This window comes from Micromonospora sp. NPDC049004 (assembly GCF_040649315.1).
Taxonomy (GTDB): Bacteria; Actinomycetota; Actinomycetes; order Mycobacteriales; family Micromonosporaceae; genus Micromonospora.
The window spans coordinates 204,127-261,797 of sequence record NZ_JBEZFG010000006.1 but is presented as its reverse complement, the minus strand read 5'-3'; the positions used below and the strand labels follow the sequence as shown (position 1 = coordinate 261,797).

Annotated in this window: 48 protein-coding genes (1 of these 48 running past the window's edge); 25 read left to right on the top strand and 23 right to left on the bottom strand. The window is 71.0% G+C overall.

Annotated elements, in window-relative coordinates:
- A protein-coding gene (locus AB0B97_RS19890; protein WP_357495325.1) for a hypothetical protein crosses the window boundary here: on the bottom strand, positions 1–400 show its 5' portion. The gene continues 50 nt to the left of window position 1, outside the view; 400 of the gene's 450 nt are visible here — the first part of the coding sequence; its start codon is at positions 398–400; the stop codon falls past the left edge of the window.
- 249 nt (positions 401–649) lie between these two features.
- On the opposite strand from AB0B97_RS19890, the gene AB0B97_RS19885 reads away from it, so the two are divergent.
- Complete coding sequence (locus AB0B97_RS19885) at positions 650–1,663, top strand: LacI family DNA-binding transcriptional regulator (RefSeq protein ID WP_234582897.1); 1,014 nt, start codon at positions 650–652, stop codon at positions 1,661–1,663.
- Positions 1,664–1,711: 48 nt separating this feature from the next.
- On the opposite strand, the gene AB0B97_RS19880 is transcribed toward AB0B97_RS19885, so the two are convergent.
- Genes AB0B97_RS19880 through AB0B97_RS19865 form a run of 4 tightly spaced genes read right to left on the bottom strand, consistent with a single transcriptional unit; the run spans position 1,712 to position 6,536 of the window.
- Positions 1,712–3,424 carry a trehalase family glycosidase gene (locus AB0B97_RS19880; protein ID WP_357495322.1) on the bottom strand — a complete coding sequence of 571 codons (1,713 nt, stop codon included), beginning with the start codon at positions 3,422–3,424 and terminating at the stop codon, positions 1,712–1,714.
- Positions 3,425–3,480: 56 nt separating this feature from the next.
- On the bottom strand, positions 3,481–4,305 hold the full coding sequence (locus tag AB0B97_RS19875) for a carbohydrate ABC transporter permease (RefSeq protein ID WP_234582895.1): 825 nt from the start codon (positions 4,303–4,305) through the stop codon (positions 3,481–3,483).
- On the bottom strand, positions 4,302–5,273 hold the full coding sequence (locus tag AB0B97_RS19870; protein ID WP_234582894.1) for a sugar ABC transporter permease: 972 nt from the start codon (positions 5,271–5,273) through the stop codon (positions 4,302–4,304). The genes AB0B97_RS19875 and AB0B97_RS19870 overlap by 4 nt, the downstream gene beginning before the upstream one ends.
- Before the next feature lie 18 nt (positions 5,274–5,291).
- Positions 5,292–6,536 carry an extracellular solute-binding protein gene (locus AB0B97_RS19865; RefSeq protein WP_357495320.1) on the bottom strand — a complete coding sequence of 415 codons (1,245 nt, stop codon included), beginning with the start codon at positions 6,534–6,536 and terminating at the stop codon, positions 5,292–5,294.
- A 300-nt stretch (positions 6,537–6,836) separates the two neighbouring features.
- On the opposite strand from AB0B97_RS19865, the gene AB0B97_RS19860 reads away from it, so the two are divergent.
- Both AB0B97_RS19860 and AB0B97_RS19855 read left to right on the top strand, forming a co-directional pair.
- The gene (locus AB0B97_RS19860; RefSeq protein WP_357495318.1) at positions 6,837–8,672 is read left to right on the top strand and encodes an RICIN domain-containing protein; all 1,836 of its coding nucleotides are present in this window, start codon (positions 6,837–6,839) and stop codon (positions 8,670–8,672) included.
- Positions 8,673–8,861: 189 nt separating this feature from the next.
- Entirely contained in the window at positions 8,862–10,454 is a 1,593-nt protein-coding gene (locus AB0B97_RS19855; protein WP_357495316.1) for an arabinofuranosidase catalytic domain-containing protein, read from the top strand.
- 120 nt (positions 10,455–10,574) lie between these two features.
- Here the strand turns inward: AB0B97_RS19855 and AB0B97_RS19850 are convergent, their stop codons facing one another.
- Entirely contained in the window at positions 10,575–11,192 is a 618-nt protein-coding gene (locus tag AB0B97_RS19850) for a TetR family transcriptional regulator (protein ID WP_357495314.1), read from the bottom strand.
- A gap of 176 nt (positions 11,193–11,368) precedes the next feature.
- Between AB0B97_RS19850 and AB0B97_RS19845 the strand changes: the two genes are divergently transcribed.
- Positions 11,369–13,009: an MDR family MFS transporter gene (locus tag AB0B97_RS19845; protein ID WP_357495312.1), complete on the top strand. Its 1,641-nt coding sequence runs from the start codon at positions 11,369–11,371 to the stop codon at positions 13,007–13,009.
- An 84-nt stretch (positions 13,010–13,093) separates the two neighbouring features.
- Positions 13,094–14,047, top strand: a complete 954-nt coding sequence (locus AB0B97_RS19840) for a phosphatase PAP2 family protein (protein ID WP_357495310.1) — start codon at positions 13,094–13,096, stop codon at positions 14,045–14,047.
- A gap of 762 nt (positions 14,048–14,809) precedes the next feature.
- Here the strand turns inward: AB0B97_RS19840 and AB0B97_RS19835 are convergent.
- The 7 genes from AB0B97_RS19835 to AB0B97_RS19805 all read right to left on the bottom strand — a co-directional run bounded on the left by AB0B97_RS19835 (position 14,810) and on the right by AB0B97_RS19805 (position 22,228).
- Positions 14,810–15,379: a hypothetical protein gene (locus tag AB0B97_RS19835; RefSeq protein ID WP_234582886.1), complete on the bottom strand. Its 570-nt coding sequence runs from the start codon at positions 15,377–15,379 to the stop codon at positions 14,810–14,812.
- Positions 15,380–15,747: 368 nt separating this feature from the next.
- Positions 15,748–17,241 carry an arabinofuranosidase catalytic domain-containing protein gene (locus tag AB0B97_RS19830; RefSeq protein WP_357495308.1) on the bottom strand — a complete coding sequence of 498 codons (1,494 nt, stop codon included), beginning with the start codon at positions 17,239–17,241 and terminating at the stop codon, positions 15,748–15,750.
- A gap of 666 nt (positions 17,242–17,907) precedes the next feature.
- On the bottom strand, positions 17,908–18,267 hold the full coding sequence (locus AB0B97_RS19825) for a hypothetical protein (RefSeq protein WP_357495306.1): 360 nt from the start codon (positions 18,265–18,267) through the stop codon (positions 17,908–17,910).
- A 10-nt stretch (positions 18,268–18,277) separates the two neighbouring features.
- Positions 18,278–20,044 (bottom strand): hypothetical protein, encoded by a 1,767-nt coding sequence (locus tag AB0B97_RS19820; protein WP_357495304.1) that lies wholly within the window; start codon positions 20,042–20,044, stop codon positions 18,278–18,280.
- A gap of 19 nt (positions 20,045–20,063) precedes the next feature.
- Complete coding sequence (locus AB0B97_RS19815; protein ID WP_357495302.1) at positions 20,064–20,987, bottom strand: hypothetical protein; 924 nt, start codon at positions 20,985–20,987, stop codon at positions 20,064–20,066.
- Positions 20,988–21,460: 473 nt separating this feature from the next.
- Positions 21,461–21,793, bottom strand: coding sequence for a putative quinol monooxygenase (locus AB0B97_RS19810; RefSeq protein WP_234582879.1), 333 nt, complete (start codon positions 21,791–21,793; stop codon positions 21,461–21,463).
- A gap of 168 nt (positions 21,794–21,961) precedes the next feature.
- A complete protein-coding gene (locus tag AB0B97_RS19805) occupies positions 21,962–22,228 on the bottom strand; it encodes a helix-turn-helix transcriptional regulator (protein WP_234582878.1) in 267 nt (88 codons plus the stop codon).
- Positions 22,229–22,331: 103 nt separating this feature from the next.
- Here AB0B97_RS19805 and map point away from each other — a divergent pair, with 103 nt between their 5' ends.
- A complete protein-coding gene (map, locus tag AB0B97_RS19800; RefSeq protein WP_357495299.1) occupies positions 22,332–23,150 on the top strand; it encodes a type I methionyl aminopeptidase in 819 nt (272 codons plus the stop codon).
- Positions 23,151–23,162: 12 nt separating this feature from the next.
- Here the strand turns inward: map and AB0B97_RS19795 are convergent, their stop codons facing one another.
- The 4 genes from AB0B97_RS19795 to AB0B97_RS19780 form a co-directional block, all read right to left on the bottom strand.
- Positions 23,163–24,158, bottom strand: a complete 996-nt coding sequence (locus tag AB0B97_RS19795; protein WP_357495297.1) for a histidine kinase — start codon at positions 24,156–24,158, stop codon at positions 23,163–23,165.
- The gene (locus AB0B97_RS19790) at positions 24,155–25,327 is read right to left on the bottom strand and encodes a DUF418 domain-containing protein (RefSeq protein ID WP_357495295.1); all 1,173 of its coding nucleotides are present in this window, start codon (positions 25,325–25,327) and stop codon (positions 24,155–24,157) included. Before AB0B97_RS19790 ends, AB0B97_RS19795 begins: the two co-directional genes overlap by 4 nt.
- A 72-nt stretch (positions 25,328–25,399) precedes the next feature.
- Positions 25,400–26,044, bottom strand: coding sequence for a response regulator transcription factor (locus AB0B97_RS19785; protein WP_357495293.1), 645 nt, complete (start codon positions 26,042–26,044; stop codon positions 25,400–25,402).
- A gap of 42 nt (positions 26,045–26,086) precedes the next feature.
- Positions 26,087–26,914, bottom strand: coding sequence for a PIG-L family deacetylase (locus AB0B97_RS19780; protein WP_357495291.1), 828 nt, complete (start codon positions 26,912–26,914; stop codon positions 26,087–26,089).
- Between the two features lie 202 nt (positions 26,915–27,116).
- Here AB0B97_RS19780 and AB0B97_RS19775 point away from each other — a divergent pair, with 202 nt between their 5' ends.
- Positions 27,117–28,010 carry an alpha/beta hydrolase gene (locus AB0B97_RS19775; RefSeq protein ID WP_357495289.1) on the top strand — a complete coding sequence of 298 codons (894 nt, stop codon included), beginning with the start codon at positions 27,117–27,119 and terminating at the stop codon, positions 28,008–28,010.
- Between the two features lie 9 nt (positions 28,011–28,019).
- On the opposite strand, the gene prfH is transcribed toward AB0B97_RS19775, so the two are convergent.
- Both prfH and AB0B97_RS19765 read right to left on the bottom strand, forming a co-directional pair.
- The gene (gene prfH, locus AB0B97_RS19770; protein WP_234582868.1) at positions 28,020–28,628 is read right to left on the bottom strand and encodes a peptide chain release factor H; all 609 of its coding nucleotides are present in this window, start codon (positions 28,626–28,628) and stop codon (positions 28,020–28,022) included.
- A complete protein-coding gene (locus AB0B97_RS19765; RefSeq protein WP_357495286.1) occupies positions 28,625–29,812 on the bottom strand; it encodes an RNA ligase RtcB family protein in 1,188 nt (395 codons plus the stop codon). Before AB0B97_RS19765 ends, prfH begins: the two co-directional genes overlap by 4 nt.
- Before the next feature lie 237 nt (positions 29,813–30,049).
- On the opposite strand from AB0B97_RS19765, the gene AB0B97_RS19760 reads away from it, so the two are divergent.
- Positions 30,050–30,580: an adenylate kinase gene (locus AB0B97_RS19760; RefSeq protein WP_357495284.1), complete on the top strand. Its 531-nt coding sequence runs from the start codon at positions 30,050–30,052 to the stop codon at positions 30,578–30,580.
- A gap of 155 nt (positions 30,581–30,735) precedes the next feature.
- On the opposite strand, the gene AB0B97_RS19755 is transcribed toward AB0B97_RS19760, so the two are convergent.
- The gene (locus tag AB0B97_RS19755) at positions 30,736–32,001 is read right to left on the bottom strand and encodes an ice-binding family protein (RefSeq protein WP_357495282.1); all 1,266 of its coding nucleotides are present in this window, start codon (positions 31,999–32,001) and stop codon (positions 30,736–30,738) included.
- 204 nt (positions 32,002–32,205) lie between these two features.
- Entirely contained in the window at positions 32,206–32,841 is a 636-nt protein-coding gene (locus AB0B97_RS19750) for a methyltransferase domain-containing protein (RefSeq protein WP_357495280.1), read from the bottom strand.
- Between the two features lie 133 nt (positions 32,842–32,974).
- Between AB0B97_RS19750 and AB0B97_RS19745 the strand changes: the two genes are divergently transcribed.
- Entirely contained in the window at positions 32,975–33,724 is a 750-nt protein-coding gene (locus AB0B97_RS19745) for an NAD(P)H-binding protein (RefSeq protein ID WP_357495278.1), read from the top strand.
- Positions 33,725–33,756: 32 nt separating this feature from the next.
- Here AB0B97_RS19745 and AB0B97_RS19740 read toward each other — a convergent pair whose 3' ends face one another.
- Positions 33,757–35,952: a hypothetical protein gene (locus AB0B97_RS19740; protein ID WP_357495276.1), complete on the bottom strand. Its 2,196-nt coding sequence runs from the start codon at positions 35,950–35,952 to the stop codon at positions 33,757–33,759.
- 177 nt (positions 35,953–36,129) lie between these two features.
- Positions 36,130–37,056, bottom strand: a complete 927-nt coding sequence (locus AB0B97_RS19735; RefSeq protein ID WP_357495274.1) for an AraC family transcriptional regulator — start codon at positions 37,054–37,056, stop codon at positions 36,130–36,132.
- Positions 37,057–37,138: 82 nt separating this feature from the next.
- On the opposite strand from AB0B97_RS19735, the gene AB0B97_RS19730 reads away from it, so the two are divergent.
- The 16 genes from AB0B97_RS19730 (at position 37,139) to chvE (ending at position 57,589) form a co-directional block, all read left to right on the top strand.
- Positions 37,139–38,107: an SDR family NAD(P)-dependent oxidoreductase gene (locus AB0B97_RS19730; protein WP_357495272.1), complete on the top strand. Its 969-nt coding sequence runs from the start codon at positions 37,139–37,141 to the stop codon at positions 38,105–38,107.
- A gap of 87 nt (positions 38,108–38,194) precedes the next feature.
- Complete coding sequence (locus AB0B97_RS19725; protein WP_357495270.1) at positions 38,195–39,406, top strand: FUSC family protein; 1,212 nt, start codon at positions 38,195–38,197, stop codon at positions 39,404–39,406.
- Between the two features lie 66 nt (positions 39,407–39,472).
- Positions 39,473–40,000, top strand: coding sequence for a hypothetical protein (locus tag AB0B97_RS19720; protein ID WP_234582859.1), 528 nt, complete (start codon positions 39,473–39,475; stop codon positions 39,998–40,000).
- 59 nt (positions 40,001–40,059) lie between these two features.
- On the top strand, positions 40,060–40,902 hold the full coding sequence (locus AB0B97_RS19715; RefSeq protein WP_234582857.1) for a DUF4097 family beta strand repeat-containing protein: 843 nt from the start codon (positions 40,060–40,062) through the stop codon (positions 40,900–40,902).
- Between the two features lie 34 nt (positions 40,903–40,936).
- Positions 40,937–41,914: an ATP-binding cassette domain-containing protein gene (locus AB0B97_RS19710; protein WP_357495267.1), complete on the top strand. Its 978-nt coding sequence runs from the start codon at positions 40,937–40,939 to the stop codon at positions 41,912–41,914.
- Complete coding sequence (locus tag AB0B97_RS19705) at positions 41,911–42,699, top strand: ABC transporter permease (protein ID WP_234582854.1); 789 nt, start codon at positions 41,911–41,913, stop codon at positions 42,697–42,699. The genes AB0B97_RS19710 and AB0B97_RS19705 overlap by 4 nt, the downstream gene beginning before the upstream one ends.
- Before the next feature lie 680 nt (positions 42,700–43,379).
- Entirely contained in the window at positions 43,380–45,062 is a 1,683-nt protein-coding gene (araB, locus tag AB0B97_RS19700; RefSeq protein ID WP_357495265.1) for a ribulokinase, read from the top strand.
- On the top strand, positions 45,059–45,751 hold the full coding sequence (locus tag AB0B97_RS19695) for an L-ribulose-5-phosphate 4-epimerase (protein ID WP_234582851.1): 693 nt from the start codon (positions 45,059–45,061) through the stop codon (positions 45,749–45,751). Before araB ends, AB0B97_RS19695 begins: the two co-directional genes overlap by 4 nt.
- 128 nt (positions 45,752–45,879) lie before the next feature.
- On the top strand, positions 45,880–46,872 hold the full coding sequence (locus AB0B97_RS19690) for an ABC transporter substrate-binding protein (protein ID WP_234582850.1): 993 nt from the start codon (positions 45,880–45,882) through the stop codon (positions 46,870–46,872).
- Between the two features lie 191 nt (positions 46,873–47,063).
- On the top strand, positions 47,064–48,605 hold the full coding sequence (locus AB0B97_RS19685; RefSeq protein ID WP_357495262.1) for a sugar ABC transporter ATP-binding protein: 1,542 nt from the start codon (positions 47,064–47,066) through the stop codon (positions 48,603–48,605).
- Positions 48,602–49,672 (top strand): ABC transporter permease, encoded by a 1,071-nt coding sequence (locus AB0B97_RS19680; protein ID WP_234582848.1) that lies wholly within the window; start codon positions 48,602–48,604, stop codon positions 49,670–49,672. The genes AB0B97_RS19685 and AB0B97_RS19680 overlap by 4 nt, the downstream gene beginning before the upstream one ends.
- The gene (yjfF, locus tag AB0B97_RS19675; protein ID WP_234582847.1) at positions 49,669–50,661 is read left to right on the top strand and encodes a galactofuranose ABC transporter, permease protein YjfF; all 993 of its coding nucleotides are present in this window, start codon (positions 49,669–49,671) and stop codon (positions 50,659–50,661) included. The genes AB0B97_RS19680 and yjfF overlap by 4 nt, the downstream gene beginning before the upstream one ends.
- Before the next feature lie 26 nt (positions 50,662–50,687).
- A complete protein-coding gene (araA, locus tag AB0B97_RS19670) occupies positions 50,688–52,190 on the top strand; it encodes an L-arabinose isomerase (protein ID WP_234582846.1) in 1,503 nt (500 codons plus the stop codon).
- A gap of 336 nt (positions 52,191–52,526) precedes the next feature.
- A complete protein-coding gene (locus AB0B97_RS19665) occupies positions 52,527–54,647 on the top strand; it encodes a family 43 glycosylhydrolase (RefSeq protein ID WP_357495258.1) in 2,121 nt (706 codons plus the stop codon).
- 415 nt (positions 54,648–55,062) lie between these two features.
- On the top strand, positions 55,063–56,052 hold the full coding sequence (locus AB0B97_RS19660; RefSeq protein WP_357495256.1) for a LacI family DNA-binding transcriptional regulator: 990 nt from the start codon (positions 55,063–55,065) through the stop codon (positions 56,050–56,052).
- A 394-nt stretch (positions 56,053–56,446) separates the two neighbouring features.
- Positions 56,447–57,589 (top strand): multiple monosaccharide ABC transporter substrate-binding protein, encoded by a 1,143-nt coding sequence (gene chvE / locus AB0B97_RS19655; RefSeq protein WP_234582843.1) that lies wholly within the window; start codon positions 56,447–56,449, stop codon positions 57,587–57,589.
- Positions 57,590–57,671 lie beyond the last annotated feature (82 nt).

Genomic DNA, 57,671 nt, shown 5'->3' with positions numbered 1-57,671 from the left:
GGCTCCAGGTCCGCAGCGCGTACGACACCGGCCAGAGGTCACCGTCGTCGAGGTTGGCCGTGTCCTGGAAGCCCAGGGTCGAGTAGCGGTAGTTGAACTTGCCGGAGTCCTGGAAGAAGACGACGATCTTGTCGGCCGCGTTCGCGTAGGCGGGCATGCCGTACCAGGTCTTCGGCGTCAGGTCGGGGGCGGCGGCGGTCACCGCCACGTGCACGCGCTCGGCGAGCGCGCGGTCGTCGGGCGCCATCTGCGCGATGCGGTCGAGGACCGCCTGCAACCCGTCGGCCCGCTTGGCGCCCTTCTTGCCCTCGGCGCGCAGTTCGGCCGCACGCTCCTTCATCGCGGCGCGCTCCTCGGCGCTGAAGCCGTCGGACTCGGTCGTGGAGGTCTTCGCGGACATGTTGGGCTCCCTCTCGATGTTCTCCGGCCCGGCGTAAGGCCGGCTACCTGGGAAAAGGCTAGGCCGGGCTGCCGGCCGGGCGCTTCTTGATTCCTGACCGGGTCGCCTCGGGCGCAACGGGCGGGTCGACCCGGTCGGGCAGGCCGAACGGGCCGGGCGGGGCGTCCGGGCGTCGGCGCGAAGCGCCTATGCTCGGAACCGGAGCTGGGCGCGTCCCCGTCGGGGCAGGAATCGATTCGAGGGCGGCGTATGAACATCGGGGAGATCGCCCGGCGGGCGGGGGTGTCCCGCAGCACCGTGTCGTACGTGCTGAGCGGCAAGCGGACCGTCTCGGAGGCGACCCGGCAGCGGATCCAGGCGGTCATCGACGAGCTGGACTACCGGCCGAACGCCAGCGCCCGCGCCCTCAAGGAGGGGCGTACGCGCACCCTCGGGCTGGTGATCCCACCGGCGAGCCAGCGGTTGACCGACATGCAGCTGGGCTTCGTCGCCAGCGTCGTCGAGGCCGCCGCCCGCCACGACCTGGATGTGCTGCTGTCCCCGTCCGGTGGCGACCACGACAGGTCGTTCGAGCGGATCGTCAGCGGGCGTCGGGTGGACGGCGTGGTCCTCATGGAGATCCGCTTGGAGGACGACCGGGTCACGCGCCTGGCCAGAACGGGTCTGCCGTTCGTCACTATCGGTCGGACGGCGCAGGCGCACGGCATGAGCTGGGTCGACATCGACTACGCCGGGCTGATCGCGCGCTGTGTGCACCACCTGGCCGATCTGGGGCATCGGCACGTGGCGCTGGTCAACCGCTCCGCCGAGTTGGTGGCGGCGGGTTACGGGCCCAGCCACCGCGCCCTGGCCGGTTTCCAGGCGGCGGTGGCGGAACGGGGTCTGGTCGGCGTGGACGTCTGCTGCGGTGATGACACGGCCTCCGGTGAGGCGTGCGTCGAGCAGTTGCTCGGGACGCACCCGGACGTCACGGCGGTGGCCACCATCAACGAGGCGGCGTTGCCGGGCATGCAGCGGGCGCTGACCAGCGCCGGGTTGTCCGTTCCGGCCGACTTCTCCGTCACCGGGGTCGCCGCCCAGCACTGGGCGGAGGACTTCCGCCCACCGCTGACCGCTGCGGACGTGCCCATGCGGGACATGGGCGCGGAGGCGGTGGCACTGCTGCTGGAGATCATCGCGGCCCCCGGCAGCGTGCCGCGGCACCGCCTCTACAGCCCACCCATCTCGCTGCGGTCCAGCACCGGCCCGGTCCGGACCGACTGATCCTCCACCCGTGCGCGGGCCCCGCCGATCGGGGCCCGCGCCGTCCGACTACCGTCGTGCGGCCCGGCGTTCCTCCTGGGCGGCCGCGAGGATGAGGTAGCTGCTGGCCGTCCAGGTGTACGCGCGATCCCGCAGCCCGGCGCCGGTCTCGGCGTCGAAGTTCTCCGCGAAACCGGACTTCTCGCACAGCGCGAGGAAGCGCTGGCTGATGTCGTCGGCGATCCCGGTGTGCCCGGCCCGCCGCAGACCGTCCTCGACCAGCACCGTGGAGGGCGCCCAGATCGGGCCCCGCCAGTAGCCGTCGGCCAGGTAGTGGGCCGAGTCCGTCGGTTCGGTGGCCAGCCCGTGCGTGGTGAGGTGGGTCTCGACGCCCCGGGCCAGCGCGTCGGCGATCGGGGCGGGCAGGTCGGCGCCGAGAGCGACGGGCATCAGATCGAGCAGGCTGCGGCTGGTCCGCCGCTGCCCGGTGTGCGGGCTGCGGGCGGTGAAGCGCTCACCGTCCCACAGCTGCCCGATCATTGCCGCGCGGATCCGGTCGGCCTCCCGGGACCACCGGTCGGCGGGTTCGCCCAGCTCGGTGGCGAGGTCGGCCAGGCACCGCAGCTGGGAGACCAGGAACGCGGCCAGGTCGGCGGTCTGCACGACCCGGCCGTCGTCGAACGTGGTGGCGTTGTCCCAGCCGCTGTCGTTGCCGTGCTGGTAATGCGGCAGGTCGTGGCCGGGCGCGCGGCGCGCGTCGAGCCAGAACCCGGTCCAGCGGGCCAACCGGTCGTACGTCTGCGCGAGCGCCGCCCGGTCCGGTGGCTCAGGGAGGCGTCGGCGCAGGTGGCGCAGCGCCCAGCCGTGGATGGGCGGCTTGACGTAGTTGTGCAGGACCTCCGAGTGGGTGACCGAGTCGGGCAGGGCGCCCGCGCCGTCCTGGTGGTCGAAGGGCAGGTGGAACTGGTGCCAGGCGAGCTCCGGCTCACCGGCCGCGAGCGCGATCGCGTTGAAGCAGTGGTCCCAGCTCCACACCTTGTCCATCCAGTGCTTGGACATCAGGACGGCGGGTCGGGTCACGAAGCCCGCCGGGGCGACGGTGGCGGACCACAGCACGTACGCGGCCAGTTCGGCGGCGGGCGTGTCCGCGCCGCGCCACGGCGCGATGGCGTCGACGAACGCGGCGAACTCGGCGCTGCGGTCGCGGCACACCTGGTCGAAGGGGACGGTGGTGGCGTACGGCCGGCGGGCGGTGGCGTACTCCTCGATGGCGATCTCCCAGGGCTCGTCGCCGGGGAGGTCCAGGCAGCGGTCGGCGGTGCCGAGCGCCTCGACGCCGTCGGCGCGGCGCAGCGCGCCGGAGAGCACCGTGACGCGGTAGCGTCGCCCGGTCTCGTACGAGGTGAAGACGTGTGCGCCGTCGACCGGGTCGAGGTAGAGGTAGGTGCCGCTGAACGGGGTGAGGGTGCCGGCGGCCGCGGCGATCCGCAGCCCGAGGTGCCGGCCCCGGATCCGCAGGGTGTCGGGTGTGTCGTAGACGGCCTCGATGTGACCGGAACCGGCACGCCAGGTCAGCAGCGCGGGCGTGGCCACGACGGTGGAGCCCGCGGCCGTGGGGGAGAGGCGCAGCACCGGGTGCAGCCCGGTCTGGTGCGACACCAGGTGCAGGTCGTCGGCGTACGTCTTCTCGGCTACCACCGGGGAGATGTTGAACCAGGATCCGCGGTAGCTGAACGGGATGTCCTGGATTCCGAACTCCGGACCGGACGGGGCGACGGTCATGGGTGGCGGGTGCCTTTCTGTGGTGCGGGTGGTCAGTCCTCGACCGCCGCGGATGGTCAGTCCTTGACGGCGCCGGCGGTCACGCCCATCGAGACGTACCGCTGCGCCAGGATCAGCAGCACGGCGGCGGGGATCGAGGCGACGACGGCGGTGGCCATGATGGCGTTCCACTGCTGGTTGTTGTTGCCGATGTAGTGGTAGATGCCGAGGGTGATCGGCTGGTGGTCGCCGCCGCCGGCCAGGGTCGAGGCGAAGATGAAGTCCGACCAGGACCATAGGAACGCGAAGAGCGACACCGTGACGATCGAGTTGCGGCTGACCGGCAGCACTATCGACCAGAAGGTGCGCAGCCGTCCCGCGCCGTCGACCACGGCGGCCTGGAGCAGTTCGTCGGGGATGCCGGACATGAAGGCCGTGAAGATCAGTACGGCGAACGGCACCGCGAGTGTCGTGTCGGCCAGGATCAGGCCCGGCAGCGTGTTGAGGACGCCGAGGGTGAGGTAGATGGCGTAGAAGCCCATCGCCATGATGATTCCCGGGATCATCTGGGCGATCAGCAGCAGGAAGCTCAGCGCCGGGCCGCCGGGTGGCCGCAGCTTCGCCAGCGCGTAACCGGCGGGGGCGGCGAGCGCCACGGTCAGTGCCACAGTGCCGAGCCCGACGAGAAAGCTGGTGCCGAGGTACGGCAGTTGCTGGTCGAGGACGGCCCGGTAGCCGTCCAGCGTGCCGTTGGTCGGGAACAGGTGCGGGGGACTGGCGCGCATGTCCTGGTCCCGGGTGAACGACACGTTGATCATCCAGTACACGGGGAAGAGCATCAGCCCGGTCAGCACCAGACCGACTGCGGTCTTCCACCAGACGCGACGCGGTGACGTGGTCATCGTAGGTGCTGCCTCCGTTGGGACCTGATGTAGACGAGCCCGGCGACCAGGGCCATCACGATGAGCAGGTTGCCGACGGCCGCGCCCGGACCGAACTCGGGCAGCAGGTTGCCGAAGCCGAGACGGTACGACCAGGTGGCGAGCGTGGCGGAGGAACCGGTCGGGCCGCCCCTGGTCATGATCCAGATGATGTCGAAGACCTTCAGCGTGTAGATCAGCCCCAGCAGCAGCGTGATCGCGGAGACCGGGCGCAACAGCGGGAACGTGATCGACCAGAACCGTTGCCAGCCGGTCGCGCCGTCGAGCGCGGACGCCTCGTAGACCTCGACCGGGATCGCTTGGAGCCCGCTGTAGAGCACCACCAGGTTGAACGGGATGCCGATCCAGATGTTCGCGATGATCACCGAGGTGAGCGACCAGGTCGGCGAGGTGAGCCAGTTGACCGGGTCGATCCCGACGACGCCCAGTGCGGCGTTGACCAACCCCGAGTCGCTGTTGAGCAACCACGACCAGGTCGAGGCCGACACGATCAGCGGCAGCAGCCACGGTACGAGGATCAGCGCCCGCAGGGTGCCCGACAGCGGGAAGTGCTGGCGGAAGAAGAGGGCCAGGGCCATGCCGATGCTGAACTGGAAGACGAGCGACGCGCCGGTGAAGATCAGCGTGTGTGCCAACGTCGGCCAGAACGCCGGGTCGGCCAGGACGGTGCGGTAGTTGTCCAGGCCGGCGAAGGGTGCGCCGCCCTGCACGAACGAGCGGACGGTGTACTCGCGCAGGCTCAGCTCGACGTTGCGGTAGAGCGGGTAGGCGTAGAAGGCCAGCAGGTAGACGACCGTCGGCGCCAGGAAGCCCCACGCCAGCCATCGTCCGGGCCGGCGGGTGCGAGGCGCGGGGGGCCCGGGTGGGGCGGCCTCAGCCGCCCCACCGTGGCCTCGCGTGGTGGTGGAGATACGCGTCGTGGGGGTCATCGTGTCGGTTCGACGCGCTTACTTGCTCGTGGCCGAGGCCTGCGCGGCGGTCAGCGCCTCCTGCGGCGACTTGCCGCCGCTCAGGGCTGCCTGCACGGCTGTCCACAGGGGTTCGGAGATCTTCGGGTACTTCGTGCCGAGGTTGTCACCGGTGCGACCCTTGGCCGCCCGGACGGCCTCCACCCAGACCTTGAGCTTGGGGTTCTCGGTAGCCTGCCGGTCCTGCACGGCGGCGACGGGCGCCACGTAGGAGAGCGTGGTGTCGGTGGTGAGGAGATTGTCGGCGCTGGTCAGGCAGGTGACGAGCTTCTGCGACGTCGCGTACCGGCCGGTCTTCTTCTGAACCGGGATGGAGACGAACTCGCCGCCGGTCGGCGCCGGGGCCGGCCCGCCCGCGCTGGCCGGGATCGCGATGGTGCCGTACGAGAAGCCGAGCTTCTCGGCGTTGGCCAGCTGCCAGGTGCCGTTCTCCGCGAACGCGAAGTCGCCGGTGGCGAACTCCTGCCAACTCGTGGTCTGGGTGTTGTTGATGACCGAGTTCGGGGCGTAGCCCTGCCCCAGCCAGTCCGTCCAGAGGCTCAGCGCGGACACCGCCTGCGGCGAGTCCAGGCTGGTCAGCTGGGCGCCCGATCCCCAGAACCAGGGCAGGAACTGGAAGCTGCCCTCCTCGGTGCCGATCGCGGAGAAGGTGATGCCCTTCTTGCCCTTGGCCTTGACCTTCGTCAGCGCCGCGGTCAGTGACGTCCAGTCCTTGACCGAGGCCGGGTCGACGCCGGCGGCGGTGAGCAGGTCCTTGTTGTAGTAGAGCGCGAGGGTGTTGGCCCCGATGGGCACCCCGTACGTCTTGCCCGCGCTCTGGCCGGCGCCGAGCAGGTTCGCCGCCATGCTCGACACGTCCAGCTTGTTCTCTTCGGTGGTGGTGAGCGCGCCGGCCTCGGCCAGTGTCGAGATGACCGGGTTGTCGACGATCAGCACGTCCGGCGAGTTGCTCTGCTGGGCGGCGAGCAGCGCCTTGTTGGTGAGGTCGGTGGTGTCGTAGCCGGTCCGCTCGACTGTCACGCCCGCCGAGGTGCCGCACTTCTTGAGCAGGGCGACCCAGTCGGAGTCGTCGGCGAACTGCGGATACGGGTCCCAGACGAGGTACGCGCCGCCACCGCCGTCGTCGGAGTCGCCGGACGACGACGAGCAGGCGCTGGCCGTCACCGCGGCGAGCGCTAGCACGGCAACGGCGGCCAGGCGCCGCCGTCGGTTGAGTCGTGTCATGTGCTGCCTCACTTCAAGTCGATCGTCAGGTGGGGTGTCGTGGGTTGACCGTCGCGGGCCGGACCACGTCCGACCATGAGGCGAACCGATTCGACGAAACGGTTCGCACGAAGATAGGACCGCCCATGCACGGTGGTCAAGGGTTGGCGAGCGTCCAGGGAGGCGCTGCTGGGAAACACCGGCTTCACGCGATCGTCGCTTCATTGACACAGGTGAGTCCCCGACCTACGATCCGTGCGAATCGATTCGCAAGCGCAGCCCTCCGGAGAGCGTCCCCCGCGCCCCACCAAGGAGCCGCCCGTGAAAACCCCGTCCCGCAGCAGGTCGGGGCGAGCCCACGCGCTCGTCGCCCGACTCGTCGTCGGCCTGCTCGCCGCAACCACCGCCGTCACCGTCGCCGCGTCCCCGGCCCAGGCCGCCGACGAGTCGATAAGCGTCAACTTCTCCACGACGACCGGCACGCCCACCTACCGCGCGTCCGGCTGGATCTACGGCATGACCGAGAACGCCAGTGGGCCGCCGGACCACTTCTACCGCGACGTCAACTTCCGCTACATGCGCGCCGGTGGTGCGCAGTTGCCCGGCAGTGGCTGGGTCGGCGGAAACTACGACCGCCGCTGGAACGCCACAGTCGCCCAGGCCCGTCGGACCGTCGCCCTCGGCGGGCAGTTCATCCTGTTGCCGCACGACCTGTGGGGCGCCGACGGCGCCGGCATCTCCCGCTTCCCGGGCGACAACGGCAACTGGACCGACTACGACAACTTCCTGACCCGGGTCATCAACGACGTCCGGGCGTCCGGCCTGTCGGTGCAGTGGGACATCTGGAACGAACCCAACATCACCATCTTCTGGAACCGGCCGATCTCCCAGTACCTCGAACTCTGGCGGCGCACGTACCAGCGCCTCCGGACGGAGTTCCCCAACCAGCTCATCGTCGGGCCGAGCTGCGCCTGCGTGCCGTCGACCAACCACGCGTTCTGGAACCAGTACCTGGACTTCGTGCGCTCGACCAACACGGTGCCGGACATCATCAGCTGGCACTCGCTGCCCGGCGACCCGGTCGCCAACGTCGCCGCCGCCAACGCCACCCTCGACCCGCGCGGCATCCCGCATCCCCGCCCGTACCAGATCAACGAGTACGGGGCGTCCAACGAGCAGAACCCGGCCGACGGCGCCTGGTACATCGCGCGCCTGGAGCGGGCCGGCGCGGACGGTCTGCGGGCCAACTGGGCCAGCGCCGGCAACCTGCACAACGACCTCGGCAACCTGCTGATCCGCAACTCGGCCGGCCAGCACCAGCCCAAGGGCGAGTGGTGGGTCTACCGCTACTACGCCTCCCAGGGCGGCCAGATCGTCTCGGTGACCGGCAGTCAGTCCTACGACGCGTACGCCACGAAGGCGAGCGGCGTGGCGAAGGTGCTGGTCGGTGGCGGTCGTACGACCGGGAACCTGGCCGTCAACCTGCAACGCCTCGACACGACGAGTGGCGTGGTGCAGAACAACCAGGTGCGGGTGCTCACGCAGCGCATCCCGTACAACAACGGTGGCGCGGTGCAGGGGCCGGTCACGGTCTCGAACAGCGTCGTCACCGTGTCCAACAACAACGCCACGGTGACCCTGCCGTACGCCAACCAGAACGACACGTACACGGTGACCCTGCTGCCGCCCTCGGAAGTGGGCTTCCAGTCGGTGGCGGTGGCCCAGCACTCGCAGCAGTGCCTGGACAATACCGGCCTGAGCACCGCCGACGGCAACGTCCAGCAGCAGTTCTACTGCGAGGGCGGTGACCAGCAGCTCTGGAACTTCCGGCCGGTCGCCGGCGTGGCCGACACGTACACGGTGGTCAACCAGCAGAGCGGCAAGTGCCTGGACGTCAGCGGCGTCTCCACCGCCAACGGCGCCGCAGTGCACCAGTGGACCTGCCAGAACGGGCTCAACCAGCAGTTCACCCTCCGGAAGGTGACCTACTCCGGTAACGACTCGCACGACTACCAGCTCGTCGCCCGGCACAGCGGCAAGTGTGTCGACGTCAACGGGGTCTCCACGGCGGCCCGCGCGACGGTCCTGCAGTGGACCTGTAACCCGGTCGGCCAGGGCAGTCCGCTGAACCAGACCTGGCGGATCTGGGGGCGGTAGGCGTCGCGGAAGAGGTCCGGCGGCGGCCGTCGGCACGGACGGCCACCGCCGGACTCCCGCCGAGCGGGCTTACATTGACACTCATCGAAAATTGATCCTACGATTGCCGCGAATCGATTCGGCTGCCCCCGCCACCACCACCCGCGGCGTCGGCACTTCCACGCTGTCACGACTCCGAGGAGCCACCTCGTGCGAACCCCGTCCCCCGCCGGGCCCGGCATGGCCCACGATCCCATCCCGAGACGTCGCCTCCCGCGCCTGGCCGTCCTGGCCAGCGCACTGGCCGGCGTCCTCGTCCTCGTCACCGTCGGTGCGGCGGCCGGTGCCGGATCCTCCTCCGCCGAGGCCGCCGCCGCGCGGCTGGCCGCCGCCATCGCACCCGGGCAGAGCACCACCATCGTCGGCGTCCCGTCCGGTCGATGCGTCGAGGTCCCCAACTCCGGCACCACCAACGGCACCCAGACCCAACTGTGGGACTGCAACGGCGCGGCGGGGCAGACCTGGACCTGGACGTCGAGCAAGCAGCTCACGGTGTACGGCAACAAGTGCCTGGACGCCTCCGGCCGCGGCACCACCAACGGCACGCAGGCGATCATCTGGGACTGCAACGGCCAGACCAACCAGCAGTGGAACGTCAACAGCAACGGCACCATCACCGGTGTGCAGTCCGGGCTGTGCCTGGACGCCAACGGCGCGGCCACCGCGAACGGCACCAAACTGATCCTCTGGGCCTGCAACGGCGGCGCCAACCAACAGTGGACCTCGCCGACCACCCCGCCCACCACAACCCCGCCGACCACCACCCCGCCGCCGAGCGGCGCGCGCCCGTGCGACATCTACGCCTCCGGCGGCACCCCGTGCGTGGCGGCCCACAGCACGACGCGAGCCCTCTACGCGACGTACGCCGGCAACCTCTACCAGGTCCGGCGCTCGTCGGACAACACCACCCGCAACATCGGCCTGACCGGCACGGGCGGCACCGCCAACGCGGCGACGCAGGACTCGTTCTGCTCCGGCACGACCTGCGTGATCACCGTCGTCTTCGATCAGTCCGGGCGCGGGAACGACCTCTGGTACCAGGGCTCCAGCGTGGTTCCGGGCTCGCCGCAGAGCAAGCCGGCGACCGCGACCACGGAGTCCCTGACCGTCGGTGGCGCCAAGGCGTACTCGCTCTACATCAACCCCGGCAACAGCTACTGGCGCGACGGGCACCTGACCGGCGTGCCGACCGGCTCGGCGCCCGAGGGCATGTACATGGTGACCAGCGGGACCCATGTCAACAGCGGCTGCTGCTTCGACTACGGCAACAGCGAGACGACGCGCAAGGCCGACGCCGCCGGCGCGATGGACGCCATCAACTTCGGTAAGCAGTGCTGGTTCGGCGGTTGCTCCGGCAGCGGTCCCTGGGTGCAGGCCGACCTGGAGTGGGGCCTGTTCCCCGGTGGCAGCAGCTCGTGGAACCCGAACCAGCGGGCGTTCACCAGCAAGTTCGTCACGGCGACGCTCAAGAACAACGGCACGTCCCGCTTCGCCATGAAGGGCAGCGACGCCCAGTCCGGCAGCCTCTACACGCTGTGGGACGGCTCGCTCCCGTCGGGATACAGCCCCATGAAGAAGCAGGGCGCGATCATCCTGGGCAGTGGCGGTGACTGCTGCAAGCCGGACGGGGGCGCGAACCTGAGCGCCGGCACCTTCTACGAGGGCGCGATGGTGGCGGGTTATCCGTCCGACGCGACCGAGAACGCGGTGCAGGCCAACGTGGTGACCGCCGGGTACCGCTGACCCGTCGACGGCGGGCCTCGTCCGCCGGCCACCACCGCCGCCAGCGGTGGCGGCCGGCGCGACGGGGCCCGCCGTCGTTGCGCCGCGGGGCGCGCAGGGCGGCGGTCGGTGCGCGTGGCGTCAGGTCGTCGAGTCGTCCGCCGGTGCGGCGGCGGTCGGGGGAGCGACCTCGGCGAGCGCGGTTCGAACGATCTCCAGCAGATCGTGGCCGGGATGGTCGATCCAGTGCTGGATGGCGACGCGCAGGGCGGCCAGGAACGTCGCGGTCAGCAGACGGGAGCGCAGCTCCACCGCCGTGCCGCTGAGCCGGTGTGCGAGCTCCGCCGCCAGCTCGCGCTCGACCGCCGTGTACGCCGCCACCTGGTATGCCGCCAGGCCGGGGTGCCCGCGCAGCTGCCGGCGTCGGGTCAGCCAGCCGCCGTCGCGATCATCTGATGATTCCCTGGTGACGTTCTCGGCCGCCCGGCTCAGCGCGGTCCACGGCGGCTCGGTGTTCGGCCGCTCGCACACCAGCTGCAACAGCCGCCGCAGGCGCACCGTGTCGCCGTGAAAGAGCGCCTCCTCCTTGCTGGAGAAGTAGTTCGAGAACGTCCGTCGGGAGACGTTCGCGGCGTCGGCGATCGCCTCGATGGTCACGCAGTCGGGGCCCTGCTCGGCCGCGAGGCGCAGGGCTGACTCGTGCAGGGCGAGGCGGGTGGCCGCCTTCTTGCGCTCCCGTAGGCCGGTGATCTCGTCCATCGCGCTCAGCGTACGTCGAGTGACCGGCTTCTCAATGTGCAAACTTGCCGACTAGGCAAGATCGGTAGATGCTTGCGTGAGGCAACCAAGTCAGGTGCGCAAATGTCGGGTTCGTGAGCCCGCGCAGCCCTGTTCGGCGTCGCCCTCGTCACCCACGACAAGCTGGAGGCCGCGCGATGAGCGCACCCACCACCACGGCCGGCACCGAGCCGATGACCCATCGGCAGACGCTCGAGGCGCTCAGCGGTCTGCTGCTGGTGCTCTTCGTCGCGATGTTGAGCAGTACGGTCGTCTCGACCGCGCTTCCCAAGATCATCGGGTCGTTGAACGGCTCCCAGAACCAGTACACCTGGGTGGTCACCGCGACCCTGCTCACCGCGACCGCCACGACCCCGATCTGGGGCAAGCTGGCTGACCTGTTCAACAAGAAGCTCCTCATCCAGGTCGCCATCGTGGTCTTCCTGCTGGGCTCGGTCATCGCCGGCTTCTCGCAGAGCGCGGGACAGCTCATCGCGGCCCGCGCGTTCCAGGGCATCGGGGTCGGCGGCCTGCAGGCCCTCGTCCAGGTGGCGATCGCCGCCATGATCCCGCCGCGTGAGCGGGGCCGCTACAACGGCTATCTGGGCGGCGTCATGGCTGTCGCGACCGTCGGCGGCCCGCTGCTCGGCGGCCTCATCGTCGACACGTCCTGGCTGGGCTGGCGCTGGTGCTTCTTCGTGGGCGTGCCGGTCGCCGTCATCGCGCTGATCCTGCTCCAGGCGACCCTGCACCTGCCGACGCTGCGGCGGGAGAATGTCAAGATCGACTACCTGGGCGCCACCCTGATCGCCGCCGGCGTGAGCGTTCTGCTGATCTGGATCTCCTTCGTCGACGGCTCGTTCGCGTGGGTCTCCTGGCAGACCGGGGTCATGGTGGGCGGCGCAGTCCTCCTGCTGGCCCTCGCGGTCTGGGTGGAGTCGCGGGCGGCCGAGCCGGTGGTCCCGCTCGGCATCGTGCGCCAGCACACCACCGCGCTGGCCATCCTCGGCAGCCTCGCGGTCGGCATGGCCATGTTCGGCGGCGCGGTCTTCCTCGGCCAGTACTTCCAGATCGGCCGCGGCTACAGCCCGACCGAGGCCGGTCTGCTGACCATCCCGATGATGGCCGGTGTCCTCGGCTCCTCGATCGTCGCCGGCCGGCTGATCACCAAGACCGGACGGATCAAGCCGTACATCGTCGCCGGTTCGATCATCCTGGTCGCTGGGTTCGCGCTGCTCGGCACCATCGACCACGAGACGTCGCTCGTCCTGGTCGGCGTCGCCATGTTCATCGTCGGCACCGGCGTCGGCATGACCATGCAGAACCTCGTCCTCGCCGTCCAGAACACGGTGGCCCTCAAGGACATCGGCGCGGCCAGCTCCAGCGTCGCGTTCTTCCGGTCGCTCGGCGGCACCATCGGTGTCTCGGTGCTCGGCGCCGTCCTGGCCCATAGGGTCACCGACCAGATCACGCGTGACCTGACCGCCGCCGGGATCCCCGCCTCCGGCGCCGGCGGCGACAGCAACCTCAACATCACCGCGCTGCCCGACGGGATCCAGCACATCGTGCGGGCCGCGTACGGCGACGCCACCGGGCACATCTTCCTCATCTCGGCCGCCATCGGGGTGGTCGGTGTCATCGCCGCGCTCCTGCTCCGGCCGGTGACCCTGCGGACCAGCCTCGACCTGCCGGACGCCGCCACGACGACGGCGCTCGGCGCCGACGCGGTCGACGGGGCGCCCGCGTTCGACCAGGCCTTTGTCGACCCCGCGCCGAAGGGGGCGCCCGACCGGCGCTGACGTCCGACCCGCAGCGGGCCGCCACCGTCTCCAGACGGTGGCGGCCCCATTTCACCCGGCGACAGTGACTGAATCGAGGCGCCTGTGGATATCGCCGAACTGGTGGTGCCGCAGCCGGTGGCACCCGGCCGGCGGGCCACTCCGGCACGCCGCGCGGCGCGCGAGCTGCTGCTGGTCGCCACGCTGTTCCTGCTCTACAAGCTGGCGCGGATGGCGGTGGCCGGTCGGGTGTCGACCGCGCTGGCCAACGGCGAGTCGATCTGGCACCTCGAGCGGCTGTTCCACCTGCCCGACGAGGGTGCCGTCCAGCATCCGCTGCTCGCGAACGACCTGGTGGCGCACCTGGCCAACGGTTACTACGCGTACGTGCACTTCCCCGCCACGGTGATCACCCTCATCTGGCTGTACCTCCGACACCCGGCGCACTACCTGTGGACGCGTCGCGTGCTCGCCTGTCTCACCGCGGCGGCTCTGGCCCTGCACCTCCTGGTCCCGCTCGCGCCACCCCGGCTGACCGCGCTCACGGGCCTGGTGGACACCGGCCGCCGGTTCGGGCCCACCGTCTACGGTCCACCCGACACCGACACCCTCAGCAACCAGTACGCGGCCATGCCGTCCCTGCACGTCGGGTGGGCGCTGGCCGTGGCCGTGGCCCTCGTCGCGGTGACCCGCGGACGCCTGCGGTGGCTGTGGCTGGCCCACCCGCTCGTCACCCTGCTGGTCGTCGTGGCCACCGGCAACCACTACTGGCTCGACGGTGTGGTGGCGGCACTGATGCTCGGGGTCGTCCACCTCCTCCTGCCCACGCCCGTCGAGCGGCCCGTCCCGGAGGGGCCACGGGTGGCCCGACGCGTGCGTGGCTACGACAAGACCCCGGCTCGTGCGTGGCTACGACAAGGCCCCGGCAGACGCGCAACTCACTCGGTGAGGCGTTGCGGCCACCCGGGCCACCGCCATTCACCGACGTCGGCCCATGAGCGGAACAGACCTGTCGCGAGCACGCCGCCGAACGCGACGGTCCCCTCGTGCGACGCGTAGGCGACCCAGTCGTGCTGCTCGTCGGTCCACAGGCCCTCGGCGCCTGTGTAACGCGGGGCGAAGATCTCGAGGTCGAGGATGTGGTCGGGGCCCCACTCGCGAATCTCGACAACACGCCGCCGTCGCAGGTTCAGCAGTGCCCGGCGGACCTGGTCGACCCCGTCGTGCTCCCACATCGACTCACCGGTCAGCACCAGGACATCGGTTGGGACTTCATCGCTCACCAAGGGGTGCCAACAGTCGTCGCGTACACCCCAGCGCTTCTGTAGCGACGTGCGCCAGGCCGACGACTCCCCGGTCGTCAGAACCCGGCGGTACGGGAGCGGGTCGCCGCGCAGGTCCGGCTGCCCTCTCCACCGCGGGACCTGCGCGGCGAACAGCCGGCGCTCATCGGCGATTGCCTGCGCCGCCACGTCGTCCGTCGGCGACGTGGTGAAATCGGAGTGCGCGCCGTATGCGGCAGCCAGCAGCACTCCGGCGACATCGTCGAGGCTGGGAAGGCGGTCGGGGTCGAGTCGTTCGACGTCAACGAGGATGGCCTCCACCACCTGATAACGGGGAAAGATCCGCCGCGCATCCACCGTGTGGTGATAACCGTCGGGCTGGCGACCGGAGTCGGGCAGTGTGCGGTACTCGGCTTGCAGCGACAGGTAGCGCGCCTCCAGGTAGCGACGCGCCATCGAATGCAGCACCGTGGAGTCCACGCGGCGTCTCCAATCGCTCTGTGGGCGGCGAAACCAGCTGCGACACGGCCACGAGATTTCAGCCCACCGGTACGCCGTACTCGCGCTCGGTGAACAGGTCGACGTCGCGCGGGCCCAGTTTGGCGACCCGGCGGGCGTGCAGGGCGAGCTGCCGACGTGCCTCGCCGAGGCGGCGGCTGGCGATCGTCATCTCGTCGGACGCCTCGAACGGCTCCGTTCCGCTGGCCCGCAGCGCGGCGGCCAGCACCGCGTTGAACGCGGTCATGAGCCCGTTGGCCAGCGCGATACCGTCCTGGTCCGCGCGGGTCCAGATCTCCGACCAGGCGGCCTCCACAGTGACCATGTCCCGGGCCAGCCAGTCGTGCAGCCCCATCGGCCCCAGCGGCTTGTGCCCTCCGAGCAGCTCGTTACCCGCCTCCGGAAGGCCCGATCGCCAGTACCTGGTCTGCCGCAACGCCTCGGCCTTGTGGGCGAGGCGTAGGGCGCCGGACAGAACCAGGACGTACGCCCGCTGAAGCTCGGCGCGCTCCCGCTGCCGCCGCTTGATCCGGCTGTGCACCCACACCACGGACAGCGATGCGAAGGCGGTGATGGCGGAGCCGAGCAGGGCGGCCAGGGTTGAGTTCACGCCGACATGATGCCTGCCGTCGCTCGGCGTCGCCGCGCGGGCTCACCCCGGCCGGAGCACCGCCCGGGGACCGATCGGTCGACCGTTGCGCCCCGCACGGCACCACCGACAACGTCCTCAACATCTCGCAGGGCCGCACGCTGCGCGACACCCTCGCCCGCGACAACGGCGGTACGGCGCAGAGCCCGCGCGAGCCGGCCCCGGGCGTACCCGATCCGGTCGGTCGTGACGGATGGGCGCGTGCGCGACGCGCGGCCTGAACCCACGCGTGGCCCGATTCGGGAGCTTCCCCGAGTCGGGCCACGCGGCGTAGCGGACCTGGTCGCGGCCGCCACACCCGCCGAGGCGGAGGTGGCGGCCGCGGGATCTCAGCGGTAGCCGGCGGCGGTGATGTTCGCCTGCACCGCGTTCTCGGTCGCGTCGGACGGGTAGCCGGCGACCATCGCCCCCTCGTAGAAGGTGCCGACGCTCTGGTTGGTGTTGTCGATGCAGCAGTCCCCACCGCTGCCGAGGATGATCGCGCCCTGCTTCCTCATCGGGCTGTACCCGCGTGGCAGCGACCCGTCATAGAGGGTGTAGAGGCCGCCGGACTGGGCGTTGCTGCCCTTGATGGCGAAGCGTGAGGTGCCGTTGTTCTTCAGGGTGGCGGTGACGAACTTGCTGGTGAAGGCCCGCTGGTTGCTGTTCCAGGAGCTGCTGCCGCCGGGGTAGAGGCCGTACTCCAGGTCGGCCTGCACCCAGGGGCCGGAGCCGGAGCAGCCGCCGAACCAGCAACTGGTGCCGAAGTAGATCGCGTCCATCGCGCCCGCGCCGTCGGCCCGGCGGGTGGTCTCGCTGTTGCCGTAGTCGAAGCAGCAGCCGCTGTTGACGTGGGTGCCACTGGTGACCATGTACATGCCCTCGGGGGCGGCGCCGGTCGGCACCCCGGTCAGGTGACCGTCGCGCCAGTAGCTGCTCCTGCCGGGGATGTAGAGCGAGTAGACCTTGTCGCCGCCGACCGTCACCGACTCCTTGTTCGCGACCGCCGGCTGGACGGCGCCACCGACGCCGCCGGCACCCTGGTAACCGAGATTGTTACCACGTCCGGACTGGTCGTAGATGATCGTGATGACGCAGGTGGTGTTCGCGCAGAAGCTGTCCTGGCTGGCGGCGTTGGCCCGCCCACCGGGCGACAGCACGCCGATGTTGCGGGTGCTGTTGTCCGAGGATCGGCGTACCTGGTAGAGCGAGCCGTTGTAGGAGGCGTACAGGGCGCGGGTGGTGCTGTGCGCCGCGATGCAGGGTGTGCCACCGGCCGTGTAGATGTCACAGGGCAGCGTCGTGCTCGGCGGCGGCGTGGTCGGCGGTGGGGTGGTGGGCGGCGGGGTGGTCGGCGGTGGCGTCGTGGGCGGCGGCGTCGTGGGTGGTGGCGTGGTGGGCGGCGGGGTCGTCGGGCTCACCCCTCCCGTGCAGGTGGTGCCGTTCAGGGCGAAGGACGCCGGCTCGGGGTTGCTGCCGGTCCAACTGCCGTTGAAGCCGAAGCTCGTGCTGCCGTTGGTGGGAATGCTGGCGTTGTAGGGGGCATTGGTGACGGTGACCTCGCTGCCCGCCTGCGTGTAGCTGCCGTTCCACAGTTGGGTGACGGCCTGGCCGGCGGCGAAGGTCCAGGTCAGTCGCCATCCGTTGACGGCGTCGCCCAGGTTGGTGATGGTGACGTTGGCGCCGAAGCCACCCTGCCACTGGGAGCTGACCGAGTAGGTGACCTGGCATCCGGCGGCGGCCGCCGAGGCGCCGGTCTGGGTGAGGGCGGCGCCGACGAGCACGAGTGTGGCGGCGGCGGCGATGAGCGCAGGCCGCCGGTGTTGGGGTTGTCTGAGTCGCACGTGCTCTCCTCATCGGTGAGAGATTGACGATGTGCGGGGGCCGGCCCGTTCCCCCTGCTCGGGCCCGGACTCTGAGCAGGGGGACGGCGGGCGTGGCCCGGTCTGCGGCCGCGTACGACGACACCGGGGCCGTGCTGCGCCGGGAGAGCCGTCACGACGGCGCGGTCGGCGGGACAGGCGGTTCGGTACGTGGCGATACGGTTGCCGGCCACCGCCCGCGGCCCTGCCCGGGGACGCGGCGGTGATCGATGAAGTGGCCGTGGCCTGGAATCGTCCGGCCCTCGGCGCGAGTCGCCCGGTGGTGATCTCGGGCCGTCCCGTGCCGGCCACGCTCCACCCGCCCACGCCGCGAACGATGTCGACCGCACAGCCGGGACCTGCGATAACAGGCCCTTCGTGACGGTCGGATTACGCTCAGATATCGACGGTCGTCGGCTACGTTAGCGTTAACAGGATGGCATGTCCATAGACGACCGTTCGTATCTTGCCCGGCTGCTCCTGGTCGGCGGGGTCCACATTCCGCCGCGCGCACGGTCGGACCGACGGTGTTGGCGCTAACAGCAGCGTGACTCACCCAGGGGTTCGCCGAGGACCTGCGGACCCTCCCGGGAGTGCGCGTCGCACCCGCCACCGGGCCCGCTCACGGCCCGGGAAAGTCTCCACCGGTCAGAGCGGCCAGTGCTGAGAGACGATGTCGATGGCGGCCCGGACCGCCTCGGCCAGCGTGCCGCCGACCGTGGCCAGCGCGGCAAGTGTCTCCAACGACGTCAGCACCGGCTTCGGATCCCGCTGCCGTTGCTCGCGGGCGACCTCGATCGCGGCCACCTCGTGGCCGGCGCGATCCGGGTCCTTGAAGTCGCTGACATGCTCCTTCAGGGTGCGCAGCAGCGCGTCGAACCGCTCGGCGAGGTCGTTGGGCCCGTTGTGCTGGACCATCGTGAAATGGTCGCTGCCGATCGCCTGCATACCACCATGGATCGTGTTGTGGAACACGATCGACCGGGCTGGCTGATCCGGGTCCGCCATCGAGGGCCTCCTAGTTGTGCTGTTCGAATGTCACATTGGAGCTGTCGAACGCCTGCTGCCCGCCGAAGATGGTGTTGACGTTGCCGAAGATGTTCTGGACCTCGGACGCGCGCTGCACCAGATTGCCGGTGTCCAGGCCACGCTCGCTCAGGAACGACACGACCGCCTCCAACACGGCCCGCTCCAGGAGCTTGGTGTACTTCCACTCGTCGAGCAGTTGCAGGTGCTTGACCGCGTTCCGCTCGGCGACGAGCTGACGCACACTGACCCGGGCACCGTAGTCGTGCGTCCGGAACTGCTCGCTCGCGGCGAACGCGTCGTCCATCCGGGTCTTCATGCCTCGATCGTGCCGCAGCCGCTTGACGAGGCGCCAGCCGCTGAGCACCGAGTCGGTCACCATGTTGGCCAGCACGTCACGCACGATCCGGACCATCGACTGCTCGGGTTGCAGCCGATCGACAAGCGCGTACCGGCCCTTGATGGGTGGCATCACCGTGGTGACGAACTCGACGTAGAGCAACCCACCCTCGACGGCGACGTGCACGAACGCGGAGATGTCGATGCCGAGGCTCTGCTCGGGCAGCACGAGTCGTCCGTCCGCGGTGTGCAGGGGCTTGCCGGCGCCGCTGACGACGATCCGGTCGTAGTAGCGCAGGCCACCCTGTGGATGCCGGACGATCACGTCGATCACCTCTTCCGAGGCGCGGCTGCGCGGCATCCCGGTCGCCGGGTCGAGCAGCGGGTCACCCTGCCGGCGTACCCCGTCGGCGACGATGTGCGGCACCAGGGAGAGCCCCGGCACCCGGACGGCGCGGGGGAGTGGATCCTCCCGCATCCGCCGGACCGCCGCCCGGACGTGCGCGGTCAGCGCGGGCCCCAGCTCCGCCTGGTCGATCGGTGGGGCCTCCGGGCCGCCGTCGTGGCCGGCGGCCCGGCCGGGGGCGGGCCGCACCGGGATGGCGTACGACCAGCCGTGCTCGGCCGCACCGCAGCCCAGAAAGGGATCCCGCTCCTGGACGGTGATGTTGCCGTACTGGGCGCGGGCCACCAGGTCGAGTCGGCGGGCCACCCGTTCGTTGGGCAGGGTCGGCAGGACCGGTGGCCTGCCGGGGCCCAGCTCGCCGGTCAGGATCCGGTGGGTGGTGCGCTCGAACCGGACGAGGACGACGAGCGTGGCGACACCGAGCAGGAGGGGCAGCCAGGCCAGGAAGCCGAAGACGCCGGCTGCCGCCCTGAGCTGCAGCGTCTCGACCAGTGAGTCGACACTGAGGTCGGAGCCGGTGCCCAGTAGGGAGCCGATGAAGATCTGAAGGCCGGTGGACACACTCAGCAGGGGCAGCACGAGCGACAGGCCGCCGGTGCACAGCACGATGGTGATCAGCGTGCCGAACAACAGGAAGCGGACCGGCAGGGACAGCTCGCGCAACTCCCGGGACCGGGCCAGCAGCACGATGAGCCCGAGCACCACCCAGCCCACCGTGGCGGTGATCGAGGTCAGCACACCGATGACGAGCAGCCCGAACAGGAGGCTGTCGCGGATCAGGTAGCGGCGCTGTGCCCGGAAGCAGTGTCGGACGACCGCGTTGAGATCGAAGCCGAACGAGGGCGCGACGGCACGCCGCTCGTCCTCGATCACCTCTCTGATCACCGTCTCGGCGTAGTCCTGGTCGAGGTAGGCCGCGCCGCACAGGTGCCGCGTGGTGTCGGACAGCCGCGGTGGCATCTGGTACGACGGGAAATCGAAGTGGTCGGTCTGTGCCGCCTCGGTCACCGTCACGTCGTCATCTCCGGGCTCCCTAGATTTCCTTGCTGGTGCGGGTGGGCAGCCCGCAGGAGACGGCGATCGGGTTCCACCGGCGCAGAAACTCGTTCTTGGCCTTCTGGGACTGCTCGGAGAGCTGGTTGCCCCGTCGCCAGTTGGCGTCGAGCGAGCAGCCGGAGTTGATGGAGCGCCGCGTCCAGGCGGCGTAGGCCGCGTCCGCGTCCCCGGCGTACGTGAAGGCGGAGACCAAGTGGGAGCGCATCGCCGGGCCGTCGGTGAGCGCGTCGACGGTCAGTGCCCCGGCCTGGTCGCGCTGGGCGCGGCGTTGGCGTGTCACGCCGTCCAACAGGCCGAGCGAGCGGTTCAGGTCGCGGCACTCACCCACTGCCGCGATGGCGGTGGCCAGGTCGCCGCGCGAGGCGATCGACTCCGACAGCAGCGCGTCCACCGCCTCCGCCTGCGTACGCCGTCGGGCGTCCGGATCGTCGCTCACCGTCGGTGTCGGTGTCTCCGGGCCGAACGTCGTCGGGACCGGGTCGGGCGTCGGCGGCGTCCCGGTGGGCACCTCGTCCTCGGCGGTCGGGGTCACCGAGGTGGACGTCGCCTCGGAGACGGCGTCGGGCAGCGGCACTGTCAGGCCCGCGACGAGCGCCACCGCGACTGTCACCACGAGCGTGGGCACCAGAAGCTGGAGCCCTCGCCGCAGGTCACCGTCACGCCCGTCACCACGGGCCGCGCGCGCCCACAGGTGCCCAGGTGACTCGGGTACGCCCCGGACGGCCGTCAACAGGTAGATGGCGACGGCGAGGGCGGCGAGCACGTAGTGCCACAGGGCCAGTCGACCCGGCACCTCGGACGGGTCCTCGGCGCCCCTGGCGAGCGCGATGAGCAGGAGCACCAGCACCCAGCCGGCGAACAGCACCGCGCACACGAGCAGATCCCACAGCGGGGGCGACACGGCAGCCCCCGACAGCGCGCCCGAGGCACCGCCGACGACTGGCGACGCTCCCCACGACGAGGCCTCGACCGGTGTCGCGTTGGAGGACTCGGCCTCAACGGGTGTCGCGTTGGGAGGTTCGTCCGCGACGGGTGTCGCGTTGGGAGGTTCGGTCGCGACGGAGGACGCGTGAGGCGGAGGCTCCGGCTGCGGCGCGGCGGCGCCGGGCAGGGCCGAACCGCACCGTTGGCAGGTGGGGAGCGCCGCATCGGTGTCGGCCCCACAGGTGACGCAACGCATCGATCACCGCCTTCCCCGGCAGGCGCTTGTCACGGTGGACCTTAGTGACGAGATCGATGTGCGACATCCTCCGCCCGGGCCGGCGTTGGCGATCGCGGATATCCGACAGTCCCCAGTGGAGCAACCGGCCCGGGTCGGGCGAGGAGAGCCGAGCGGATCCGGCGGGAGTGGCCCCGGCCGGCGTCGGCAGGCGGTCAGTGGGCCTCGGGTACGGCCATCTCGCCGAGCAGCGACCAGTCCTGCTGCGGGACCGTGGCGTTGACGATGCGCGGCGTCTCGGCCAGGTGCGGCGGCAGCGTCTCCTGCGCGGCCCGGAAGTGGGCCGACTGGACGTGCGCCGCGCCTGCCTCGTCGTCGCGGAAGGCCTCGACCAGGACGTACTCGGTCGGGTCGTCCAGGCTGCGGGACCAGTCGAACCACAGGCAGCCCGGCTCGGCGCGGGTCGCGTCGGTGAACGCGGCGGCGATCTGCGGCCACTGGTCGGCATGCTCGGGCAGCACCCGGAACTTGGCGGTAATGAAGATCATGGCCTGAAGGCTACGACTCGAAGCGCTGCTCCGCACCGATCTGGCACAGGGTGCGGGGGAACCAGGTGGGCAGGATGGATCGGTTGGTCGTCAGGCGATCGCGGATATCCGACTGGACGCAGACCGGTCGAACCACGGGCGGCTGCCCAGTGGTCGTCGACCGAGCGCTCAGGACGCCTCGCGGACGCGCAGGTCGGCCAGCCACACCTCGGCCAGGTCGCTGAGTGCGACGCCGAGGACCTCGCTGAGGCAGACCACTGTGCCGAACGCGGGCGCCGGGAGCCGGCCCACCTCGATCTTGCGCAGCGTCTCCGGTGAGATGCCGGCCGCCAGGGCCACCTCGACGAGGCTGCGGCTGCCCCGTGCGACCCGGAGAGCCGCTCCGAGGCGTTGCCCCGCGGCGATCTGTTCCGGGGTGAGGGGTGGGCGGACCATGTGAGCAGGATAGATGCGCCCGCACGGACCGGCAATGTCGACCCGCCGGCAGCCCCGGCCAGCGTGGTATAAATATACCGCACCAGAGAGGGAAGGGTTGATCGTGATCGAGCTGAAAACCGCAGCGGAAGTCGATCGAATGGCGGTGACCGGCCAGTTCGTCGGCGAGCTGCTGGCCGAGTTGCGCGCCGTGGCCGCGACAGGGGTCAACCTGCTGGACCTGGAGCACCACGCGCGCCGCCGGATCAGGGAGCGGGGCGCCGACTCCTGCTACTGGGACTACACGCCGTCGTTCGGTCGCGGCCCGTTCCGCAACGTCCTGTGCCTCTCGGTCAACGACGCCGTGCTGCACGGTCTGCCGCACGACTACGTCCTGCGCGACGGTGACCTGCTGAGCATCGACATGGCGGTCGGGATCGACGGCTGGGCTGCCGACTCCGCGCTGTCCTTCGTCGTCGGCACCCCCGACCCGGAGGATTTGAAGCTGATCGAGGCCACCGAGGTCGCGCTGGCGGCCGGCATCGACGCCGCGCGGCCGGGCAACCAGCTCGGCGACATCTCCGCCGCCATCGGCCAGGTAGCCCACCGCTACGGCTACCAGGTCAACGACGAGTTCGGTGGGCACGGCATCGGCCGCACCATGCACGAGGCCCCGCACGTGCCCAACAACGGGCGACCCGGGCGGGGCATGAAGCTCAAGCCCGGCCTGACGCTCGCGATCGAGCCGTGGTTCTGCCGCAGCACCGGCAAGATCAAATTTGATCAGGACGGCTGGACGATCCGCTCCGCGGACGGCTCGCGCTCGGCCCACTCCGAGCACACCGTCGCGGTCACCGAGGCCGGCCCCCGGGTGCTGACCGACCGCCCGGGCCAGGGCGTACGGCCGGACAGCCGCAGCGGGCAGTCGACCGCGACGTCCTGAGGCGTACCGCTGTCAGCCCGGCTCGATCGGGATCGTGACGGTGACCCGGGTCGGGCCGCCGACCGGGCTGTCCACCGACAGGCGGGCGTCGATGGCGTCGAGGCGACCCACGATGCCGCGCAGGCCGGTGCCGCGGCCCGGGTCCGCGCCACCGGAACCGTCGTCGTCGACGTGGATCCGTAGCATGTCGCCGGCCCGGTCGAAGGTCACCGTCGCCGCGGTGGCGGCGCTGTGTTTCGCCACGTTGGCAAGGGCTTCGGCGACCGCGAAGTACGCCGCGGTCTGCACCGCCGGCGGGAGCTGCGCGGGTGGGTCGCCGGTGACGGTGACGGGCACGGCGAGGTCGAGCGCGAGGGCACGGACGGCGTCACCGAGGCCACGGTCGGCGAGCACCGCCGGATGGATGCTCTGGGTGACGGTGCGAAGGTCGTCGAGGGCGGCGGTCGCCGTGGCGCGGGCCTCTGCCAGCAGCTGCGCGGCGCCGTCGACGTCGCGGCGCAGCAGGTCCCCGGCCAGGCCGAGGGCCAGCGACAGGGACACCAGACGGGCCTGGGCCCCGTCGTGCAGGTCGCGCTCGATCCGCTTCAGCTCGGCGGCCTGCTGGTCCACGGCGCTGCGGCGGGAACGGGTCAGGGTGGCGACCCGCTCGGTGAGCTCCCGCTCGCGGGCGCCGGGAGGGCGACTGACCACCCAGGCGTGCAGCCCGACGATCGTCACCAGGCCGAGCAGTGTCCAGGCCGGCCAGAAGTAGCCGCCGCCGGTGAGCACCCAGACGCTGAGGTCGGCGCACCCGATCAGGGTGCAGGCGGCGGCGTCGAGGGCGAGCCAGAGACGCCGGCCCGGCGGCACCCGCAGTGCCCGCCGCAGCAGGAGCCGGCCGAGCAGGATCATGCCGACCCCGAAGTACACCCATCGGGGCCAGAACACGCCCCGGCCGGTGACCAACCAGGCGACCGTGGCCGCGACGCAGAGCGCCCCGGCCACGGTCCTGCGGATGGTGGCGGTCATCGGCGGGTGGTGCGGTAGGTGATCCGTCGCAGCAGCGTCTCCGCCGGCCCCCGGCGACCGGTGACGCTCAGAGCCCAGGCGGCGGCCAGCGAGACCAGCCAGGTGACGACCGCCACGCCGGCGGCGGCGTACGTGCCCTCCAGGTGCATCGCCCACGGCGCGAACACCGCCAGCCACACCGCGGACTGCAACAGGTATCCGCTCAGCGACCGTTGCCCGAGCGCGATCACCGGGGCGAGCAGGGCAGGGCCGCGGCGGGCGCGGTCGAGTCGCAGCGCCAGCAGGCCGAACAACGCCACGTAGCCGGGCCCGCCGTACTCGCCGCTCACGGCGTGGACGAGTGCCATGGCCTCGACCGTAGCGGCGTCGACGTGCACGGCACCAGCGGCGATGAGCGCGTACGGGAGCGCGCCGACGACGGAGATGCCGAGGCAGCCGACGGCGACGCGGCGCAGCAGCACGCGGTGCGCGGCGGGGTTCTCCAGGATGCGGTGCCGGGCCGCCCAGATGCCCAGCCACACGATGACGATGAACGGGAGCACGGTGGCGGTGTGGACGGGCCACTCGGCGAGACGGTCGAGGATGGACTGCCCGTACGACGAGGCGGCCAGCGACGGGTTCGGCGTGTTGGCCAGGACGGCGTCGCCGCCGCGCGCGCCGACGAGCGCGGTCACCGCCAGGACCACTGCGTACGCGGTCTGGATGCCCCAGAGCCACAGCACGACGCGGTGGAACCGGTCGCCGCGGCGCAGCAACAACAGGGTGGCGACGATACCGACGATGCCGTACGCGCCGAGGAAGTCCCCGAAGTACAGCAGCGTCGCGTGACAGAGGCCGAAGACGATCAGGGCGGCGTTGCGCCGCAGCAGGATCCGCCGTCCGTTCGCGCCCTGTCGTCGGGCGATCTGCACGAGGCCGTACCCGAACATGACGGCGAAGACCGGGTAGGCGCGGCTGTCGACGAACATCGCCAGCACGGCGTTGACGACGCGTTGCGCGCCGTGCGGCGTGCCGTCCAGGCCGGGCTGGCCGGCGAACGCGGCGTTCGCGGCGTTCGCGAGCGCGATGAACAGCAGCATGGCCCCGCGGGCGAGGTCGGGGGCGAGGGCGCGGTCGGAGCGGGGGACGGGGCCCGGTTGAAGGGCCGTCGTGCCAATGGTTGCGGTCATGGTCTCAGGCTCGCCGCTGGCGCGACGCCTTTCGAGGAGCCTGGAACCCCTCCCGTGGTGGTACCAGTACCCCTATGCGTCGAGGTAGGCGAGGACGGCCAGGACGCGCCGGTTGTCGTCCTCGGACGACTGCAACCCGAGCTTGGCGAAGATGCTGTTGGTGTGCTTGGCGACGGCCTTCTCCGTGATGAACAGGGCGGCGCCGATGGCGGCGTTGGACCGGCCCTGCGCCATCTGGCCGAGCACCTCCCGCTCGCGGGGGGTCAACCGGTCCAGGGGCAGCACCCGCGCCCGGCTGTCGAGCAGCTTGGCCACCACTGTGGGGTCGAGCGCGGTGCCGCCCGCGGCGACCCGGCGGACCGCGGCGACGAACTCGTCGAGGTCGGACACCCGGTCCTTGAGCAGGTAGCCGATCCCGCCGTGGCCGTCGGCGAGCAGTTCCCGCGCGTACAGCCGCTCCACGTAGGCCGAGAGCACCAGCACCGGCAGTCCCGGCACCTCGGCCCGCGCCGCGAGCGCGGCCCGCAGACCCTCATCGGTGTACGACGGTGGCAGCCGCACGTCGACGACTGCCACGTCGGGGCGCCGCGTGACGAGTTCGGTCAGCAGATCCGGCCCGGTGCCCACGGCGGCGACCACCTCGAAGCCGTGGGCCTCCAACAGCCGGATCAGCCCGTCCCGCAACAACATCAGGTCTTCCGCCACCACCACCCGCACCCGGCAACGGTAGCGGGCCCCGCCGCCGGGTGTGGGTACGCGTCAGCGCAGGCCGGCGAAGAGGTCGTCCTCGGGCACCGGCGCGTCGGTGGTGTCCCGTACCCGGACGAAGGTCTCGGTGCCCATCAGCTCGGTGAACCGCTCCTGGCCCAGTTGGAGGAAGAAGATGTTCTCGGTCTGGCTGGCGTGCGCGGCCAGGGCCTCGAACTTCTGCGCGCCGTAGCTCCGGGTGTCGACCCAGGTGGTGATCTCGTCGTCGGGCAGCCCCAGCTCAGGCTGACCCGACGACGGGTCCGGGTCGTCCCACTCGATGCCGAGATCCTTCATGATCCGGCCGAACTCCGCGAACGCCGTCCGCGGCACGGTGGTCCAGTAGACCTTCGCGGGGACGTCGGTCTGCGCGACGGCGGCCATGGTGATGCGGTGCGCCTGGATGTGGTCCGGGTGGCCGTAGAAGCCGTTCTCGTCGTAGGTCACGATGACGTCCGGCTGGTAGCGGCGGATCAGGTCGGCGAGCCGCTCCGCGGCCTCGGCCACCGGCGTCGTCCAGAAGGAGCCGGGCTGGTCGTTCGTCGTCCAGCCCATCATCCCGGAGTCGGCGTAGCCGAGCGTCTCCAGGTGCGTGACCTTCAACGTGGCCGCGCTGGCCTCCAGTTCGGCCTGACGCATCGCCACGACGGCGGCCGGGTCGTGGCCGGGCTCACCGGGTTTGACCCCGCCGGGGCCGTCGCCGCATCGCCCGTCGGTGCAGGTCACGAGGACCGTGGTGACACCTTCGGCCGCGTACCGGGCGAGGACGCCACCGGTGCTCGTCGCCTCGTCGTCGGGGTGCGCGTGCACCGCCATCAGGGTCAGGGATCGCTCAGCCATGGCACCACCCTACGACCAGCGTGGCGACCACACGGAGCGTGTCGTGTTCGCGCACGCATTCTAGTGATCCGCGCGCCGGCCCTGCCGTTCTTGCGCAACTCGCTGTCGGTCGGCTCGCGGATTCCTACGATTTCGGGGCTGGGCCGCTGGTCCGGAGCCGCGTTTCGACAGCGGGAATCAGCCGAGGAAGGGGACCGGTTCCATGGCCCTGTTCGATGACGTGCGACAGGTCGACGCCGGGGTCCTGAACGTCGGATACGTGGACGCCGGCCCGGCCGACGGGGCCCCGGTGATCCTCCTGCACGGCTGGCCGTACGACATCCACAGCTTCGTCGACGTCGTACCGCTGCTCACCGACGCCGGCCACCGGGTCGTCGTGCCGTACCTGCGGGGTTACGGCACCACACGCTTCCGATCCGACGACGCCGTCCGCAACGGCGAGCCGGCCGCGATGGGGCTCGACCTCATCGCCCTCATGGACGCCCTGGGCATCGACAGCGCGAAGCTGGCCGGGTTCGACTGGGGCGCGCGTACGGCAGATGTCGTGGCCGCGTTGTGGCCGGAGCGCTGCTCCGGTCTGGTGTCGGTCAGCGGCTACCTGATCGACGGCCAGGAGTCGGGCCGGACGCCGCTGCCGCCCAGGGCCGAGTTCTCCTGGTGGTACCAGTACTACTTCGCCACCGAGCGCGGCCGGCAGGGGTACGACCGCAACCGCCGCGACTTCGCCCGGCTGATCTGGCAGACGGCATCGCCAAGGTGGGCGTTCGACGACGCGACCTTCGAGCGCAGCGCCGCCGCGTTCGACAACCCCGACCACGTCGACGTCGTGATCCACAACTACCGGTGGCGGCTGGCGCTGGCCGACGGCGAACCGCAGTACGACGAGGTCGAGAAGCGCCTGGCCGGCAAGCCGAAGATCACGGTGCCCAGCATCACGCTGGAGGGTGACGCCAACGGCGCTCCCCACCTGGACCCGGGTGTCTACGGCAAGCAGTTCACCGGCCGGTACGAGCACCGGACCGTCGGCGGCGGGATCGGGCACAACCTGCCCCAGGAGGCGCCCCGGGCCTTCGCCGACGCGGTCCTGGAGGTCTGAGCCGCCGGCCTACGGGCGTTCGACGCGGGTCGGGTCGCCCCGCACGAGGTCGTCGTGGATGCGCCAACGAGCGGTCGTGACCGCGCGGCGGGCCGCCTCGTCGCCGCGCTCGACGCGCTGGCGCAGCAGATCGAGGGCGATGCGCCGGTTCAGACTGAACTGCCGTTCGTCGTCCACCACCACGACCAGGCCCGAGGGTCGGTGGGTGGCGCGTACCGCGGTGCTGGCCTTGTTCCGGTGCTGGCCGCCGGGACCGCCGGTGCGGCACCCGACGATGTCGACGTCGGCCTCGGTGAACGTCGTCGTCGGCGCGTCGCTCGGCGGCGGTTGGGCTGTCACGTACCAGTTCTTGCGACCCGCGCCGCTCCGGTAGGGGCTGGGCGCCTGCCAGCACAGCGTCCCCGTCCAGGAGGCGGCGAACGCCTCGACGTCGGCGCCGGACAGCCGGATCAGCACCGACCGGTAGGTGCCGGGCCGGTCACCGGACACCGCGTCGACCCGCTGGACCGTCACGCCCCGCCGGGTGGCCTCACCCTCCAGGCGGCGCAACAGGTGGGCCAGCGCCCACGCGCACTCCCGCGGGCCACGGCCGGCGGACAGCAGCAGGTGCGCGCTCACGACCGACCCCGCCCGCGACGCTTGTCGCGCCGGTCCGACCTCGGCCCGGCCCCGACGTCCGGCGTCTTGTAGGTGACCAGGGGGATCGTGGTGGCCACCGGCGTGGCGAGCCGGTGCTCGACGAGATCGCCGATCACCTGCTCGATCCGCTTGTACGCCGTGGGCGCCTCCTCGAAGAGCAACTGGCGGTCGCCACACACCACAAGCGAACCCACCGGGGTACGCCGCAGCTCCTCGACCGTGTGCTTGGCCCGGCCCCGGCGCAGCGCGTCGGCGCGGGACATCTTCCGACCCGCCCCGTGCGCCACCGAGTGGTTGGCGTCCGCCCCGGCGTGGGCGGCCACCAGGTACGACGCGGTGCCGCGCGTACCGGCGACGAGCACGTCGCGGCCGTCACCGGGCGCCGCTCCCTTGCGGTGCAGGTAGACGCCGTCGCGCACCTCGACCAGGTTGTGGCACTGGTCGACGACCGGCTCGGTCGGCTCGGCGCCCAGGGCGTACGCCACCCGGGCGGCCAGCAGCCGCCGGTTGAGCGAGCCCCAGCGCACCGCCTCGTCGTGTCGGGCCAGGTACGCGGCCGGGTCGGGTGCGGGGCCGGCCCCGTGCGTCTCGGTGTGCGTGCGCAGGATCCGCTCACCCAGGCCCCGCGAGCCGCTGTGCACGACGAGGACGAGGTCACCGGTGGCCAGCCCGAGACGGTGCGCGTGCTCGGGTGCGAAGACGGTGTCGACGCGAGCCAGCTCGACGAAGTGGTTACCGCGACCGACCGTGCCGAGACCGTCCCGGTGACCGGCGGGAACCTCGCCCCCGACGACGGCCCAGGCCGGGTCGTCGGCGTCCCGGTCGGGGTCCAGCGCGTGGTCGAGGTCGGGGAACCGGGCGGCCAGTCGCTCGGGTACGACGCGTCGGAGTCGAATGGGGAACACCGCGATGCCGCAACCGATGTCCGAGCCCACCAGGAACGGGTACAGGACTGTCGACGCCATGGCCGCGCCGATGGGGGCGCCCTTGCCCGGGTGCAGGTCCGGCATGCCGGCAACGTGGACCATGCCGTCGAGGGCGGCCACCTGCCGGCACTGGTCGAGCGCGGCGGACTCGATCCAACTCGCGGGCGACGCGAACACGGTGACGGTGGCCGGGGCGGACGGGTACGAAGACTCCCGAGGGGAGTGGTGCTCAGACAACGACGCTCACTTCTCGCTGAATCGCAAGGGGACGGACGGCGGTACGGCACCGGGCGGCGCAAAGCGGCCTCGGCGCGGTGCTCAGGTGGTGTCCGTCAGTACGTCATGGGCACCACTCTGGCCGCGCCCCGCCGACTGCGGCAAGCGATTATCGGCGGGCCCTGCTGGCCAGACGGGCCGGCCCGTCTCGCCAGCATCTGGTGAAGCCCGCTGGACACCGCCGCGTACGCTTCCGCGATGACCGCACCGCGTCGCATCCTGATCTACGGGGTGTACGGCGCGGGCAAGTCCACTCTCGCCGCCCGGTTGGCGCAGCGTCTCGGGGTGCCGTGGTATCCGGTGGACGACCTGCTGTGGCTGCCGGGGTGGGTCGAGGTGCCCGTCGCCCAGCAGCGCAGCCGGATCGAGGAGATCTGCCGTCGGGACAGCTGGATCCTCGACGGGGCGTACCACGGATGGCGGGACGTGCCGCTGGCGCGCGCCGACCTGGTGGTGGCCCTGGACTACCCCCGGTGGCGCTCGTTCGGGCGGTTGCTGCGCCGTACGCTGCGCCGCCTGGGCACGGGCGAGGTGATCTGCAACGGGAACCGCGAATCTCTCGGCAGTGTGCTGTCCCGCGACTCGATCCTGCTCTGGCACGTCGGCGCGTTCGGCCGGGCGCGGCGGCGGATGCGGGCCTGGCAGGCCGATCCGACCGGGCCGCCGGTGCTGCTGTTCGCGAGCCCGGCGGCCCTGGACGACTGGCTGGCTTCCCTGCCACCTCGATGAGCGCCGGTTCGGTGTGAAGCCCCAGGCGGGCCGGCTGGACGGACCACGGCTCCGGGTCGACGAGGGCGCCCGACGTGGCGGCCGGGCGCCCTGGCGCGGAGCTACCGACGCCGATCGAGGCCCGGCCGGCAGGTCACACCGGCCGGGCCCGTCGATCAGGATTCGTGCAGTCGTCGGCGGCTGGCGAGGAAGAACGCCAGCACGCCCAGGCTGACCAGGACGCCTCCGACGCCCGTCAGGGCAGGCACCACGCCGCTGCCGGTGACCGGCAGGATGTTTTCGCCAGGGCTGCCCGGTGCGCCGGGGCTGCCAGGTGCGCCGGGTGCTCCAGGGCTGCCGGGTGCGCCAGGTGCTCCGGGGCTGCCAGGTGCTCCGGGACTACCGGGTGCACCAGGTGCTCCAGGGGCTCCGGGACTGCCGGGTGCGCCAGGTGCCCCGGGGCTGCCGGGTGCGCCGGGGGCTCCGGGGCTGCCCGGTGCGCCGGGGCTGCCGGGTGCGCCGGGGCTGCCGGGTGCGCCGGGGCTGCCGGGTGCGCCGGGGCTGCCCGGTGCTCCCGGACTGCCGGGTGCGCCGGGGCTGCCAGGGGCTCCGGGACTGCCGGGTGGGCCGGAGGGACCGGCCGGGCCGGTGGGCCCGGCGGGGCCGGTCGGTCCGGGAGGTCCGGTCGGCCCCGGAGGTCCGGTCGGCCCGGCGCAGACCGGAGCGGTGATGGTGTTGGTGTCGAGGGTGACGGCGGCGGTCCGCGCCAACGCGCGGCCCTGCAGCGTCGCGCCTGTGGCCATCGTGATCGACGCCTGGGCCATGATGGTGCCCACGAAGGTCGTGCCCGTGCCGATCGTCGCCGAGCTGCCGATCTGCCAGAACACGTTGCAGGCCGACGCTCCGTTGATGAGGACGACGCTGCTGTTCGACGCCGTCGTCAGAGACGAGTCGACCTGGAAGATGAACACGGCCGCCGGATCGGCCTGACCATTGAGGGTCAGCGCCCCGGTCAGCTGCGCGGCCCCGATCCGATAGACGCCCGGATTGAGAGTGTTGCCGCCGAGTTCCGCGGGCAGGTTGGTGAACGGCGTCCGGCCGGCGGCGTCGTTGTAGGCGATGGTCAGGTCGCTCTGGGCCTGCAGCGCCACCGCGTCGCCAAGGTGGACCTCGCCACCGATTGTCGCGGTCCCGAAGCCCGATGCGGTGTTGCCGGGGAACCTGCCGAGGCTCTGGGCGAGGAAGCTCGGGCCGGTGTTTGTCGGTTCGGCTCCCGCCAGGACGGAGAAGTTTCCGGCCGTACCCAACCCCACCGGCGCATCCGCCGCGTTGGCGGCGGTCGAGCTGAAGAGAAGCAGGCTGGCGGCGACGGCGACGGCCGCGGAAGCCCCGAGGGCCGGCAGGACCGCCCATCGCCACCGACGAATGGGTTGTGCTGTCAAGATCAACCTCCGTGCAGAAAACTCGCAGGAGGCGTCGCGCGTCCTGCTCGATCCGGCCGGCTGGAACAGGCCGAGTGCGCTGACCACCACATCATGCGATCGGGATGTTTGCCCACCAAATGGGGCAATAAGGAAGAAAAGTGGGGTAGCGGGAAGTCGACTTCACATCAGGTCAGGCGGTCCTCGACCCGCCGTGCAGCCCGCTTACGGCCGGATCGCCCCGCCCAGAACGCACGGCGAGGAAGGGCCGGAACTGCCGGCCGGGAACCGGAAGCGACGCAGTTCGTCGATGGTGAACCCGGCCGCCTCGATGGCGGCCGTGGTGTCGCGACCGGTGTGGCAGCCGGCGAACAGTTTCGGCCAGAGCGTGGCGTCGGAGAATCGCTGGACCCGACGGAGGCGACCGGACTCCTCGGCGGCGACGTGCTCGAAGAAGCGCAGCTGCCCGGCGGGGCGCAGCACGCGGTGGATCTCGGCGAGCGCGGCGGCCTGGTCGGGAACGGTGCACAGCACCAACGCGACAACCACCGCGTCGAATTCGCCGTCGGCGGCGGGCAACGCCTCGGCCACGCCGTCCACGACCGTGATCGGCACGGGCGCGGCCGGGGCGGCCCGGACGGCGGCGGCACGCAGGCGGCGTTCCGGCTCAACCGCGACGACCTCGGTCACGGTCGGGGGGTAGTGGGTGAACATGCGGCCGTTGCCGGCGCCGACCTCGAGCACCCGGCCGGTCAGGCCGGCCACCAGGTCGCGGCGGAACGCGGCGGTGCCGGCGCGGTCCATGGCGATGCTGAGCCGCTCGTAGACCCGGGCGAACACCGGGTGGGACACAGCGGCCACGTCTACCTCCGGGATTCGCGGGCAGCGACCACAATCATGAGCGGCGATGTCAACCGCGCCGGTGAGGCGCGCTCCGTAGGCTGATTCTGTCCTGCGATTCCGCACGTCGCCCCAGACGGGAAGTGGTCCGATCATGAAGATCGTCGTCATCGGCGGGAGTGGCCTGATCGGCTCCAAGGTCGTCCGGAACCTCGCTGGGCAGGGCTACGAGGCGGTGGCCGCGTCACCGAAGACCGGCGTGAACACGCTGACCGGCGAGGGGGTGGCCGAAGCGCTCGACGGTGCCGATGTCGTCGTCGACGTGTCGAACTCCCCGTCGTTCGAGGACACCGCCGTGCGGGAGTTCTTCAAGACCTCGACGCGCAACCTCCTCGCCGCCGCCGCGACGGCCGGGGTGCGGCACTACGTCGTGCTCTCCATCGTGGGCTCCGACCGGCTCCCCGAGGGTGGGTACATGCGGGCGAAGGTCGCCCAGGAGAAGCTCGTCGCCGCGTCCGGGCTGCCGTACTCGGTGATCCACGCGACCCAGTTCTTCGAGTTCGTCCAGGGCATCGTCGACGCCGCCACGGACGGTGACACGGTACGGCTGGCGCCGGTGCTCATCCAGCCGATGGCAGCGGACGACGTCGCGACGGAGGTGACCGCGGTCGCGGTCGGCGCACCGCTGAACGGCACTGTCGAGATCGCCGGCCCCGAGCAGTTCCGCCTCGACGAGCTGGGCCGGTCGGTCCTCGCCGCCCGCCACGACTCCCGCACCGTGGTGAGCGACCCCGCGGCCCGGTACTTCGGCGCGACGCTCAGCGAGCGCTCACTCGTCCCCGCCGACGGCGCCCGCATCCCCGGGACACGCCTGGACGACTGGCGTGCCCAGGCGGCGCGATAACCAGCCCTCTGGTGGCGCGGTGACGGCTCGTGTCACTCGCGCGGCGCGTGCCGCAGGCGCTGCGCCAACTCCCGTACCGCCTCGACGTACCGCTCGTCGGCCTCGGACGGCCAGTGCCCCTTGATCGGTGGCGGAACGCTGTCGCCCGGCGGGGTCACCACGTCGCTGGGATCGCGCTCCCGCCGGTCCACCGCGGCGGCCGGGTCACCCTCGGACGCCGGTGACCCCCGGTCGGGGAAGACGCGCCCGCCGATCGGGTCGGTGTCGCGCCACAGGTTCACCCACCGCCAGCCGACCCGGTTGCCGATCTCGCGCAGCACCGCGTCGTCGATGTACGCGGGAAAGAGCCGCGCGTACAGCCGGCGCAGCGGTGACCCGTACGTGAGCAGCGCGATCCGGTTGCCGATCCCGGGCGGCAACTGGAGGACTGCCGCGGCGAGCAGGACCGAGCCGTGGCTGTGCCCGGCGAGCAGCACGGCGTTGCCGCGCTCGACCAGGTAGGTGATGCGTCGGGTCAGCTCCGGCACGGCCCGCTCGGCATAGCAGGGCGGCGCGAACGGGTGGGCGGCCCGGGGCCAGAAGGTCCCGAGGTCCCAGATGACGCCGACGTGCCGCCGGAACCCCGCGGTGCGGTAGGCGAAGACTCCGCCGAGGATCAGCCCGACGATGGCCGCCGCCTTCGCCCAGCTGGCGAACGCGATGCCGAAGGTGATCGCGTCGGACGGCAACCGCGCGTACCGCTCGACGACGTCGCCCGGAAACAGCCCCAGCAGATCGAGGGTCGTGGTGGCGGAGCCGATCCCGGCGAGACACCCGAAGACCACGGCCAGCAGCACCAGGCGTTCGGTGAGTCTGGCTCGGGCGAGCGCGTCGCGGACCTGGCGCAGCCGCGGCCCGGCCTCCGCCGGCGCGTCCGGGTAGTCGCGCGCGACGATCGCCGCCGCCGCGCGGCGGCGGCCGGGGCGGGAGACCAGGACGACCAGGCCGGCGACGAGCGCCGTGACCACCACGGTGCGGAGAAAACCGAAGGTCGCCCAGGTGTACGCCCGAGGTGGGCCGGTCGCGATGCCCTCCCCGGTCGGCAGGTCGCGGTCGAGGTAGTCCGCCACCCGGTAGACGAGCTCGGCGGAGTACGCCACCGCCGCGCTGATCGCCGTGGCCGCGATGACCAGCGCTCCCAGGCCGAACAGGGGGCTGCCCCGGCGCCGCCAGAGCAGGACGACACCGAGCGCGGCCAGCAGTGCCGTCTGGGCGGAGAACAGCCAGATCAGGGTGGCGTCGTAGCCGGGCAGGGCATCCACCTCGCTCCAGGCGGCGGGGCTGGTCAGCGCATGGGCCACGACCACGACGGTCAGGATGATCGCGGTCGTCCGGAGGGTGGTGGTGATCGCGTCGAGCCGCCGGTCGGTGGGGGACCTGTCGATCACCTGTGGCGTGCAGAGCAGCACCACGCAGGCCGCCAGGAGCACGCCGGTGGTCACCGCCAACGCGACAGTGGCGATCGACGCGCCTTGTGCGGCGCGGGCGGCGAGCAGGACCAGGCTCAGCGTCCCGAACGCGGCGGCGACGTGAATGGACCGGAGCCGTCCGACCAGCGGTTCGGACGCCCACGTGCCGACAGTGCTGAGCCGATGCCCGGAGAACTCCTCGTCGGGCCCGCGAAACGCCTCGAACGACCGCCCGGGACGGTTGCTGAGACGCCAGACCACTGCGATCGCGACGGCCGGCACCAGCGCGAACACCGCCAGGCGTCGCCCGACGGGCTGGCCGCTGGACCAGGACAACCAGCTGCGACCGGCCAGGCAGCGGGGCGAGTTCAGGCAGTGCCACGCGACGAGGTCGAGGGCGACGCCGGCGATGGCGAGCACGTACAACGCGGTGAGCGTCAGCGCCAGCACCCGGCACAGGGACTTGACCATCGCCTCCGAGCGGGGGTTCGCCGGGCGCATCCAGATCGCCACGTTGACCAGCAGGAACGGCAGCAGGAGCACCAGCGCCAGGGAGCGGGCCACCGTGCCGGAGGGCAGATCACCCCAGCGGTACGCCTCCAGCGTCACCCCTCGCGCCTCGGGCGTCGACCAGTGGGGGCGGACGCGGACGAAGCCGCCCATGCGGTCGCCGGCGACCTGCACCGTCCGCTCCAGGCCGAGAACCTGCTCGGTGCTCGCGCCGGAGACGCCGTGCACCCGCAGTTCCACGATGTCGCCGAAGGTGTCGGGCTCGCTCACCCGCGCTGATCCATCCGCCATCGCCCCCCGAGGCGTCCGGCCGCCCGGTGCCGGCGATCCAGCCGCGGGCGGGCCCCACCACCCGCGTGGCAGACCGGGGTCTACCCCGCCCGGACGCGCCCAATCGCACCGGCGACATCCGCGGTGCGTGGGCCGCTCGCGGCGCTGCCGGTTCGCCTACCCGGTCGGGCTGCTCCCGGCCATCTGCCTGCGGTAGGTCCGTGGCGAGACGCCTGTGACACGCTTGAAGGCCACGCTGAGGGCGCTCTCCGAGCCGTACCCGACGGCCAGGGCGATGGCGGCGACGGTGTCCGAGCCGCGGCGGATCCGGTCCGCCGCGAGTTCGATCCGCCAGCGCGTGAGGTACTCCAACGGGCCGACGCCGACGACCTGCCGGAAGCGGGCGGCGAGCGTGGAGCGGGAGACGGCGGCGACGCGGGCGATCTCGTCCACCGTCCACGACTGCGCGGGTCGCCCGTGCATCGCCCGCAGCGCGGGGGCGACCACCGGGTCGGCGAGCCCGGCCAGCCAGCCGGACGTGTGCTGCGGATCGCGGGCCAGGTGCAGCCGCAGGACCTGGATCAGCAGGACGAGCGCCAGGTGTTCGGCGACGAGCCGCGAGCCGAGCCGAGGCTGCCGCAACTCGCTGTCGATCTCGTCGAGCGCCCACCTGATGGTGGCCGCCGCGGGGGTGTCGGCGGGCACGTGGATGATCGGCGGAAGGCTGTCCAGCAGGAGACTTCGACCCCGGTCGCCCAGGGAGAACGCGCCGCCGATGAGGAACATGTCGTCGCCGTCGCCCGCGTGCGCCACGCCGTCGCCAGCGGCTGCGAAGATCGGGTACGCCGGCTGGACCGGTGCGTCGGGGTCACTGAAGAGCGTGTAGGCCACCGGCCGGGTCAGCAGGTAGCAGTCGCCCTCGGCGAGGCCGATCGGCTCCGGCTGGCCGTCGACGAGCAGGAAGCAGTGGCCGCGCCGGACGGCGTTGAACTTGGCGCCGGCCGGTGGGTCGAACCGGACCGCCCAGCGCCCTCCGGCGACGAGGCCGGCGGAGACGTGGCTTGTCGCACCGAGCAACGCCAGTACGTCCTCAAGGGGATCCATCAGCACCGTCCTGGACGATCACTAAAGTATCGCGGATCCTAGACTATAGGCAGTCCAGTGCAAGGTTTCTAGTCTGGCTGACATGACAGCGAACCCACGCCTCACCACGTCGTTCACCGCCCGTACCACCGCCGCCGAGATCCTCGACGGCGTGGACCTCACCGGGCGCCGGATGATCGTCACCGGCGGCGCATCCGGCCTCGGTGTCGAGACGGTTCGCGCCCTGGCCGGCGCCGGCGCCGAGGTCACCGTCGCGGTCCGTGACCCGCGGCGGGCCGCCGGGCTCGTCGAGGAGTTCGCCACCGACGCCACCCGGGGCGTCGTCCGGTCGGCAGCGCTCGACCTCGCCGATCTGGCGTCGGTCGACGCCTTCGTCGCGGCCTGGCGGGGCCCGCTCGACGCGCTGGTAGCCAACGCCGGAATCATGGCGCTCGCGACCCGGCAGCTCTCCGCGCAGGGTTGGGAACTCCAGCTCGCGACCAACTACCTGGGTCACTTCGCGCTCGCGGTCGGTCTGCACGACAACCTGCGTGCCGCAGGGGCGGCCCGGGTCGTGGTGGTCAGCTCCGGTGCGCACCTGGGCGCCCCGTTCGACGTCGAGGACCCCCAGTTCGAGCGGCGCCCGTACGACCCGTGGTCGGCGTACGGGCAGTCGAAGACCGCGGACGTCCTGCTCGCGGTCGGCATCACCCGCCGGTGGGCCAAGGACGGGATCACGGCCAACGCCCTCAACCCCGGGTACATCCACACCAACCTGCAACGTCACCTGGACGACGACATGATGCGCGCGCTCGGCGCGATGGACGAGGCGGGCAACCTCGTCGTGCCGGACTACTACAAGACGCCCGCCCAGGGAGCGGCGACCACAGTCCTGCTCGCCGCCTCACCCCTGCTGGACGGCATCGGCGGCCGGTACTTCGTCGACAACCAGGAGGTGGAGGTGGTGCCCGGTGGCCCGGACGCCACCGGAGGGGTCGCGGACCACGCGGTCGACCCGGACGCCGCGGACCGGCTCTGGGCGTACGCCGAGAAGGTGCTCTGCTCGCGCTGAGCGCGACCGCCGTCGGGCGCGGCGCGCTCGCGCGTTACCGCGCCCGACGGCCAGGATTGATCGGGGTGCGGCGGGGTAGCCGCCGCCATGGTCGCTGCCGGCCCGCCCGCCGCGGACAGGGGTGCCGCGGCGCGTTCCGGCGCGCAAGCGGACGCCGCTGCGGCGACGACCGTCGCCCGGCTCCGCGCCCGTCTCTGGGGCACGCTGCGGGAGCGCTCGCGGCGGGTTCGGGGCATCGGCGGCCTCGCTCTGCAGGCCGGTCTGGCCGCGGCGCTGTCCTGGGTGGTGGCGCATCAGGTGCTGCACGTCTCGCAGCCGGTGTTCGCGCCGATCTCGGCGGTCTCGACCCTTGCCGCGTCGGTCGGGCAACGGCTGCGTCGCACCGTCGAATTGATCATCGGCGTCACCGTGGGGGTGCTGGTCGGCGACCTGCTGCTCACGGTCACCGGCACCGGGTGGTGGCAACTCGCCCTGATCGTCGTGCTCGCGATCCTCGTCGCGTTGTTCCTCGCCGGGAGCGCGGCGGTGGTGATCCAGGCCGGGGCGACGGCGGTGCTCATCGCCACGTTGAGCCCGTCCGTGCGGGACCTGGAGATTCCCCGCTTCGTGGACGCTCTCGTCGGGGGAGCGGTGGCGCTGCTGGTCACCGCCGTTCTTCTGCCGTTGAGCCCGCTGCGGGTGCTCAACCGTGCCGCGCGCCCGGCGTTGGACCTGCTCAGTGCCCAGCTCGACGCCACCGCCGGCGCGCTGGCCGACCGCGACATCGCCCGTGCGCTGGCCGCCCGCACGAAGCTGCGGGAGAACAAGGACGAGCTGCGGGCGCTCATCGAGGCGACCCAGGGTGCCCGGGAGGCCAGCACCCTGTCGCCGGCGCACTGGCATGAGCGGCACGGGCCGGTGGGCCGGTACGCCCAGGCGGCCGAACCGATCGACCGGGCGATGCGCAACGCCGGCACGCTGATCCGCCGCGCGGTGACCGTGATCGACGACGGCGAGCCGATCCCGGGAGCGCTGCCGGAGGCCGTCGCCGACCTCGCCGAGGCGGTACGCGTGCTCAAGCGGCAGTTCGCCGCCGGTGAGGAACCCACCCAGGCGCGGGAGCGGGCCCTGTGGGCGGTCTGCGTCGCCGGTGACGCCTACCGGGAGGGCGTTGGTTTCTCCGGTGCCGTCGTGGTGGCGCAGGTCCGGACGACCGTCAGCGACCTGCTGGTCGCCACCGGGCTGACGCAGGAGGTCGCGAACCGGCTGGTCCGGCGTGCGTTCGGGGGGTCGGAGCGTCTCGCCGGCGATCGACGATGACCCTCGTGGCAGCAATCTGAGCCATCGCTGTTGCATCCTGAGCCAAAGTGGTGCCATGATGGTGCCATGGACCTGAGGCCGTACGTCGAGAACCTGCGCAACGAGTTCGCTGTGGCCGCCGAGGGCGTCGACCCGGAGGGTCGGATGCTGGCCGAGCGGCTCTTCACTCAACTGGAGGCGGCGACCCACCTCACGCTGCTCGAGGCGCTGTCCGACGCGGCCGACGAGATCACCCGCGATCTCGCCCCCGGGTCGGTGCACGTCCGGCTGCGGGGGCGGGAGCCCAATTTCGTGGTGACGCCAGCGAGCCCGCCGGCGGACAGCGCGGATGCCGTCAGCGAACCGTCCCCGGCGCCGGCGCCGCTGCTCCCGCCCGAGGGCGACGAGGGCGGCACGTCCCGGATCAACCTCCGCCTCCCCGACCATCTCAAGGCCAGCGTCGACGGGGCCGCCAGCCGGGCCGGGCTGTCCGTCAACGCCTGGCTGGTGCGCGCCGTCGCCGCCGCCGTCGCGGCCGGCGGCACGGATCGCCAGCCACCGCGCCGGTTGGAACCACCCCGGCCCGGCCAGCACGTCACCGGCTGGGCGCGCTGACCGCCGCGCCCCCTCTCTGCTTCCGCTCGCCTTCGCCACGCACCTCTCGGGAGACCACCATGCCTGTTTTCGAGACACCAGAACCGATTTCCGTCCAGGTCGAGCTGCCCGTCGGGGACGCCTGGATCGCCGCGACCGACCGCACCGACACGGTGGTGCAGGTGCGCCCCCGCGACCCGTCGAGCAAGGCCGACGTGAGCGCCGCGGAGCAGACCACCGTCGAGTACGCCGCCGGGCTCCTGCGGATCAGGGTGCCGAAGAGCTGGCGCCGGTACGGCTTCGGCTCCGGGCCCTCGGTCGACGTCCTCATCGAGGTGCCGAGCGGGTCACGGCTGCATGCCGAGTCGGCGTGGGCCGCGTTTCGCGGTGAGGGGCGGCTCGGCGAGTGCCGCATCAAGACCGGCAGCGGCATCCGACTCGAGGAGACCGGGCCGCTGGAGATCGACAGCAGCCACGGCGAGGTCGCGGTGGAGCGGGTCACCGGTTCCGCCCGGGTGAAGGCCTCCTCCGGAAAGGTGCGCCTCGGCGCGGTCGACGGCACCGCGGAGATCAAAAACTCCTCCGGCGACTGCTGGATCGGCCGCAGCGGCGGTGACGTCCGCGTCAACACCGCGTACGGGGACATCGCCGTGGACGCGTCGACGGCCTCGGTGACGGCACGCACCGCGTACGGCAACGTCCGGCTCGGCGAGGTCGTCCGCGGGTCGATCGAGTCCCACACCTCGTACGGCGCGATCGAGGTCGGTGTCCGGAGGGGCACCGCCGCCTGGCTCGACGTCAGCTCCCGGCACGGGCGCGTGCACAACGCGCTCGAGTCGACCGACAGCCCGGCCGAGACCGACGAGACGGTCGAGATCCGCGCGAACACCTCCTACGGCGACATCACGATCCGCCGTGCCTGATCCTCCGCGACCCCCCACCACAAATGAGGAGACCATGACCAGCAGCAGGAAACCCGCGATCGTCACCACCGAACTCCGGAAGTCCTACGGTGACAAGGTCGTGCTCGACGGCATCGACCTGATGATCACCGAGGGAACGATCTACGCGCTGCTCGGCCCGAACGGCGCCGGCAAGACCACCACCGTGCAGATCCTCTCCACCCTGCTGCGGGCGGACGGCGGCCACGCCCGCGTCCTCGGCCACGACGTCACCCGGGAGCCCGACGCGGTCCGTGAGCTGATCGGCGTGACCGGCCAGTTCTCCGCAGTGGACAACCTGCTCACCGGTCGGGAGAACCTGAACCTGATGGCCGACCTGTGCCACCTGGACCGGGCAGAGGGGCGCCGGCGGATCGCCGACCTGCTCGCGCGGTTCGACCTGACCGAGGTGGCGGACAAGCCGGCCTCGACGTACTCCGGCGGTATGCGCCGTCGGCTCGACCTCGCGATGACCCTGGTCGGCGACCCCCGCGTCATCTTCCTCGACGAGCCGACGACAGGCCTCGACCCGCGCAGCCGCCGCGCCATGTGGCACATCATCCGGGCCCTCGCCGCCGAGGGCGTCACCATCCTGCTGACGACCCAGTACCTGGAGGAGGCCGATCAGCTCGCCGACCGCGTCGCGTTCCTCGACCACGGCCGGCTGATCGCCGAGGGCACCCCGCACGAACTCAAGCGGCTCATCCCGGGCGGCCACGTCGTGTTGTCGTTCGCCGACCAGGAAGGGCTCGACTCGGCGGCCCGTACGTTCGCGGCGGCCACCCGGGACGACGCCGCGCTCACCCTCCAGGTGCCGAGCGACGGCGGGGTCGGCTCGTTGCGGTCGGTCCTGGACCACCTCGACCGCGACGCGATCACCGTGGCCGGCCTCTCCGTGCACACCCCCGACCTCGACGACGTCTTCCTCGCCCTCACCGGCCGACCCGACACCCGGGCCGGGCGGTCCGGCCACGAAAGGGCTTCCGCGCGATGAGCACCCTCAACCTCGCCCTGCGCGACTCGAACACCATGCTGCGGCGCAACCTCCTGCACATGCGGCGCTACCCGTCGCTGACCCTCATGCTCATCGGTCTACCCGTCATCCTCCTGCTGCTCTTCGTCTACGTCTTCGGCGGCACGCTCGGCGCCGGCCTCGGGCCCTTGGGCGGCCGCGCCGACTACGCCAACTACGTCACCCCGGGCATCCTGCTCATCACGGTGGCCAGCGCGGCGCAGGGCACCGCCATCTCCGTCGCCATGGACATGGCCGAGGGCATCATCGCCCGCTTCCGTACGATGGCGATCTTCCGACCGTCGGTCCTCACCGGCCACGTCGTGGGCAGCGTGCTCCAGACGATGCTCAGCCTCGCGGCCGTCACCGGTGTCGCGTTGCTCGTCGGGTTCCGTCCCACCGCCGGTGCCGTCGAGTGGCTCGCCGCGATCGGCGTCCTCACCATGATCACTTTCGCGGTCACCTGGCTGACGGTCGCCCTCGGACTGGCGACGAAGAGCGTCGAGGCGGCCAGCAACGTGCCCATGCCGCTGATGCTCCTGCCGTTCCTCGGCAGCGGGTTCGTCCCCACCGACTCGATGCCGACGGCGGTGCGCCTCTTCGCCGACTACCAACCCTTCACGCCGGTCATGGAGACGCTTCGGGGCCTCCTGCTCGGCAGCGGAATCGGCAGCAACGGGATCCTCGCGGTCGCCTGGTGCGCAGTCATCACGGTGGCCTCCTTCCTCTGGGCCAAGGCGCTCTACAACCGCGGCCGGACCGCCTGACCCGACGGGCCCGCGCGCCCGATCCGCCCGACCCGCCCCGGTCCGGCCCTGCGGGGCCGGACCGGGGCGCATGATCGACCCCGGTTCGACGATGTCGCGGTGTCCGGCCGACCGGATACCGCGACATCGCCGACTCCGGAGCTGGATCGAGATCGTGCGGGCGGCGGTCGCGAAACGTCGAATGTTATCGATAACACGAGTCCGGGGCCGGGCGCGGGAGGTGCACGTCGGCGACCGGATCGCGCGCTCAGGGGCTCGGCGGCGGCTGCGGCGCGGATCATAGATCTGATCATGCGAGGGCGGCGGCCGCCGCGATGTTATCGCTGACATCGCCGATGGTCACGCCACCGTCGCGATCGGAGCGTCCCGCCGGGGCGCGGTGGTAAGGGGTGTCGCTGTCGTCCTGGCGGGTGGGGGAGGCGCCGGGCCGACTGTCGGCCGATGCGGCGTCGGGTCGCGGTGCGGGCGAGGAGGTTTCGGCCGGCTGCCGTCCAGACGTCGCTCTTGCAGGGCTGCGCCAACCGGCCTGGAGACGCAATCGCGGCCTTTGCACCAATCCGGTAGCTACCCGCCCGACTGGGCGCGGCCTCCGCGTTCCGTTACGGAGCTGTTGCAGCTAGATGTCTTGACGGCGCTGGATGTGAGCGTTAACACTATCCCCGTTAACGGTGGAGGTGAACATGGAGCGTGTGGACGGAGCTGCCGAAAGCTACGTCGTGGGTGTCGATTTCGGCACTCTCTCCGGGCGGGCCCTCGTGGTCCGGGTTTCTGACGGTGCCGAGTTGGGGACCGCGGTGCACGAGTACGGCGACGCGGTCATCAGCGAGACGCTGCCCGGAGGTCGACAACTGCCCCCGGACTGGGCGCTGCAGAATCCGGACGACTACCGCGACGTGCTGCGCTACGCCGTCCCGGCGGCGGTGTCCGCCGCAGGGGTGGACCCCGCAGCGGTGGTGGGCATCGGCATCGACTTCACCGCCTGCACCGTGCTGCCGACCGACGCCCACGGCACCCCGCTCTGCGAGGTTCCCGAGCTGCGCGACCGGCCGCACTCCTGGGTCAAGCTGTGGAAGCACCACGCGGCGCAGCCGCACGCCGACCGGATCAACGCGCTGGCCCACGAGCGGGCCGAGCCGTGGATCGGCAGGTACGGCGGCAAGATCTCCGCCGAGTGGCAGTACGCCAAGGGTCTGCAGATCCTGGAGGAGGACCCGGAGATCTACCACCGGGCCGAGCGGTTCATCGAGGCCGCCGACTGGATCGTCTGGCAGCTCAGCGGCACCGAGACCCGTAACGTCTGCACCGCTGGCTACAAGGGCATCCTGCAGGACGGGCAGTACCCGTCCGAGAGCTTCCTGACCGCGCTCAACCCCGACTTCGGCGACTTCGTGGCCAAGCTCGACGGCCCGCTGCTGCCCCTCGGCGCCCGCGCCGGCACGCTCACCGCCCGCGCCTCGGCCTGGACCGGCCTGCCCGAGGGGATCGCGGTGGCCGTCGGCAACGTCGACGCGCACGTCACCGCGGCGTCCGCGCAGGCGGTGGAGCCCGGTCGGCTGGTCGCCATCATGGGCACCTCGACCTGCCACGTCGTCAACGGCGCGGAGGTCGCCGAGGTGGCCGGCATGTGCGGTGTCGTGGACGGTGGCATCAGCCCCGGCGCCTGGGGCTACGAGGCCGGGCAGAGCGGCGTCGGCGACATCTTCGGCTGGTTCGTCGAGCACGGCGCCCCCGCCGGCCTCGACTCGCACGAACGCCTCACCGAGCTTGCCGCCAGCCAGCCGGTCGGCGCACACGGCCTGGTCGCGCTGGACTGGTGGAACGGCAACCGCTCGCTGCTGGTCAACCACGACCTCAGCGGGATGATCGTCGGGATGACCCTGGCCACCCGGCCGCAGGACATCTACCGGGCGCTGCTGGAGTCCACCGCGTACGGCACCAGGATGATCATCGACGCGTTCGTCGAGGCCGGGGTTCCGGTGAACGACCTGGTGATCGCCGGCGGTCTCACCAACAACAAGCTCCTGATGCAGATCTACGCCGACGTGACCAAGCGACCGCTGAACATCATCGCGTCCGCGCAGGGGCCGGCGCTCGGGTCGGCCATCCACGCCGCCGTCGCGGCCGGGGCGTACCCGTCGATCCACGAGGCGTCGCAGGCGATGGGGCGCGTGCACGAGGCCGTCTACACGCCCGATCCCGACCGGGCGCGCGCCTACGACGCCCTGTACGCCGAGTACCGGGCCCTGCACGACCACTTCGGCCGGGGCGGCAACGACGTCATGCTCCGCCTGCGGGCGATCCGCAACGCGGCGGTCGAGGCCGTCGCGGCCACGCACGAGGCCCCGCTGGAGGTCGTCGCATGAACGCAGAGGTGAGTCGGCAGATCGGCGAGTTGCGCGAGGTCGTCGCCCGTCTGCACAGCGAGCTGACGCGCTACAACCTGGTCGCCTGGACGTCCGGCAACGTCTCGGCACGGGTCCCCGGTCAGGACCTCATGGTGATCAAGCCGAGCGGGGTGGGCTACGACGACCTCACGGCCGACACCATGGTGGTCTGCGACCTCGACGGTGTTCTCGTCGAGGGGGACCTCGCCCCGTCCAGCGACACGGCCGCCCACGCCTACGTCTACCGCGCCATGCCCGAGGTCGGCGGGGTCGTGCACACGCACAGCTCGTACGCCAGCGCCTGGGCCGCCTGCGGCGAGGCGATCCCCTGCCACCTCACGGCGCAGGCCGACGAGTTCGGCGGGGAGATCCCGCTGGGCCCGTTCGCGCTGATTGGTGGCGACGACATCGGCAAGGGCATCGTCGCCACCCTCGCCGGGCACCGCTCTCCCGCGGTGCTGATGCGCAACCACGGCGTCTTCTCCATCGGGCGGGACGCCCGGGCAGCGGTCAAGGCCGCGGTCATGTGCGAGGACGTGGCCCGCACCGCGTACCTGGCGCGGACGCTCGGGCAGCCGGTGCCGATCGCGCAGGCCGACATCGACGCTCTCTACCACCGCTACCAGAACGTCTACGGCCAACAACCAGTCGCACCGGCAGGTCCCTGACCGTCTCCATCGGCCACCCGGGCCCGCCGGTCTGCTCCACCGACGCACCAGCACGCACCACCCGCGTACGCCACCTTCTGCTCCTCGGCGGCTCACGCGGTCCCACCACACCCAGCCAAGGAGAACTGATGAGAAAGATGCGAACGCAGCGCGCTATCGCGGTCCTCGCCAGCGTACTGCTCGTCGGCGGCGTGGCGGCCTGCGGCAACAGCGACACCGGCGGCGGCGGGTCCAAGGACGACGGCAAGATCACGATGGGCTTCTCCCAGGTCGGTGCGGAGAGCGGGTGGCGTACCGCGAACACCACCTCGATCAAGGAGTCCGCCGCCGCGGCCGGCATCGAGCTGAAGTTCGACGACGCGCAGCAGAAGCAGGAAAACCAGATCAAGGCGATCCGCAACTACATCCAGCAGAAGGTCGACGTCATCGCCTTCTCGCCGGTTGTGGAGTCCGGGTGGGACACCGTGCTCAAGGAGGCCAAGGACGCCGGCATTCCGGTCATCCTGACCGACCGCTCGGTCGACTCGGCCGACAAGAGCCTGTACAAGACGTTCCTCGGCTCGGACTTCGTCAAGGAGGGCCGGCTCGCCGGTGAGTGGCTGGTCGAGCAGAAGAAGGGCGCGACCGGCCCGGTGAACATCGTCGAGCTGCAGGGCAACACCGGTGCCGCTCCGGCCAACGACCGCAAGAAGGGCTTCGGCGAGGCGATCGCCGCCAACCCGAACCTGAAGATCATCGCTTCCCAGCCGGGTGACTTCACCCGGGCGGGCGGCAAGCAGGTCATGGAGCAGTTCCTCAAGGCCAACCCGAAGATCGACGTGCTGTTCGCGCACAACGACGACATGGGTCTGGGCGCGCTCGAGGCCATCACCGCGGCCGGCAAGGTGCCCGGCAAGGACATCACCATCATCACTGTCGACGCAGTCAAGGACGGCATGCAGGCCCTCGCCGACGGGAAGTTCAACTTCATCGCGGAGTGCAGCCCGCTGCTCGGCCCACAGCTGATGGACCTGGCCAAGAAGGTCAAGGCGGGCGAGACGGTGCCGCCTCGGATCGAGACCGAGGAGACCACCTTCACGCAGGAGCAGGCCAAGGAGGCTCTGCCCACCCGCAAGTACTGATCGACGCGAGGGGGGTCGCCGCGCTCGCGTGGCGGCCCCGCCGCGTCGCCTTACCAACCCGAACGGACCGGGCATGACCCGCGATGACCCGCGCCACGCCCGCCCGAGCCTCCCGCAGGGGCGGCCGGGCGGGCGCGGTGGGAGCGCAGCGGCCCTTCCGCGTCGACAACCCCCAGAAGAGGTCTGATGGGATGACGGATAGCCGTCCGGTCCTGACGATGACCGGGATCAGCAAGTCCTTTCCCGGGGTGCGCGCACTCCACGACGTCAACTTCCGGCTCTTCCCCGGCGAGGTGCACGCCCTGATGGGCGAGAACGGCGCCGGCAAGTCGACCCTCATCAAGGTGCTGACGGGCGTCTACGACACCGACGAGGGCGCGATCACCCTCCACGGTGAGCCGGTGTCCTTCACCGGCCCGATGCAGGCGACGGCGGCCGGCGTGAGCACCGTCTACCAGGAGGTCAATCTCTGCACCAACCTCTCGGTGGCGGAGAACATCTTCATCGGCCGCGAGCCGCGGCTTCTCGGCGCCGTCCGCTGGGGTGAGGTCCGCCGACGCGCCCGCGCGCTCCTGGCCCGCCTCGACCTCGACCTCGACGTCAGCGCGCCGCTGGGCTCGTACTCCCTCGCGATCCAGCAGATGGTCGCGATCGCCCGTGCGATCGACATCCAGGCCCGGGTGCTGATCCTGGACGAGCCGACGTCCAGCCTCGACGCGGGTGAGGTCGCGCAACTGTTCCGCATCATGCGGCAACTGCGCGACGAGGGCATCGCGATCCTGTTCGTGACCCACTTCCTCGACCAGGTCTACGAGATCGCCGACCGCATCACCGTGCTGCGCAACGGCGGCCTCGTCGGCGAGTACCCGACCGCCGAGCTGCCCCAGCTCAGTCTCGTCGAGAAGATGATCGGCAAGGAACTCGACGTCCTCGAAGGCATCGAGGAGCACTCCCGGCGGGACCTGGCCGCCCTGGAGGAGGGCACCCCGCTGGTGGCGGTGTCGAACCTCGGCCGGGCGGGCGCGGTCGCGCCGTTCAGCCTGACCATCCACGCCGGCGAGGTGGTGGGCCTGGCCGGTCTGCTGGGCTCCGGGCGTACCGAGGTGGCGCGGCTGTTCTTCGGCGCCGACCGGGCCGACGGCGGGCAGGTCGCGATCGACGGCACGTCGAGCAGCCTGCGTACCCCCGCGCAGGCCATCGACCAGGGCGTCGGCTTCTGTTCGGAGAACCGCCGAGCCGAGGGCATCGTTCCCGAGCTGTCGGTCCGCGAGAACATCATCCTCGCCATGCAGGCCGCCCGTGGCTGGCTGCGGCCCATCCCGCGCCGCCGGCAGGACGAGCTGGTCGACAAGTACGTCAAGGCCCTCAACATCCGTCCGGCGGACCCGGAGGTGCCGGTCCGCAACCTCTCCGGCGGCAACCAGCAGAAGGTGCTCCTGGCCCGGTGGCTGATCACCGAGCCACGGCTGCTGATCCTGGACGAGCCGACCCGGGGCATCGACATCGGCGCGAAGACCGAGATCCAGCGGCTCGTGACGCAGTTGTCCGACGGCGGAATGGCGGTGCTGTTCATCTCCGCCGAGCTGGAGGAGGTGCTGCGCCTCAGCCACAAGGTGGCGGTCATGCGCGACCGGCAGATGGTCGCGCAGCTCGCCAACGACGAGGGCCTCGACGCCGAGCGCATCATGCAGACGATCGCGAGTGGATCTCACCGGGAGGAGGTGGACCGATGAACGACACCATGGGCCGCTATCGGACGATGATCGGTCACCGGCTGTTCTGGCCCATCGCCGTGCTGGTCGTCATGCTCGCCGCGAACACGATCTACCGGCCCGGGTTCCTGTCCATCGAGCTCAAGGACGGGCACCTGTACGGCTCGCCGATCGACATCCTGCGGTTGAGCGCCCCGCTGATCCTCGTCGCGCTGGGCATGACCCTGGTCATCTCGACCGGCGGCATCGACCTGTCGGTCGGCTCGGTGTGCGCGATCAGCGGCGCGATGGCCTGCATGTACATCAGCAAGCAGCCCGACCAGAACAGCCTCACAGTGGTGCTGACCGCCCTCGCGATGGCGTTGGGGGTCGCGCTCGTGCTCGGCGTCTGGAACGGGGTGCTGGTGGCCGTGATCGGAATCCAACCGATCATCGCCACCCTGATCCTGATGGTGGCCGGCCGGGGCCTCGCCCAGCTGATCACCCAGGGGCAGATCATTACCATCAACTCGGGGCCGTTCCGGGGGATCGGGCTGGGTCACCTGCTGACCCTGCCGCTGGCCATCTTCATCGCCCTCGCCGCGGCGCTGCTCGTCGCCGCGTTCACCCGCCGTACCGCACTCGGCATGATCATCGAGTCGGTGGGCGGCAACGCGGAGGCGAGCCGACTCGCCGGCATCCGCTCCGGCCGGGTCATCTTCCTCGCGTACGTCGTCAGCGCCGTCTGCGCGGCGATCGCCGGCTTCATGATGACGGCCAACGTCTCCAGCGCCGACGGCAACGCCGTCGGCCTCTGGGTGGAGTTGGACGCCATCCTCGCGGTCGTCATCGGTGGCACGTCCCTCGCCGGCGGCCGGTTCTTCCTGAGCGGCACGATCCTCGGGGCGCTGATCATCCAGACCCTGACCACCACGGTGTACGCCATGAACATCTCGCCGCAGACGTCGCTGCTGTTCAAAGCGGTGGTCGTCATCGCCGTCTGCCTGATCCAGGCGCCGGCGTTCCGTGCCAAGTTCAGCCGGCGCAGACGAAGCGCCCCGCCGCCGCGCCCCGTCGCCGACAAGCCGAAGGAGCAGGTGCCGGCATGACCACCGGATCGCTCACCGTCCCCCGCCGTACCCGGTTCCGGCTGCCTCGGCGGCAGGTGCCGGTGCTGGCCACGCTCGCCCTGCTCCTGGTGATGTACGGCATCGGCGTGTCCCAGTACACGGCGTTCTCGAACGTGCAGGTCATCTTCAACGTCTTCATCGACAACGGCTTCCTGCTCGTCGTCGCGGTGGGGATGACCTTCGTGATCCTCACCGGTGGCATCGACCTGTCGGTGGGCTCCGTCGTCGCCATGACGGCGATGGTGTCGGCGGACCTGTTGCAAAAGGGCCTGCCCGCGGCGCTCGTGCTCGTCATCGCCCTGCTCATCGGCCCGACGCTCGGCCTGTTGATGGGGTGCGCCATCCACTTCTTCGACATCCAGCCGTTCATCGTCACGCTCGCCGGGATGTTCTTCGCCCGCGGCATGTGCACGTTCATCTCCGGCTCGTCCATCCCGATCACCGACGGGTTCTGGACCAGGATGTCGCAGGAGCGGATCGGGGATCCTCGGGGCAACTTCGTCTCGATCAGCGTGTTGATCGCCTTCGCCGTGGTGCTCGTCGCCGCGTACGTGCTGGCCTACACCCGGTTGGGGCGCAACGTGTACGCGATCGGCGGTAACCCGCAGTCGGCGCTGCTGATGGGCCTGCCGTTGGGGCGGACCCGGATCGCCGTCTACACGATCAGCGGCCTGTGCTCCGCGATCGGCGGCATCCTGCTGTCCTTCTACACCCTCTCGGGCGCCCCGCTGATCGCCGTCGGCATGGAGTTGGACGTCATCGCCGCCGTCGTGATCGGAGGCACCGTGCTCACCGGTGGCTCGGGTTACGTCTTCGGCACGGTGCTGGGCGTGCTGGTGCTGGGTGTGATCCAGACCCTCATCACGTTCGACGGGAGTCTCAACTCCTGGTGGACCAAGATCGTGATCGGCGGTCTGCTCTTCGCGTTCATCCTCCTGCAGCGCCTCATCGGAATCCGTTACAAGTGACAGTTCCTCTCGTGGAAGGCAACCCCATGGCACCACAAACCCAACCCGAGATCTGGTTCCTCACCGGCAGCCAAGGCATGTACGGCGAGGAGACGCTCCGGCAGGTCGCCGAGCAGTCTCGCCAGATCGCGGCCGCGCTCGACGACTCGCCGCAGATTCCCGCCCGGGTGGTCTGGAAGCCCGTCCTGACCAACAGCGGTGAGATCCTGCGGGTCTGCCGGGACGCCGCCGCCCAGGGGGCCATCGGGGTCATCGCGTGGATGCACACGTTCTCACCGGCGAAGATGTGGATCTCCGGTCTGGACGCCCTGCAGACGCCGCTGCTGCACCTGCACACCCAGGCGAACGTCCTGCTGCCGTGGGACGACATCGACATGGACTTCATGAACCTGAACCAGGCCGCCCACGGCGACCGTGAGTTCGGGTACATCCAGACCCGGCTCGGGGTGGCCCGCAAGACCGTCGCCGGGCACGTGAGCGACCCGCGGGTGACCAGCCGGGTCGGGGCCTGGGCCCGCGCGGCGCTCGGCTGGTCGGCGATGCGGTCGCTGCGGCTGGCCCGCTTCGGCGACAACATGCGCGACGTCGCGGTGACCGAGGGCGACAAGGTCGAGGCGGAGCTGCGCTTCGGGGTGTCGGTCAACACCTACGGCGTCAACGACCTGGTCCAGGTGGTCGGTGAGGTCGCCGACGCCGACGTCGACGAGCTGGTCAAGGAGTACGGCGACAGCTACCGCGTCGGCGCCGAGCTGCTTCCCGGGGGTGAGCGGCACGACTCGCTGCGCTACGCGGCCCGTCTGGAACTCGGCATGCGCGCGTTCCTGGACGCCGGCGGGTTCCGGGCGTTCACCACGAACTTCGAGGACCTCGGTGGTCTGCGTCAGCTGCCCGGCATCGCCGTGCAGCGGCTGATGGCCGACGGCTACGGCTTCGGCGGCGAGGGCGACTGGAAGACGTCCGTCCTGCTGCACACCCTCAAGGCGATGTCGGTGGGGGTCGAGGGCGGCACGTCCTTCATGGAGGACTACACCTACGACCTGACTCCGGGTCGGGAGCTGGTGCTGGGCGCCCACATGCTCGAGGTCTGCCCCACCATCGCGTCCGACGTGCCCGACGTGGAGATCCACCCGCTGAGCATCGGCGGGCGGGAGGACCCGGTGCGGCTCGTGTTCGACGCCGCGCCCGGCCCGGCGGTGGTGCTGGGGCTGGCCGACATGGGGGAGCGGTTCCGGCTCGTGGCCAACGAGATCGACGTCGTGACGCCGCCGCAGCCGCTGCGCCGGCTGCCGGTCGCCCGCGCCGTCTGGCGGCCGCGACCGGACCTGCCGGTCTCGGCCGAGGCGTGGATCACCGCCGGCGCCCCCCACCACACCGTGCTGTCGCAGGCGGTGGGCACCGAGGAGCTGCATGACCTGGCCGAGATGAGCCGGACCGAGCTCGTCGTCATCGACGCCGACACCGAGCCGCGCCGCTTCGCCGACGAGATCCGCTGGAACCAGGCCTACTACCGGCTGGCCCGCGGCTTCTGATCCGCGCCCTCGGAGCGCCCTGACAACGGGTGGTCCATTCCTGCCTGCGGGCGGGGGTGGGCCACCCGTTCGCGTGTGCGCCGGCGGGCACGAGGCGGCTGTGTTACGGCTTGACTAACAGCATGTTATCGCTCACAGTCTATAGCCAAGATGGTCGATGTCGTTGGCTGGTCCGGCCGCGCGCGCGTCCTACCCCGCGGTTTCGGCACCTCGTCGCCGCGACGGTCGGACGATCGGTGTTAGCGATCACATGGCCGGGCGTGGTCAGCTCGGTGCCCCGCCCGGTGCCGCGGACGCCGACCCAGACCGCACGGTTCGCGTCAGCAGAGGAGGATCATGCTTTCCATCGGTCGGGTTCCCCGGGGTGCGCCAGGTCGGCGCGGGTGGCTGTCGAGACTCGCCGTCGCCGCGATGACACTTGTGGTCGGTGGCGCGGCCGCGGCGGTGGCCGCCGCGCCCGCGTCAGCGGCGACTGTGGACACCAGCGCGTGGTACGTGTTGGTCAACCGCAACAGCGGCAAGGCTGTGGACGTGTACAACCTGGCCACGAACGACGGTGCGCGGATCACGCAGTGGACGCGTAACAACGGGAACCAGCAGCAGTGGCAGTTCGTGGACTCCGGAGGTGGTTACTACCGGGTCAAGTCGCGGTTGTCGGGCAAGGTGCTGGACGTCTCCGGCCGCTCGACTGCCAACGGCGGGGCGATCGTGCAGTGGTCCGACAACAACGGCACCAACCAGCAGTTCCGGCTGGCCGACTCGGACAGCGGCTATGTGCGGTTGATCAACCGCAACAGCAACAAGGCGATGGAGGTGCAGGGCGCGTCGACCGCCGATGGTGGCAACATCGTGCAGTACGACGACTGGAACGGCACCAACCAGCAGTGGCAGCTCGTGCGCGTCGACGGCGGGGGCAACCCGACCACGCCGCCGCCCACCACGCCGCCCCCGTCGAACGGCACCTACTCGAACCCGGTGGTCTGGCAGGACTTCGCCGACGTCGACATCATCCGGGTCGACAACGTCTACTACATGTCGGCGTCCACCATGCACTACTCGCCGGGCGCTCCGGTGCTGCGCTCGTACGACCTGGTGAACTGGGAGTACGCCGGGCACTCCGTACCCCGGTTGGACTTCGGCTCGAAGTACGACATGAGCGGTGGTAACGCGTACGTCGACGGGATCTGGGCCTCGACGTTGAACTACCGGCCGAGCAACAAGACGTTCTACTGGGCCGGGTGCATCGACTTCGCGCAGACCCACATCTACACCGCGTCCGCCGTCGACTCGACGTGGAGCAAGCTCACCACCATCCCCAACTGCTACTACGACGCCGGCATGCTGATCGACGACAACGACACCATGTACGTCGCGTACGGCAACACCAACATCAGCGTCGCGCAGCTGTCCGCCGACGGGAAGACGCAGGTCCGCAGCCAGCAGGTCTACAGCACGCCGTCGAGCATCGGGACGCTGGAGGGCGCGCGCTTCTACAAGCGCAACGGCGCCTACTACATCTGGCTCACCCGGCCGGCCAACGGCCAGTACGTGCTGAAGTCGACAAACGGCCCGTTCGGCCCCTACGAGCAGCGTCAGGTGCTGCTCAACCTGCCCGGCCCGATCTCCGGTGGCGGCGTGCCGCACCAGGGCGGACTGGTGCAGACCCAGAACGGCGACTGGTACTACATGGCGTTCGTCGACGCGTACCCCGGTGGCCGGATGCCCGCCATGGCGCCGATCACCTGGACCGGCGACGGCTGGCCGGTCCTGCAGACCGTCAACGGCGCGTGGGGCAGCTCGTACCCGAAGCCGAACCTGCCCGCCGCGCCCCGGGCGGTGAAGCCACTCACCGGCACCGACACGTTCGCCGGCACCACCCTCGGCCCGCAGTGGGAGTGGAACCACAACCCCGACAACAGCAAGTGGTCGGTCAACAACGGGCTGAACCTGCAGACCGCCACCGTGACCGGCGACCTGTACAAGGCGCGCAACACGCTGACCCACCGGATCCAGGGACCCACGTCGACCGCCACCATCGAGCTGGACTACTCCACCATGCGCGACGGTGATCGCACCGGCCTGGCGGTGCTGCGCAACTCGTCGGCCTGGATCGGGGTCCGACGGGACAACGGATCCACCCGCCTGGTCATGCAGAACGGGCTGACGATGGACGACAGCTGGAACACCACAAGCACCGGCAGCGAGGTGGCGAGCACCGCAGTCTCCGGTGGCCGGATCTGGTTGCGGGCCAACGCCGACATCAGACCCGGGTCCGGCCGGCAGGCCCGCTTCTCGTACAGCACCGACGGGGTCAACTTCACGTCCTTCGGCAACGCCCTGACCCTGGCGAACAACTGGCAGTTCTTCATGGGCTACCGGTTCGCCATCTTCAACCACGCCACCCAGGCGCTCGGTGGCGCGGTCACCGTGCGCCGATTCGACCTGACGACACCGTGACGCCGGTCACACAACCAGTAATCCACGGGTGACGCGAACGGACCACTGATCCCACCGCGGAAGGTGTCCACGTCCCCGGCTCCGGCCCGCCGCCGCCCTGTTCCGCGCTCTGTCCAGGAGCGCGGAGCGGGGCGGCGGTCCGCTGTGGCCGGCCCGGGTCGGGGTGCCCGGCAGGCGCGGCGCGTGGCGCTGGCCGCCCGACCTGGCACACGCCGTGTCGTTCGCCGCTCAGCCGTTCCGTGTTCGAGGCGGTGCCTGGCGTAGACTGTCGGCGATCCAGCGCTGGTCACCTGCGATTCAGCACCGGCGTGGTGGCTGAGCGAGGGGGATCGGGCCGGGCCGCTCCAGTCAACGTCGACGGGCCGCGGGTCGGGTTGCAGGCGGGGGGAGTGAAATGGCCGTGCACGGTCCCGCGATGACAGATGTCGCTCGTCTGGCCGGTGTCTCCCACCAGACGGTGTCTCGGGTGCTCAACGGGCACCCCAACGTGCGTGAGCAGACCCGCTTGCGGGTGCGGGCGGCGATCGCCGAACTCGGCTACCGCCCCAACGGCGCCGCGCGCGCACTGGTGACCGGCCGGTCCCAGGTCATCGGCGTGGTGGCACAGAACACGACCCTTTACGGCCCGGCGTCGCTGCTGGCCGCCCTGGAGCAGACGGCCGCGGAGGAGGGCTTCGCGGTCAGCGTGGGCAGCGTCCGCAACCTCGACCACCGCTCCATCTCCGCCGCTGTCGAACGGCACCTGGCGCACCGGGTGGCCGGCATCGTCGTCATCGCGCCCGTCGAGTCGGCCGGCGAGGCCCTGGAACGGCTGCCCAAGGACGTTCCACTGGTCACCGTCGACGGCGATCCGCACCGGCCGGTGCCGTTGGTGACCGTCGACCAGGTGGCTGGCGCGCGGGCGGCGACCCAGCATCTCCTCGACGCCGGACACCGCACCGTGTGGCACGTCTCGGGGCCGTCCGACTGGTTCGACAGCGCCGGCCGGATCGAGGGCTGGCGGGCGGCGCTCCTGGCCGCGGGGATCGACCCACCGCCCCTGATGCACGGGGACTGGTCAGCGTCGTCCGGCTACCGGTGCGGGCAGATGCTTGCCCGGATGCCGGAGGTGACCGCGATCTTCACGGCCAACGACCACCTCGCTCTGGGCGTGCTGCGGGCCCTGCACGAGTTCGGGCGGCGGGTGCCGACCGAGATCAGCGTCGTTGGTTTCGACGACGTGCCGGAGGCCGCGTACTTCATTCCGCCGCTGACGACCGTACGACCGGACTTCGACGCGGTGGCCCGGGCGAGCCTGCAGATGTTGCTGACCCAGATCGAGTCGGGCATCGGTGGGGGTGCCCTGCGGCAGACCATCGCCCCGACGCTTGTCGCCCGCGACAGCGTCGCCCCGCCGCGCCACTGAGGGGGCGCCCAGTGTCGTACGCCTCGGAGGCCTCCGCGCGGCTTACCGCTTCGCCGTCGCGGCCGGCGTGCGTCGATCACCAACCGGCGGCCTCGTCGGTCCTGCCGTCGTGTGCTCGGCGGACGGTCCACCAGCCGGCCTCGCCGTCGGTCCTGCCGGCGCGTGCTCGGCGGGCGGTCCACGCGCAGGCCGTTCCGGAGCACGTACTGGCGGCCGTCGATCGATCGCCGCCCGGGTTACGGGAGGTGACGTCGGCGGCGAAGCCTCCGTTACGAGACCGTGACACCGGTATTTCGGATCAAGTGTTGACGTGCCCTATGTGAGCGCTAACACTACCCGAAAGGTGACAGGTGGCCCCGGCGGTCAGCGGGGGGAATCGGGAGAGGAGAAGCCCGTGAGCAGGAAATTCCTGGTTGCTCTCGGTAGTGCGGCGCTGGCGCTGAGCCTGGCGGCGTGCAGTGGTGGAGGTGCCGGCAGCGGCGGCGACACCAGCGACAAGAAGCCGGGGGACCTGACGATCGGTGTCTCGATGCCGACGCAGACCTCCGAGCGGTGGATCGCCGACGGCAACGCGGTGAAGTCCAAGCTGGAGGCGAAGGGCTACAAGGTCGACCTGCAGTACGCGGGCGACGACATCCCCACCCAGTCGCAGCAGGTCGACCAGATGATCACCCAGGGCGCCGACGTCCTGGTCATCGCGGCGATCGACGGCACCGCCCTCAGCAGCCAGCTGCAGGCCGCCGCGGCCGCGAAGATCCCGGTCATCTCCTACGACCGGCTGATCCGTGGCAGCAAGGACGTCGACTTCTACGTCAGCTTCGACAACTACAAGGTTGGCGTCGCCCAGGGCACCGCGCTGCTGGTCGGTCTCGGCCTGCTGAACAAGGACGGCTCGAAGGGCACCGCCAAGGGCCCGTTCAACATCGAGCTCTTCGCCGGCTCGCTCGACGACAACAACACGCAGTACTTCTTCGGCGGTGCGATGGACACGCTGAAGCCGTACGTCGACGCCGGCACGCTGAAGGTGAAGTCCAAGCAGACCACCCCCGAGCAGGTGGCGACCCTGCGGTGGCAGCAGGAGACCGCCCAGAAGCGGATGGAGAACCTGCTGACCTCCAGCTACAACGACGGCTCGAAGGTCGACGGCGTGCTGTCGCCGTACGACGGCATCTCCCGGGGCATCATCACCGCCCTGCAGAACGCCGGCTACGGTAGCGGCGCCAAGAAGCTGCCTGTCGTGACCGGCCAGGACGCGGAGATCGCCTCGATCAAGCTGATCAACGACGGCGTGCAGAACTCGACGGTCTTCAAGGACACCCGCCTGCTCGCCGACCAGGCCGTGAACGCCGCCGAGGCGTTCCTGCAGAAGAAGCAGCCGCAGGCGAACGACACGCAGACGTACAACAACGGCGTCAAGGTCGTTCCGGCCTACCTGCTGCCGATCGCGACCGTCTACAAGGACGACATCAAGGCGACGCTGATCGACTCCGGCTACTGGACGGCGGAAGAGGTCGCCGCCGGTCAGGCCAAGAAGTAAGTCACCCCGTCGGGGGGGGGGGGGCCACCCCCCGGCCGCCCCCCCGGATGGACCGCGACCCACACCACCCCGAGCAGAGGAA

Excerpts from the sequence above, each read along its gene's own strand:
- AB0B97_RS19885 (WP_234582897.1), top strand. The coding sequence starts at position 650 with ATGAACATCGGGGAGATCGCCCGGCGGGCGGGGGTGTCCCGCAGCACC.
- AB0B97_RS19880 (WP_357495322.1), bottom strand. The coding sequence starts at position 3,424 with ATGACCGTCGCCCCGTCCGGTCCGGAGTTCGGAATCCAGGACATCCCG.
- AB0B97_RS19875 (WP_234582895.1), bottom strand. The coding sequence starts at position 4,305 with ATGACCACGTCACCGCGTCGCGTCTGGTGGAAGACCGCAGTCGGTCTG.
- AB0B97_RS19870 (WP_234582894.1), bottom strand. The coding sequence starts at position 5,273 with ATGACCCCCACGACGCGTATCTCCACCACCACGCGAGGCCACGGTGGG.
- AB0B97_RS19865 (WP_357495320.1), bottom strand. The coding sequence starts at position 6,536 with ATGACACGACTCAACCGACGGCGGCGCCTGGCCGCCGTTGCCGTGCTA.
- AB0B97_RS19850 (WP_357495314.1), bottom strand. The coding sequence starts at position 11,192 with ATGGACGAGATCACCGGCCTACGGGAGCGCAAGAAGGCGGCCACCCGC.
- AB0B97_RS19845 (WP_357495312.1), top strand. The coding sequence starts at position 11,369 with ATGAGCGCACCCACCACCACGGCCGGCACCGAGCCGATGACCCATCGG.
- AB0B97_RS19825 (WP_357495306.1), bottom strand. The coding sequence starts at position 18,267 with ATGGCGGACCCGGATCAGCCAGCCCGGTCGATCGTGTTCCACAACACG.
- AB0B97_RS19810 (WP_234582879.1), bottom strand. The coding sequence starts at position 21,793 with ATGATCTTCATTACCGCCAAGTTCCGGGTGCTGCCCGAGCATGCCGAC.
- AB0B97_RS19805 (WP_234582878.1), bottom strand. The coding sequence starts at position 22,228 with ATGGTCCGCCCACCCCTCACCCCGGAACAGATCGCCGCGGGGCAACGC.
- AB0B97_RS19795 (WP_357495297.1), bottom strand. The coding sequence starts at position 24,158 with ATGACCGCCACCATCCGCAGGACCGTGGCCGGGGCGCTCTGCGTCGCG.
- AB0B97_RS19790 (WP_357495295.1), bottom strand. The coding sequence starts at position 25,327 with ATGACCGCAACCATTGGCACGACGGCCCTTCAACCGGGCCCCGTCCCC.
- AB0B97_RS19780 (WP_357495291.1), bottom strand. The coding sequence starts at position 26,914 with ATGGCTGAGCGATCCCTGACCCTGATGGCGGTGCACGCGCACCCCGAC.
- AB0B97_RS19775 (WP_357495289.1), top strand. The coding sequence starts at position 27,117 with ATGGCCCTGTTCGATGACGTGCGACAGGTCGACGCCGGGGTCCTGAAC.
- AB0B97_RS19760 (WP_357495284.1), top strand. The coding sequence starts at position 30,050 with ATGACCGCACCGCGTCGCATCCTGATCTACGGGGTGTACGGCGCGGGC.
- AB0B97_RS19745 (WP_357495278.1), top strand. The coding sequence starts at position 32,975 with ATGAAGATCGTCGTCATCGGCGGGAGTGGCCTGATCGGCTCCAAGGTC.
- AB0B97_RS19735 (WP_357495274.1), bottom strand. The coding sequence starts at position 37,056 with ATGGATCCCCTTGAGGACGTACTGGCGTTGCTCGGTGCGACAAGCCAC.
- AB0B97_RS19730 (WP_357495272.1), top strand. The coding sequence starts at position 37,139 with ATGACAGCGAACCCACGCCTCACCACGTCGTTCACCGCCCGTACCACC.
- AB0B97_RS19725 (WP_357495270.1), top strand. The coding sequence starts at position 38,195 with ATGGTCGCTGCCGGCCCGCCCGCCGCGGACAGGGGTGCCGCGGCGCGT.
- AB0B97_RS19720 (WP_234582859.1), top strand. The coding sequence starts at position 39,473 with ATGGACCTGAGGCCGTACGTCGAGAACCTGCGCAACGAGTTCGCTGTG.
- AB0B97_RS19715 (WP_234582857.1), top strand. The coding sequence starts at position 40,060 with ATGCCTGTTTTCGAGACACCAGAACCGATTTCCGTCCAGGTCGAGCTG.
- AB0B97_RS19710 (WP_357495267.1), top strand. The coding sequence starts at position 40,937 with ATGACCAGCAGCAGGAAACCCGCGATCGTCACCACCGAACTCCGGAAG.
- AB0B97_RS19705 (WP_234582854.1), top strand. The coding sequence starts at position 41,911 with ATGAGCACCCTCAACCTCGCCCTGCGCGACTCGAACACCATGCTGCGG.
- araB (WP_357495265.1), top strand. The coding sequence starts at position 43,380 with ATGGAGCGTGTGGACGGAGCTGCCGAAAGCTACGTCGTGGGTGTCGAT.
- AB0B97_RS19695 (WP_234582851.1), top strand. The coding sequence starts at position 45,059 with ATGAACGCAGAGGTGAGTCGGCAGATCGGCGAGTTGCGCGAGGTCGTC.
- AB0B97_RS19690 (WP_234582850.1), top strand. The coding sequence starts at position 45,880 with ATGAGAAAGATGCGAACGCAGCGCGCTATCGCGGTCCTCGCCAGCGTA.
- AB0B97_RS19685 (WP_357495262.1), top strand. The coding sequence starts at position 47,064 with ATGACGGATAGCCGTCCGGTCCTGACGATGACCGGGATCAGCAAGTCC.
- AB0B97_RS19680 (WP_234582848.1), top strand. The coding sequence starts at position 48,602 with ATGAACGACACCATGGGCCGCTATCGGACGATGATCGGTCACCGGCTG.
- yjfF (WP_234582847.1), top strand. The coding sequence starts at position 49,669 with ATGACCACCGGATCGCTCACCGTCCCCCGCCGTACCCGGTTCCGGCTG.
- araA (WP_234582846.1), top strand. The coding sequence starts at position 50,688 with ATGGCACCACAAACCCAACCCGAGATCTGGTTCCTCACCGGCAGCCAA.
- AB0B97_RS19665 (WP_357495258.1), top strand. The coding sequence starts at position 52,527 with ATGCTTTCCATCGGTCGGGTTCCCCGGGGTGCGCCAGGTCGGCGCGGG.
- AB0B97_RS19660 (WP_357495256.1), top strand. The coding sequence starts at position 55,063 with ATGACAGATGTCGCTCGTCTGGCCGGTGTCTCCCACCAGACGGTGTCT.